60 protein-coding genes and 1 pseudogene (1 of these 61 running past the window's edge) are annotated in these 57,671 nt (G+C 40.1%); 50 read left to right on the top strand and 11 right to left on the bottom strand.

Translation table 11 applies throughout. From position 1 onward, the window contains the following. From ligA to ESZ50_RS00295, 8 genes are all read left to right on the top strand, one after another. Positions 1-1,738, top strand: partial view of an NAD-dependent DNA ligase LigA gene (gene ligA / locus ESZ50_RS00330; RefSeq protein WP_148621602.1) — the 3' portion only. It extends 281 nt beyond the left edge of the window; the window shows 1,738 of its 2,019 coding nt (coding positions 282-2,019); its start codon lies beyond the left edge, outside the window; its stop codon occupies positions 1,736-1,738. Between the two features lie 44 nt (positions 1,739-1,782). Then, a complete protein-coding gene (locus ESZ50_RS00325; protein WP_148621601.1) occupies positions 1,783-2,952 on the top strand; it encodes a CamS family sex pheromone protein in 1,170 nt (389 codons plus the stop codon). A gap of 168 nt (positions 2,953-3,120) precedes the next feature. Continuing rightward, positions 3,121-4,311 (top strand): SAM-dependent methyltransferase, encoded by a 1,191-nt coding sequence (locus tag ESZ50_RS00320; protein ID WP_148621600.1) that lies wholly within the window; start codon positions 3,121-3,123, stop codon positions 4,309-4,311. Between the two features lie 119 nt (positions 4,312-4,430). Next, complete coding sequence (locus ESZ50_RS00315; protein WP_148621599.1) at positions 4,431-5,063, top strand: YfbR-like 5'-deoxynucleotidase; 633 nt, start codon at positions 4,431-4,433, stop codon at positions 5,061-5,063. Positions 5,064-5,080: 17 nt separating this feature from the next. Next, positions 5,081-7,096 carry an excinuclease ABC subunit UvrB gene (gene uvrB / locus ESZ50_RS00310; protein ID WP_148621598.1) on the top strand — a complete coding sequence of 672 codons (2,016 nt, stop codon included), beginning with the start codon at positions 5,081-5,083 and terminating at the stop codon, positions 7,094-7,096. Positions 7,097-7,227: 131 nt separating this feature from the next. Beyond that, positions 7,228-7,734 carry a QueT transporter family protein gene (locus ESZ50_RS00305; RefSeq protein ID WP_148621597.1) on the top strand — a complete coding sequence of 169 codons (507 nt, stop codon included), beginning with the start codon at positions 7,228-7,230 and terminating at the stop codon, positions 7,732-7,734. Position 7,735: 1 nt separating this feature from the next. Beyond that, on the top strand, positions 7,736-8,467 hold the full coding sequence (locus tag ESZ50_RS00300; protein ID WP_148621596.1) for a 3-oxoacyl-ACP reductase: 732 nt from the start codon (positions 7,736-7,738) through the stop codon (positions 8,465-8,467). Between the two features lie 241 nt (positions 8,468-8,708). Then, the gene (locus ESZ50_RS00295; RefSeq protein ID WP_148621595.1) at positions 8,709-9,242 is read left to right on the top strand and encodes a biotin transporter BioY; all 534 of its coding nucleotides are present in this window, start codon (positions 8,709-8,711) and stop codon (positions 9,240-9,242) included. A 37-nt stretch (positions 9,243-9,279) separates the two neighbouring features. On the opposite strand, the gene ESZ50_RS00290 is transcribed toward ESZ50_RS00295, so the two are convergent. After that, positions 9,280-9,840: a helix-turn-helix domain-containing protein gene (locus tag ESZ50_RS00290; protein ID WP_148621594.1), complete on the bottom strand. Its 561-nt coding sequence runs from the start codon at positions 9,838-9,840 to the stop codon at positions 9,280-9,282. A 113-nt stretch (positions 9,841-9,953) separates the two neighbouring features. Here ESZ50_RS00290 and ESZ50_RS00285 point away from each other — a divergent pair, with 113 nt between their 5' ends. After that, positions 9,954-11,009, top strand: coding sequence for an oxidoreductase (locus ESZ50_RS00285; RefSeq protein WP_246111484.1), 1,056 nt, complete (start codon positions 9,954-9,956; stop codon positions 11,007-11,009). Between the two features lie 29 nt (positions 11,010-11,038). Here ESZ50_RS00285 and ESZ50_RS00280 read toward each other — a convergent pair whose 3' ends face one another. Further along, a complete protein-coding gene (locus ESZ50_RS00280) occupies positions 11,039-12,805 on the bottom strand; it encodes an ATP-dependent DNA helicase (protein WP_148621593.1) in 1,767 nt (588 codons plus the stop codon). A 469-nt stretch (positions 12,806-13,274) separates the two neighbouring features. Between ESZ50_RS00280 and ESZ50_RS00275 the strand changes: the two genes are divergently transcribed. The 8 genes from ESZ50_RS00275 to ESZ50_RS00240 all read left to right on the top strand — a co-directional run bounded on the left by ESZ50_RS00275 (position 13,275) and on the right by ESZ50_RS00240 (position 21,266). Beyond that, entirely contained in the window at positions 13,275-14,702 is a 1,428-nt protein-coding gene (locus ESZ50_RS00275; RefSeq protein WP_148621592.1) for a glycoside-pentoside-hexuronide (GPH):cation symporter, read from the top strand. Between the two features lie 2 nt (positions 14,703-14,704). After that, positions 14,705-15,889, top strand: coding sequence for a galactokinase (locus tag ESZ50_RS00270; RefSeq protein ID WP_148621591.1), 1,185 nt, complete (start codon positions 14,705-14,707; stop codon positions 15,887-15,889). Between the two features lie 15 nt (positions 15,890-15,904). Then, positions 15,905-17,416, top strand: a complete 1,512-nt coding sequence (locus ESZ50_RS00265) for a UDP-glucose--hexose-1-phosphate uridylyltransferase (RefSeq protein WP_148621590.1) — start codon at positions 15,905-15,907, stop codon at positions 17,414-17,416. Between the two features lie 141 nt (positions 17,417-17,557). Further along, positions 17,558-18,001: a LytTR family DNA-binding domain-containing protein gene (locus ESZ50_RS00260; RefSeq protein ID WP_148621589.1), complete on the top strand. Its 444-nt coding sequence runs from the start codon at positions 17,558-17,560 to the stop codon at positions 17,999-18,001. Continuing rightward, positions 17,998-18,456: a DUF3021 domain-containing protein gene (locus ESZ50_RS00255; RefSeq protein WP_148621588.1), complete on the top strand. Its 459-nt coding sequence runs from the start codon at positions 17,998-18,000 to the stop codon at positions 18,454-18,456. Before ESZ50_RS00260 ends, ESZ50_RS00255 begins: the two co-directional genes overlap by 4 nt. Positions 18,457-18,837: 381 nt before the next feature. After that, complete coding sequence (locus tag ESZ50_RS00250; RefSeq protein WP_148621587.1) at positions 18,838-20,226, top strand: Nramp family divalent metal transporter; 1,389 nt, start codon at positions 18,838-18,840, stop codon at positions 20,224-20,226. Between the two features lie 20 nt (positions 20,227-20,246). Then, complete coding sequence (locus ESZ50_RS00245; RefSeq protein ID WP_148621586.1) at positions 20,247-20,714, top strand: universal stress protein; 468 nt, start codon at positions 20,247-20,249, stop codon at positions 20,712-20,714. 66 nt (positions 20,715-20,780) lie between these two features. Continuing rightward, a complete protein-coding gene (locus ESZ50_RS00240; protein ID WP_148621585.1) occupies positions 20,781-21,266 on the top strand; it encodes a phosphatidylglycerophosphatase A family protein in 486 nt (161 codons plus the stop codon). A 59-nt stretch (positions 21,267-21,325) separates the two neighbouring features. Here ESZ50_RS00240 and ESZ50_RS00235 read toward each other — a convergent pair whose 3' ends face one another. After that, on the bottom strand, positions 21,326-22,345 hold the full coding sequence (locus ESZ50_RS00235; RefSeq protein WP_148621584.1) for a baeRF6 domain-containing protein: 1,020 nt from the start codon (positions 22,343-22,345) through the stop codon (positions 21,326-21,328). 193 nt (positions 22,346-22,538) lie between these two features. On the opposite strand from ESZ50_RS00235, the gene ESZ50_RS00230 reads away from it, so the two are divergent. The 4 genes from ESZ50_RS00230 (at position 22,539) to ESZ50_RS00215 (ending at position 25,644) form a co-directional block, all read left to right on the top strand. Continuing rightward, the gene (locus ESZ50_RS00230) at positions 22,539-22,922 is read left to right on the top strand and encodes a YxeA family protein (protein WP_148621583.1); all 384 of its coding nucleotides are present in this window, start codon (positions 22,539-22,541) and stop codon (positions 22,920-22,922) included. A gap of 419 nt (positions 22,923-23,341) precedes the next feature. Beyond that, positions 23,342-24,277 carry a ribokinase gene (rbsK, locus tag ESZ50_RS00225; protein WP_148621582.1) on the top strand — a complete coding sequence of 312 codons (936 nt, stop codon included), beginning with the start codon at positions 23,342-23,344 and terminating at the stop codon, positions 24,275-24,277. Between the two features lie 13 nt (positions 24,278-24,290). Further along, positions 24,291-24,713 (top strand): D-ribose pyranase, encoded by a 423-nt coding sequence (gene rbsD, locus ESZ50_RS00220; RefSeq protein ID WP_148621581.1) that lies wholly within the window; start codon positions 24,291-24,293, stop codon positions 24,711-24,713. 16 nt (positions 24,714-24,729) lie between these two features. Further along, positions 24,730-25,644, top strand: coding sequence for a GRP family sugar transporter (locus tag ESZ50_RS00215; RefSeq protein WP_148621580.1), 915 nt, complete (start codon positions 24,730-24,732; stop codon positions 25,642-25,644). A 50-nt stretch (positions 25,645-25,694) separates the two neighbouring features. Here the strand turns inward: ESZ50_RS00215 and ESZ50_RS00210 are convergent, their stop codons facing one another. Continuing rightward, entirely contained in the window at positions 25,695-26,483 is a 789-nt protein-coding gene (locus ESZ50_RS00210; protein WP_148621579.1) for a VOC family protein, read from the bottom strand. Positions 26,484-26,639: 156 nt separating this feature from the next. On the opposite strand from ESZ50_RS00210, the gene ESZ50_RS00205 reads away from it, so the two are divergent. From ESZ50_RS00205 to ESZ50_RS00190, 4 genes are all read left to right on the top strand, one after another. Further along, a complete protein-coding gene (locus tag ESZ50_RS00205; protein WP_148621578.1) occupies positions 26,640-27,464 on the top strand; it encodes a Cof-type HAD-IIB family hydrolase in 825 nt (274 codons plus the stop codon). 67 nt (positions 27,465-27,531) lie between these two features. After that, complete coding sequence (locus ESZ50_RS00200; protein WP_148621577.1) at positions 27,532-27,984, top strand: MarR family winged helix-turn-helix transcriptional regulator; 453 nt, start codon at positions 27,532-27,534, stop codon at positions 27,982-27,984. A gap of 9 nt (positions 27,985-27,993) precedes the next feature. After that, entirely contained in the window at positions 27,994-28,509 is a 516-nt protein-coding gene (locus tag ESZ50_RS00195) for a GNAT family N-acetyltransferase (RefSeq protein WP_148621576.1), read from the top strand. Positions 28,510-28,524: 15 nt separating this feature from the next. Continuing rightward, positions 28,525-29,232, top strand: a complete 708-nt coding sequence (locus ESZ50_RS00190) for a B3/B4 domain-containing protein (protein WP_148621575.1) — start codon at positions 28,525-28,527, stop codon at positions 29,230-29,232. 42 nt (positions 29,233-29,274) lie between these two features. On the opposite strand, the gene ESZ50_RS00185 is transcribed toward ESZ50_RS00190, so the two are convergent. The 3 genes from ESZ50_RS00185 to ESZ50_RS00175 are packed head-to-tail and all read right to left on the bottom strand — an operon-like array spanning position 29,275 to position 31,791. Further along, complete coding sequence (locus ESZ50_RS00185; protein WP_148621574.1) at positions 29,275-29,856, bottom strand: TMEM175 family protein; 582 nt, start codon at positions 29,854-29,856, stop codon at positions 29,275-29,277. A 20-nt stretch (positions 29,857-29,876) separates the two neighbouring features. Further along, positions 29,877-31,286 (bottom strand): C69 family dipeptidase, encoded by a 1,410-nt coding sequence (locus tag ESZ50_RS00180; protein ID WP_148621573.1) that lies wholly within the window; start codon positions 31,284-31,286, stop codon positions 29,877-29,879. Between the two features lie 58 nt (positions 31,287-31,344). Continuing rightward, positions 31,345-31,791, bottom strand: a complete 447-nt coding sequence (locus ESZ50_RS00175) for a GNAT family N-acetyltransferase (protein WP_148621572.1) — start codon at positions 31,789-31,791, stop codon at positions 31,345-31,347. A gap of 235 nt (positions 31,792-32,026) precedes the next feature. Here ESZ50_RS00175 and ESZ50_RS00170 point away from each other — a divergent pair, with 235 nt between their 5' ends. Next, a complete protein-coding gene (locus ESZ50_RS00170) occupies positions 32,027-33,247 on the top strand; it encodes a D-alanyl-D-alanine carboxypeptidase family protein (RefSeq protein ID WP_148621571.1) in 1,221 nt (406 codons plus the stop codon). A gap of 44 nt (positions 33,248-33,291) precedes the next feature. On the opposite strand, the gene ESZ50_RS00165 is transcribed toward ESZ50_RS00170, so the two are convergent. Continuing rightward, a complete protein-coding gene (locus ESZ50_RS00165) occupies positions 33,292-33,633 on the bottom strand; it encodes an MmcQ/YjbR family DNA-binding protein (protein ID WP_148621570.1) in 342 nt (113 codons plus the stop codon). A gap of 185 nt (positions 33,634-33,818) precedes the next feature. On the opposite strand from ESZ50_RS00165, the gene ESZ50_RS00160 reads away from it, so the two are divergent. From ESZ50_RS00160 to ESZ50_RS00130, 7 genes are all read left to right on the top strand, one after another. Next, positions 33,819-34,007: a hypothetical protein gene (locus tag ESZ50_RS00160; RefSeq protein ID WP_148621569.1), complete on the top strand. Its 189-nt coding sequence runs from the start codon at positions 33,819-33,821 to the stop codon at positions 34,005-34,007. A gap of 193 nt (positions 34,008-34,200) precedes the next feature. After that, positions 34,201-36,033, top strand: coding sequence for an adhesive domain-containing protein (locus ESZ50_RS00155; RefSeq protein WP_148621568.1), 1,833 nt, complete (start codon positions 34,201-34,203; stop codon positions 36,031-36,033). Between the two features lie 172 nt (positions 36,034-36,205). Next, positions 36,206-36,883, top strand: coding sequence for a TVP38/TMEM64 family protein (locus tag ESZ50_RS00150; RefSeq protein WP_148621567.1), 678 nt, complete (start codon positions 36,206-36,208; stop codon positions 36,881-36,883). 286 nt (positions 36,884-37,169) lie between these two features. Beyond that, the gene (locus ESZ50_RS00145; protein WP_148621566.1) at positions 37,170-37,343 is read left to right on the top strand and encodes a type II toxin-antitoxin system RelB/DinJ family antitoxin; all 174 of its coding nucleotides are present in this window, start codon (positions 37,170-37,172) and stop codon (positions 37,341-37,343) included. 248 nt (positions 37,344-37,591) lie between these two features. After that, entirely contained in the window at positions 37,592-38,596 is a 1,005-nt protein-coding gene (locus ESZ50_RS00140) for a mucin-binding protein (RefSeq protein ID WP_148621565.1), read from the top strand. 343 nt (positions 38,597-38,939) lie between these two features. After that, complete coding sequence (locus tag ESZ50_RS00135; protein WP_148621564.1) at positions 38,940-40,178, top strand: M20/M25/M40 family metallo-hydrolase; 1,239 nt, start codon at positions 38,940-38,942, stop codon at positions 40,176-40,178. Between the two features lie 130 nt (positions 40,179-40,308). Continuing rightward, positions 40,309-40,989, top strand: a complete 681-nt coding sequence (locus ESZ50_RS00130; RefSeq protein ID WP_148621563.1) for a GDSL-type esterase/lipase family protein — start codon at positions 40,309-40,311, stop codon at positions 40,987-40,989. A 41-nt stretch (positions 40,990-41,030) separates the two neighbouring features. Here ESZ50_RS00130 and ESZ50_RS00125 read toward each other — a convergent pair whose 3' ends face one another. Next, positions 41,031-41,762: a DUF554 domain-containing protein gene (locus ESZ50_RS00125; protein ID WP_148621562.1), complete on the bottom strand. Its 732-nt coding sequence runs from the start codon at positions 41,760-41,762 to the stop codon at positions 41,031-41,033. Positions 41,763-41,889: 127 nt separating this feature from the next. On the opposite strand from ESZ50_RS00125, the gene ESZ50_RS00120 reads away from it, so the two are divergent. The 8 genes from ESZ50_RS00120 (at position 41,890) to ESZ50_RS00085 (ending at position 48,560) form a co-directional block, all read left to right on the top strand. Next, the gene (locus ESZ50_RS00120; protein WP_148621561.1) at positions 41,890-42,771 is read left to right on the top strand and encodes a LysR family transcriptional regulator; all 882 of its coding nucleotides are present in this window, start codon (positions 41,890-41,892) and stop codon (positions 42,769-42,771) included. 77 nt (positions 42,772-42,848) lie between these two features. Next, the gene (locus ESZ50_RS00115) at positions 42,849-44,324 is read left to right on the top strand and encodes a UbiD family decarboxylase (protein ID WP_148621560.1); all 1,476 of its coding nucleotides are present in this window, start codon (positions 42,849-42,851) and stop codon (positions 44,322-44,324) included. Between the two features lie 9 nt (positions 44,325-44,333). Beyond that, entirely contained in the window at positions 44,334-44,936 is a 603-nt protein-coding gene (locus ESZ50_RS00110; RefSeq protein WP_148621559.1) for a UbiX family flavin prenyltransferase, read from the top strand. Next, complete coding sequence (gene lpdD, locus ESZ50_RS00105; RefSeq protein WP_148621558.1) at positions 44,933-45,337, top strand: prenylated flavin chaperone LpdD; 405 nt, start codon at positions 44,933-44,935, stop codon at positions 45,335-45,337. The genes ESZ50_RS00110 and lpdD overlap by 4 nt, the downstream gene beginning before the upstream one ends. A 281-nt stretch (positions 45,338-45,618) precedes the next feature. Then, positions 45,619-46,446, top strand: coding sequence for a C40 family peptidase (locus tag ESZ50_RS00100; protein ID WP_148621557.1), 828 nt, complete (start codon positions 45,619-45,621; stop codon positions 46,444-46,446). 521 nt (positions 46,447-46,967) lie between these two features. Continuing rightward, a complete protein-coding gene (locus ESZ50_RS00095) occupies positions 46,968-47,417 on the top strand; it encodes a DUF805 domain-containing protein (RefSeq protein ID WP_148621556.1) in 450 nt (149 codons plus the stop codon). Between the two features lie 9 nt (positions 47,418-47,426). Beyond that, complete coding sequence (locus tag ESZ50_RS00090; RefSeq protein WP_148621555.1) at positions 47,427-48,173, top strand: DUF4352 domain-containing protein; 747 nt, start codon at positions 47,427-47,429, stop codon at positions 48,171-48,173. An 18-nt stretch (positions 48,174-48,191) separates the two neighbouring features. Continuing rightward, on the top strand, positions 48,192-48,560 hold the full coding sequence (locus tag ESZ50_RS00085; RefSeq protein ID WP_148621554.1) for a hypothetical protein: 369 nt from the start codon (positions 48,192-48,194) through the stop codon (positions 48,558-48,560). Between the two features lie 51 nt (positions 48,561-48,611). Here the strand turns inward: ESZ50_RS00085 and ESZ50_RS00080 are convergent, their stop codons facing one another. Further along, positions 48,612-48,980, bottom strand: a complete 369-nt coding sequence (locus ESZ50_RS00080; RefSeq protein ID WP_148621553.1) for a winged helix-turn-helix transcriptional regulator — start codon at positions 48,978-48,980, stop codon at positions 48,612-48,614. Positions 48,981-49,145: 165 nt separating this feature from the next. Between ESZ50_RS00080 and ESZ50_RS00075 the strand changes: the two genes are divergently transcribed. The 9 genes from ESZ50_RS00075 (at position 49,146) to ESZ50_RS00040 (ending at position 56,810) form a co-directional block, all read left to right on the top strand. Beyond that, positions 49,146-50,201 carry a zinc-binding alcohol dehydrogenase family protein gene (locus ESZ50_RS00075; protein ID WP_148621552.1) on the top strand — a complete coding sequence of 352 codons (1,056 nt, stop codon included), beginning with the start codon at positions 49,146-49,148 and terminating at the stop codon, positions 50,199-50,201. Further along, positions 50,194-50,364, top strand: a complete 171-nt coding sequence (locus ESZ50_RS11535) for a hypothetical protein (protein WP_187387484.1) — start codon at positions 50,194-50,196, stop codon at positions 50,362-50,364. The genes ESZ50_RS00075 and ESZ50_RS11535 overlap by 8 nt, the downstream gene beginning before the upstream one ends. Before the next feature lie 200 nt (positions 50,365-50,564). Further along, complete coding sequence (locus ESZ50_RS00070) at positions 50,565-51,185, top strand: cysteine hydrolase family protein (protein ID WP_148621551.1); 621 nt, start codon at positions 50,565-50,567, stop codon at positions 51,183-51,185. Between the two features lie 17 nt (positions 51,186-51,202). Beyond that, positions 51,203-52,213 carry a type I glyceraldehyde-3-phosphate dehydrogenase gene (gap, locus tag ESZ50_RS00065; protein WP_148621550.1) on the top strand — a complete coding sequence of 337 codons (1,011 nt, stop codon included), beginning with the start codon at positions 51,203-51,205 and terminating at the stop codon, positions 52,211-52,213. Between the two features lie 33 nt (positions 52,214-52,246). Beyond that, on the top strand, positions 52,247-52,564 hold the full coding sequence (gene trxA, locus ESZ50_RS00060) for a thioredoxin (RefSeq protein WP_148621549.1): 318 nt from the start codon (positions 52,247-52,249) through the stop codon (positions 52,562-52,564). Positions 52,565-52,851: 287 nt separating this feature from the next. Continuing rightward, entirely contained in the window at positions 52,852-53,406 is a 555-nt protein-coding gene (locus ESZ50_RS00055) for a TetR/AcrR family transcriptional regulator (protein WP_148621548.1), read from the top strand. 143 nt (positions 53,407-53,549) lie between these two features. Beyond that, a complete protein-coding gene (locus ESZ50_RS00050; protein ID WP_187387483.1) occupies positions 53,550-54,917 on the top strand; it encodes an FAD-dependent oxidoreductase in 1,368 nt (455 codons plus the stop codon). A gap of 184 nt (positions 54,918-55,101) precedes the next feature. Then, the gene (locus tag ESZ50_RS00045; protein WP_148621546.1) at positions 55,102-55,857 is read left to right on the top strand and encodes a superantigen-like protein SSL4; all 756 of its coding nucleotides are present in this window, start codon (positions 55,102-55,104) and stop codon (positions 55,855-55,857) included. Between the two features lie 185 nt (positions 55,858-56,042). Further along, on the top strand, positions 56,043-56,810 hold the full coding sequence (locus ESZ50_RS00040; protein ID WP_187387482.1) for a sulfite exporter TauE/SafE family protein: 768 nt from the start codon (positions 56,043-56,045) through the stop codon (positions 56,808-56,810). A gap of 245 nt (positions 56,811-57,055) precedes the next feature. Here the strand turns inward: ESZ50_RS00040 and ESZ50_RS00035 are convergent. After that, positions 57,056-57,671, bottom strand: a pseudogene (locus ESZ50_RS00035) (IS200/IS605 family element transposase accessory protein TnpB); the annotation flags it as partial.

Here is a 57,671-nt window from a genome sequence, read left to right as displayed (position 1 = left end):
TTCAGCGTTAGCCGAATGGATGGAAACAACGCAAGCAAACTTTGATAGAGCACTAGTTTATAATGCTGAGCTAAAGATTGACGGCTTGGCAATTAGCCTTGAATATCTGAATGGCGAGCTTGTTCGAGCATCAACGCGGGGCGATGGTCGTGTTGGTGAAGATGTAACTGCGAATGTTAAACAAATTGCCGACATTCCTAAAAAATTAACTGAACCCGTTACATTTGAAGTGCGGGGCGAAGTCTATATGCCAAAAGCCTCGTTTGCCGAGCTTAATGAGCAGCGTGATCGTGATGGTTTGCCAAGTTTTGCAAATCCAAGAAACGCTGCAGCTGGCTCACTCCGTCAGCTTGACGCCAACATTACGAAGGAGCGCAAGTTAGCAGCTTTTTTCTATCAGGTAGTTGACGCGGAACGAACGTTAGGTGTTAGCACGCAAGCCGAGTTGCTTATTCGTTTGGCTGAATTGGGTCTGCCATCTAATCAACTGAATCGTGAATTACAAACGATTGTTGATATCGAAGAATACATTTCTCAACAGACAACAAGTCGTGATGAGCTAGCTTATGGAATTGATGGAATCGTAATTAAAGTTAATACACTGGCAGATCATGAGGAATTAGGGAATACAGTTAAGGTTCCTCGCTGGGCAATTGCTTATAAATTCCCACCAGAGGAAGCTGAAACAATCGTTTTAGATATTGAGTGGACAGTTGGGCGGACAGGTGCGGTGACGCCGACGGCCGTTATGAATCCGGTTATTCTGGCGGGGAGCACGGTCGCACGAGCATCCTTACATAATCCAGATTACTTACTAGAAAAGGATGTAAGAATTGGCGATACCGTCACATTGCATAAAGCTGGTGATATCATTCCAGAAATTGGCCGTGTGATCCCAGATAAACGGCCAAATAATAGTGTTCCTTACCCAATTCCAACCCATTGTCCTGTTTGTAATTCAGAATTGGTTCATGTTGATGGCGAAGTTGCGCTACGCTGTATCAATCCGTTTTGTCCAGCTCAGATTCTTGAATCGTTAACGCATTTTGCTTCTCGAAATGCTATGGATATCGACAGATTGGGTCCTAAAGTTGCAAAACAATTACTAGATCGCAAACTTGTTGCTAAAGTTTCTGATTTATACCGATTGACAGCTGATCAATTATTGGAACTTGATAAGTTCAAAGAGACTTCTGTTAATAATCTATTAACTGCGATTGAGCGCTCCAAGAACAATTCAGTTGAACGGCTAATTTTCGGCTTAGGTATCAGAAACGTTGGTGCACGTGCTGCAACTCTATTGGCAAAGAATTTCCATGATTTAATGACGCTTGCTAAAGCTTCCGCCGAAGAGATCGCCAATATCAATGGTATTGGGATGACGATTGGCGATAGTGTTGAACAATATTTCAAGTCGGACCATGTTCAAGAACTTCTAACCGACTTTCTTGCTTTGGGTGTCAATACGGCCTATACAACCGCTGAAATCGTCATTAAAGAGACAATGTTGACGGATAAAAAGGTCGTGTTAACTGGCAAGTTAGTTGATATGTCTAGAACGGAAGCTACACAATGGTTGGAGCAGCAGGGCGCAACCGTGTCAGGGTCCGTTTCCAAGAAGACTGATCTCTTAATTGCGGGAGCTGATGCTGGATCAAAGTTAGCTAAAGCCGAAACTTTAGGAATTGAAATTTGGTCGGAAAGTCAATTACGTGATAATATGGACATTATGAAATAAGTTATTTCCCACTAACCGTTATTAAGGGAATAAAGGAGACGAACATGCGGGCATTAAAATGGATTGGTTCCATCCTCGCTATTATTGTATTAGGTGGTGCATTAGTATTTTTTGGTAATTTCTTTTCAAAGAATTCTTCATCAAATACCACCACTGAAAGTAGTAAAAAGAGCAGTAAAGGTGTTGCCGTTACATCAACGAGTGATAGTTCGGCTTATAAAACCGTAGTTAAAAATGGTAGTTATCTTGTGTCAAAGGCACGTGGAATCACTGTTACAAACAATGCAAACAATTTTAGTACACAAAGTTTTGAAAGCGGCTTGTTGAATTTTTCAAAAAGTCAGTTTTCGACTAGTAAGTATGTTTTTCAAGAAGGACAGTATTTGACGAGTTCTGTTGCAACCAATTGGCTCGGTCGTAAATCTTCGACGAATCCTGATGGATTGAATCCTGAGGATAATGGTAAGACAGATAGCGGGCGTAATCCAATGTACTTACAATCAATTGAGGAACAGGATTTCATGACTCAGTCAGGATCTGATCTAAAATTGAGTGGCGTTGTGCTAGGGCTAGCTATGAACACGCAAGACTCGTACCAAAAGGAAGAATACGGAGCAACATATACACAGGATATTTCTGACGCTGATCGAATCGCCCAAGGTAAGACGATCGCAGCTGAGGTTGTTGCACGTTATCGTAAAATTAGTGGCATTAGTGCCGATACGCCAATTTATGTGGCGCTCTTCGCACAATCACCTGATGATAGTTTGGTTGGTGGTAATTTTTACCAGTGGACCCGTTCTACAAACGGTACTTCACTTGATTCATTTACTAACTTGAGCCAGACAACGGTTGTTTTACCAATGCAAGAAGGGACTTCTAATAACAAGAGTGTTGCGGAACAATTGAACACTAGCTTCAATAATTTCCAGACGAAGGTTGAAAATTTCTTCCCGAATGTGGCCTCAATGACAGGACAAGCACGTTATGATGACTCCACTTTGTCAGGATTGAACATAACCATTACGACACAATTCTATTCTGAGACTGAGATCCAAAGTTTTGCGGATTATGTTGCCACTCAGGCACCATCATATTTACCAAATAGTGCTAATATTCAAATTCGCATTCAAACAACAGATGGTGTACAAGCATTATTAGTTAAGAAAACTAATTCTTCAAAGTATGAAGTGAATATTTTAGGTTCATATTAATAATCTAGCAAAAAAAGACAATTCCTCTTGGAATTGTCTTTTTTAATCTACATATTCAAAGCGTTCAACATCTTTTGAGCATAGAATAAAATGGTTTATGCCGGGCATTTATTATAAAAAGGTGTAGAATAGTTCTATATTATTCTTTTGAAAGAAGTGTGGAATTAAATGTTGGAGAAAACGGTTTTTACTAAACTATTAGCAAATGCTTTTGATATCCCAGTTAGTGTTACATATTGGGACGGTACTGTAGAGCAATATGGTGCAGGATCACCGGTTGTCAGTTTAAAGTTGAACGAAAAGGTTCAATTATCTGATCTGGCTGGAATGCCTACATTGGTATTAGCAGAAGCATATATGAATGGTGATATTGAAATCGAGGGTAGCATTCAAGAGTTGATTGCATCAGCTTATCGGAAGTCAGGATCATTTTTAATGGACCAAAGTGGCTTTGGTCGTTCACTTGTTAAAATGCTAAAAGGACATGATAAGCGCCAATCTGCAAAGGACATTCACAGCCATTATGATATTGGTAACGACTTTTACAAAGAATGGCTTGATCCTTCAATGACTTACTCAAGTGCATACTGGTATCGTGATGATATTACACTTGAAGAGGCCCAGCTAGCGAAGGTTCATCATATCTTGGACAAGCTTCATATTACACCTGGTAAGAAGTTGCTTGATATTGGTTCAGGTTGGGGAACGCTAATCATCATGGCTGCTCAAGAGTATGGGGTTGAGTCATATGGTGTGACGCTATCTGAGGAGCAGTATGACTTTGTAACGGCTCGGGTCAAGGAACTTGGTCTTGAAGATAAGGTCCACGTTTCTTTGACTGATTACCGTGATGTTGATGATCAATTTGATTACATCACATCGGTTGGGATGTTCGAACACGTTGGTAAGGAAAACCTAGCACTTTACTTCAAGGATGTTAGCGATATGTTAGTTCCTAATGGCCGGGCGCTAATCCATGGTATTACTGGTCAACATTATGGCCAAGGTGTTGATCCATTTATCCAAAAATACATCTTCCCAGGTGGATACATTCCAAATATCGCTGAAAATGTAACGCATATTTTGGACGCTGGATTGCAATTAGATGATATTGAGCCACTTCGTCGCCACTATCAAAAGACTTTGGAAGTTTGGACTAGTAACTATCATCAAGTCTATGATAAGACAATTGCTGAAAAGGGAGCACCTTTTGCACGAATGTGGGACCTCTATCTACAAGCGAGTGCCGCTTCATTTGAGTCCGGTAATATTGATGTGATTCAGTTCCTAATGACCAAGGGAGCTGCAGGACAAGGTTTGCCAATGACGCGTGCCTATATGACCGCTCGGCAAAACTAAGCTTTGATTGATACACCTCTACGTTTAACAGAGGTGTATTTTTTTCATTATTAAAGATTTGCAAGGGTGATATAAGTTTGCTATATTGGATAAAATGTATCTATCGGAGGTAAGGCATAATGGGAATTCATCAATATCTTTCAGGATTAAATGAACTAGAAATGATCACGCGCGCCCCAGGGTATTTCAAGTACCAGCCCCATTCGGTAGCCGCACACTCATGGAAGGTCACCCAAGTCGCACAGTTTTTGGGTGACATTGAAGAAGAAGCGGGCAACGTTGTCGATTGGCGAATGCTATATGAGAAGTCTTTGAATCACGATATTACAGAACGTTTTATCGGTGACATTCGGACCCCTGTTAAATATGCTTCAGCTCCACTTCGGAAAATGCTAGCGGAGGTCGAAGAATCTTTGTCAGAGAACTTTATTAAGTCAGAAATTCCTGAGAATCTACAGGCGGTTTACCGACGCCGATTGAGTGAAGGAAAAGATGACACTCTTGAGGGGCGGATCCTGTCAGTCGCTGATAAAGTTGATCTACTATATGAAGCTTTTGGTGAATTACAGAAAGGTAATCCGGAACCAGTCTTTATGGATATTTACCGTGAGAGTTTGGAAACAATCTATGCTTTCAGAGACATGCCATCATCGGCTTATTTCATCCGCAAAGTGTTACCCGAACTATTGGCTGAGGAATTTCCAGGCTCCGAACGCTTACAGCGCATATATATTGGCATTTTCAATAAATAAAAAGGTGGATAGGTTACATGATTAATCGACGAAGCGATTATCAATACGATGTCGTCTCTAAATATGAACCAACCGGTGACCAGCCGGCCGCAATAACCCAATTAGTTGATGGTTTGACAGCAGGTGAAAAAGAACAAATCCTACTTGGCGCAACTGGAACAGGTAAAACCTTTACCATTTCAAATGTAATTGCAAAGGCAAACAAACCCGTACTGGTCCTTTCACATAATAAAACTCTTGCTGGCCAGTTGTATGGTGAGTTTAAGGAATTTTTCCCGAACAATGCGGTCGAGTACTTTGTTTCCTACTATGATTATTATCAACCGGAGGCCTATGTACCTTCTTCAGACACCTTTATCGAGAAGGACTCATCAATCAACGATGAGATTGATAAGCTCCGTAATTCGGCAACCGCCTCACTATTGGCGCGAAATGATGTCATTGTAGTTGCATCAGTTTCATCAATCTTCGGACTTGGTGATCCAAATCAATATAATGATCACGTAATCAACATCCGTATTGGTGATACGTTAGAACGAAACGATCTAATGCGGCGACTAGTTGATATTCAATTTCAACGGAACGATATCGACTTTCAGCGTGGACGTTTCCGAGCGCGCGGCGATATTTTAGAGATTTTCCCAGCATCTTCTGACGCAAAAGCAATCCGCATTGAATTCTTTGGTGATGAGGTCGACCGGATTCGCGAGGTTGATTCGCTCACCGGTGAAATTACAGCAGACTTAGATTTAGCAACAATTTTCCCAGCAACTCACTTTATGACCAATGATAAGATTCGTGAGCGGGCGCTGAAGACAATTCAGGCAGAGCTAGATACGCAACTTAAAGTTTTCGAAGACGAGGGTAAGTTATTAGAAGCGCAACGACTTAAGCAACGAACAGAGTACGACATTGAGATGATTCGAGAAATGGGCTTCACCTCAGGAATTGAGAATTACTCACGTCATATGGATGGTCGTGCACCAGGTGAGCCACCATTTACGCTGCTAGACTTCTTCCCAGATGATTTTCTAATCGTTGTGGATGAATCACACGTTACAATGCCTCAAATTCGTGGAATGTATAATGGCGATAAGGCCCGGAAGGAGACCTTGATTGATTATGGCTTCCGGCTACCATCTGCATTAGATAACCGGCCGTTACGATTGGAAGAATTTGAAGAGCACGTCAATCAGATTATTTACATGTCTGCGACACCTGGCGACTATGAGAATGGTCGTGTCAGTGAAGAAGACATTGCCCAACAAATTATTCGACCAACTGGACTTCTTGATCCTGAAATCGAGGTTCGACCAGTCATGGGGCAAATTGATGATCTGTTAGGTGAAATCAATGAGCGTGTGGCAAAGGACGAGCGTGTCTTTGTCACCACTTTAACCAAAAAGATGGCCGAAGATTTAACTGATTATCTACAAGATGTCGGTGTGAAGGTTAAATATCTACATTCTGACATCAAAACTCTTGAACGAACAGAAATCATTCGTGATTTGCGGCTTGGTAAGTTCGATGTATTAGTAGGAATCAATCTTTTGCGTGAGGGAATCGATGTTCCCGAAGTATCACTTGTCGCCATTCTTGATGCTGACAAGGAAGGCTTTTTGCGAAACACTCGTTCGCTGATTCAAACAATCGGGCGGGCGGCTCGTAATGAGAATGGGCATGTCATTATGTATGCTGATCGGCAAACCGATTCGATGACTCGCGCAATGGAAGAAACTGCTCGACGACGAAGCATTCAAACTGCCTATAACACTGAACATGATATTACTCCGCATACAATCAAAAAGGATATTCGTGACTTGATTGCAGTTAGTCATGCAACTGACGGTGACGACAAGGGTACGGGTAGCTTTACTGAGACTGCCTTTCAGGATATGGCACGTGATGATCAAAACAAGATGATCGCTAACCTTGAGGATCAAATGCGGGCGGCCGCTAAGCGACTCGACTTTGAGGAGGCAGCTAGTCTGCGTGATACTGTCCTAGAGTTAAAGTTACAAATTGGTGAATAATTGACTTGAAAGTGAGCAGCGCATTGTTGGTGCTCACTTTTTGTTTGCCCATTTTTGTGCTAAACTCAGTTATATTGTCAAAATAACGAGGTTCATCTACCATCCCTCGTAAAAAAACTAGGAGCTATATCATGGAGAAGCCAACAAAAATTCAAACTAGTTCACATGCTCGACAACTAGCATTAATTGCGGTTGTTGCTGCAATCTATGTCGTTATCACGACTTTAATCAAGCCACTATCCTACGGTGCGATTCAATTTCGCGTTTCAGAAGCTTTAAACCATCTAGCTGTTTTCAATAAACGCTATATCTGGGCGCTAACACTTGGTGTATTTATCGCCAACATGTCTTCAAGCCTTGGTCCGATTGATATGATCGTTGGAACGTTGGGAACATTAGTAATGACAACCATGACATATTTCGCTACTCGCCGGATCAAGTCGCTTAAATTGAAATTAGTTGTTTCAACTTTGATTGATACAGCCATGATGTGGGTGGTTGCGGCAGAGTTATACTTTGTTTTAAAAGCACCGTTTTGGATTACATTTGGTACGGTTGCGATCGGCGAGTTTGCAGCGCTAGTCTTAGGGGCGGTCCTTTTCTATTTAATCAACAAATACATCGATTTGACGGTATAATATGCTAACACAAAATTATCAAAACCAAACAATCTTGATCACAGGGGCGGCCTCTGGGATCGGCTACGCTCAGATGACAACCTATCTGGCACAAGGTGCAACCGTAATTGCGATTGATCGGCAGCCGATTCAATTCATAAATGAACGTTTATTAACTTATAAATTAGATCTAGCTGATGAACAAGCGCTCACAACTTGGCTGCAAGAGCACCAATCAATTCTCCAGCAGGTGCAGATCTTTTTGAGCACGGCAGGTGTTTTGGACGGTTTTATTCCAGCTGGCGACACTAGCTACCAGGCTATTAAAAATAATCTACAAGTTAATCTTTTTGCGCCAATTCAGATCAGTCAGTTTTTGCTAGACACATTAAAAGAGAACGCAGGGCAAATTATTTTCATGGCCTCCATTGCAGGTAGTATTGCTGGTGGTGGTGGGGCAGCATATACAACTGCTAAGCATGGCTTGGTCGGATGGATGCGTCAATTGGCACTTGATTATGCCAAAACAATTCGGATCAACGCAATTGCACCTGGGGCAATTGCAACTCCGATGAATGCGGCTGATTTTGCGGGCAATGGTGCGATGGCTGCTCAGGTAGCGGATGAGACCCCGGTTGGAAGGTGGGCGCAGGCTCAAGAGGTTGCTGATTTGACACTCTTCCTCACAAGTCCACAAGCAAGTTATATGCAAGGGCAGGTACTCACGATTGATGGTGGTTGGACAATTAAATAAAGGAAGTTAGTATGCATTTAGATCAAACTAACTTCCTTTTTTATTTGACATAATATATAAATTTGTTTACATAAAGTCACTTAGCAATTATAATTCTTTCAGAGGCCAGATGATATACAAAATATTGGGTGGAGGCTCGAAACTTTGAACTGAAATTTGCACAATTGCACTTATTCATTTTATATTTCTCTAATTTCAGTACAAGCCCATCTTGGTCTTAGATTATTCTTAGGAGGCGCGCATGCGTATAAGAAAATTGGCGCTGGCAGCAATGTTAGCCGCTATAATTGCAGTGATTGCACCATTATCAATCCCCTTGGGACCAGTACCGTTTACACTCCAAACTTTGATTATTCCGTTAATTGCTAGTTTAGTGATGCCAAGTGTCAGTCTTTCGGCCGTGACTACTTATTTGGTATTGGGGTTGCTTGGTTTGCCCGTATTTGCAGGGTGGTCGAGTGGACTAGGTGCTTTTGTTGGTCCAACCGGAGGTTATTTACTGGGAATGTTAATTTTCCCCTTAATTATCTCAGCAGGACTCAAACAATCTCGATCAATCACACGAATTCTGATGTTAAATATATCTGCAGCTCTGCTTCAATTGGCGATTGGCACAATTTGGTTGACCTTTGCAATGCAGATTTCTTGGTATCACGGCATTATGATTGGCTTAATTAGTTTTATTCCACTAGCTTTAATCAAGGCTATAATCGTTACCAGTCTGGCAGGTGCAGTTGGACGCCGAATTTCCTTGCCGATTTATTTGAGACGTTAAAAAAGCGTCCAGTTAGTTACCGGACGCTTTTGAAAGGCTACATGATGGTATAATTGGTCAATTCAGTGAAATAGATTAGTTCAGCCGTCACATCTAACATCAAGCTGTCCTTTTTATATAAGAGAAGGCGCCAGTCACTCTGATGGTTATTATTCTTCTCGTCAATAAAGGCATTTAACGTGCCATCATGATTGAGGAGTAAATAACCGGCAAACCGTTGGAAAATCTGACTCAAATCGGTCAGGCGCTCCTCAATGATAGGTTGATTACTTTGATATAAAGCTAATGAGAAGTCACCTAGCTCAGAGCGCGTGTTATTGAAGTACCACTGCATTGCAAGTAAATCATTCATAGTTATGCCAATATTCATTAAATAATCAATTGATAGTCGGAAATGAACTGGTTCGTCCATGTCGGGCAAAGCTGGGACATGGAACTTATCCGCATAAAATTCAGCCAGTGCTTGCCAAGTTGCAACTGACGGTATAAAGTCGCCATTCTCAATTTGTGATAATTCGGCCGTCGTCAAGTTTAGGGCACCTGCAACATCCTGTAATGACAGCATGAAAAAGTTTCGGAGTGTACTTAGATTATTCATATCGGGAATCCTTTTGCTAGTTTTCTTAATTATAGCAAAGCTGATATGAGTATGAGAAAACTTAAAAAAAGCGTATACTAAATAAATTACAAGTAAAAAGAGGGTCGCTAACCATGGATAAAAAAATGCGCATCGCATACATTGGTTTTGGGAAATCGACAAATCGTTACCATTTACCATATGTTAAACTACGTGAAAACATTGAAGTTGTCCGAATTGTAACGCCGACTTTAAATAAACGGCCTGAAGAGCAAGCTGCATGGACTGCTCGCGGAACAATCTTTTCAACAAACATTCAAGACATTATTGATGATGCAACAATTGATGCAGTCGTCGTTGTGACACCTGCTAAGAGTCATTTTTCAGTGGCAAAAGAATTACTGCTAGCTGGAAAGAACGTATTAGTCGATAAGCCAATCGCAACCAGTCCGTCTGAGTTGGCCGAGTTGATTGATATCGCTAAAAGAAATCATGTGTTAGTAATGCCATTTCAAAATCGCCGCTTTGACTCTGATTTCCAAGCCTTAAAGCGGGTTCTATCTGCAGACTATCTGGGCGAATTGATCGACCTGGAAGTTCACATGGATCATTATCGTCCATCTGCGGAGGTTCAAAATGGTGATCAGATTGATGGCACATTTTACGGTCATGGCGTTCATTTAGTCGACCAAATCGTATCACTCTTTGGCCGGCCAGATAAAGTTGGCTATGATTTACGCAAGATTGGCAATTGCGATTCAGAAATTGAAGATCATTTCGAAGTTGATCTTTATTACGGCGATTTCAAGGCGAAGGTTCAGTCATCTGAAATGGCGGCCATTTCGTATCCAAAATGGCTCGTTTACGGAAAGCAAGGCCGATACATTAAATTTGATATTGACCAACAAGAGTATGACTTAAAGGCCAATATCATGCCAGATGATCCATTTTTTGGCAAAGAGGCTAGTCAAAATTACGGACAAGTGCACTATGTTAATCAAAATGGCGACTGGCTTGATCGTTACATTGAAAGTCCTCGGGGTGATTATGGAATGGTCTATGACTCACTCTATGAGACCATCATCAATGGAGCCGAGCCACTGGTGAGTTATGAGCAGATGATGACAGTAATCGAGATTCTATCTTATGCCTTCAAATCAACAGTAAATCCATCGATTTATAAATTATAAAATAACGCAGAACAGCGCGACTATTTACATCAAGGCTCCTTGATTGTAATGGCTTGTTGTTCTGCGTTTTTTCTAGAATTTTTTTCTAAAGTATTCCGTAACAGTTGTGGGTCCACAATTAATTGAATCGATTGCCGTGCACGCGTAATGCCACTATAAATCAGGTTGCGATTTAAATGTGGATAGTCACGATCAAGATAAAAGTAGACATGGTCAATTGTTAGACCTTGAACTTTATTGACGGTTGCTACATACCCCAGCTCCAAATCACGATATAGTTCATGAACATCTGGACTGTACATACCCGGGTTAAAGCCTGAAGATGATCGTTCCATCAAATCAACGATGATCTTTTGATTATCCAAATCGGGCACCCGAATCTGGATTTTATAAGCATAAGTTGTCGGAGTGATGGTGTCAAAAGCCACCCGATTGACCGGTTCGCCGTTTTCATCGTTAGGAAAAAGATCTAAGATCTCAATTCGCGTTGCACCTCGTAAATGCAGTGTTTCCTTACTAGGGTGACCACTGGTCCAATCATGAACTAATTGAGATTCCATAATCATCATGATATCACCCACATGCATAGTGATCATGTGCTCGCCAGATAATGTTAGATACTCAACTTGAGGATCCTGATTTAGATACTGGGATTGAATCTGTTCAGCAAGCTGTCGCCGTTTCTCATTCGTTGGTACCAAAATAATACTATCCAAACCATGATCCTTAGAATTTATCATAAAAGTCTGTGATAAGTAGTGTTCAAGGTTGACCTCCGTATCGAAATCACTAGTTGCCAGTAGGGCTGCCGGTGGGAGTGTCAGATTAGGTAGAAAGTAGTGTTCTTTGTAGTCATTCAGATTGTTATTCAAAATGGCTCGTGAAAAGTGGATGATCTCATCCGAATTAGTCCGTTGCACAAGCTGTAGCTGGTCGGTGTCAAACAGGACTTTGGCTTGCCGTAATAGATCAAAAAGTGGTTGAGGCGGATTTTGGATAGCCGATAATTGATGTGGATCACCGATTAAAATTACTGGCGTTGAAGTTAATAAAGCAAATAGAAAAACATCTAGAAGACCGATTGCATTTGCTGCAAAGGCCTCGTCAATTACAATCAAATCATACTGTGGGGCTGTGCGTTGATCGTTGTTGGTCAATTGACCGTGCTGTGCGATCTCCATTGAATCTGCTGCCATTCGGAACATCCAACTTGTTAAAGTACTGACGCTAATCATATCGCTTCGATCGGCTGCCTGAAGTTTATTGGCTGTCATATCTTGGTCAAAGCGAACTTCACGTGCCTGGTCAATCAGTTGGTTGATATTTGTACTGGCGACATGTGTAGGGGTTAAGACTGCTGTCTGAAGCTGATTAGTGACCAAATGCTTAATTAGCTGCGCAGTTAAATAAGATTTCCCACTTCCGGCCTGACCGGTAATTGTTGCAAACAGCGCCTTACTCTGAGCAAGTTGCGAGAAAATGATTTGTTGTGAGTCACTTAGCGCTAAATCATGCGTTAAATCTCGATAGACTTGCTTTAATTGGTTACTATTTTGCTGGTCGATACTTGGAGTATTTAAAAGTAGCTTCAAACGCTGCAACCATAGATCTTGCATAGGAAGTTCCAGATCAAGTTCAGGGTTCTCATTGACGTCATTCATTGCAAAACGATAGAAATCACTATGTTTATCCGCCTGGTTCAAAAGCGTTTGATAGCTAACAACATCAAACAAGTCACGTTTCATTTTGTGATGAAAGAATGCCAGGTTTTTCGCATTATCCGAAAACAATTCCATATCAATTAATCGTCCTTACTTAGATATTCATAGTAACTATTCTACCATTCTGTCAAAAATGATTATATTAGGGTAGAAAAATAAGAGAACTACACGCCTTTATGAAAGTTAGCTAAGTTAAAATATTAGGATCTTCTAACCCTATTGGGGTGGGGTTTGGCTTATAATTAAAGGCGAGATAAAGTTGAAAGGGAAATTGGTAAAGACAATGATTAAGCGCGTAATTTTTACACTAAACCACTTGTTGCCCACTGATGACATGATTTTGAATAAGTGGTACTAATATCTATAATTTATATTAATTGACGGTCTCTTTTGTAGAAATGCAAAAGAGGCTTTTTTTGCGAGCGTTAGTTTCGTTTCGTCCGCCTATTTGTTTCCAATCGTCCAACTCTAGAAATGTAAGCGCTTTATAATTGGAATGTATTGTTTTTCTTATAAGTATTTTGGGAACTTTGGAGGGGACGTAATGAAACGTGTCGGGCAATATCTATCTTATGCCGCGGGGGCATTTGGGCATGATGCCTTTTATGCAACTTTAAGCACATACTTTATGATCTTTGTGACTAGCCAACTATTTACTAGTTCGGATAGCGCGTTCAATAATCATATGATTCAGCTAGTAACGGTGATGATCTTGGTCATTCGACTAGTCGAAATATTCTTTGATCCGATTATCGGGGGTGTTGTTGATAACACACGGACCAAGTGGGGGAAGTTCAAGCCTTGGTTGGTAATTGCTGGTGCGTTAAGTTCAATATTCTTAGTAATTATTTTCACTGATTTTGGCGGATTAGCGACTGCGAATCCAACACTTTATTTAATCTTATTCGGAATTGTCTTTGTTTTGTTAGACTCAGTCTATTCGTTCAAGGATATTGCCTTTTGGTCCATGTTGCCAGCGTTAAGTTTGGACAATCGCGAACGTGCTAAATTCGGAACAGTCGCTCGGTTTGGATCAACATTAGGAGCGCAAGGTGTACAAATCGTTGTGATACCATTGGTGCTCTTCTTTTCGGGTGTGTTTGGTGCTAGTTCGGGAAATGAGTCGCAAGCTGGGTGGACATGGTTTGCAATTATTATCGCAATTATTGCATACGTGGGAACCCTTTTAACCGTCTTTGGAACAAAGGAAGAAGATAATATTGTGCGACGGAATACAGAAAAGACCTCCGTCTTTAAAGTTTTCAAGGTTGTTGGTCAAAATGATCAATTAATGTGGCAAGCAATTTCATATATTATCTTTGCCCTGGCGTATGTAGTCACAAATTCGATGCTGCTATATTATTTTAAATATGTATTAGGGGCTGAGCATAGCTTTTATCTAGTCGGAATCTTTACTGCAATCGAAGGGATGATTGCAGTTGCGATCTTCCCAGTTTTGAGTCGCTTTATGCAAAGAAAATTAATCTTTCTAAGTGGCGCCATTATTATGTTGTTGGGATACACGCTGTTCTTATTCGTGGGATCAAATATTCCGCTGGTTTTGATTGCAGTAACCCTATTCTTTACACCATATCCGATCATGTTTTTAGTCGTCTTAATGACAATTACTGATAGTGTTGAATACGGTCAATGGAAGAATGGTACCCGTAATGAATCTGTAACCTTGGCAATTCGGCCATTACTGGACAAATTGGCTGGAGCTGTTGCAAACGGCGTTGTTGGTTTTGCGGCCGTTGCAGCTGGAATGACTGGAACAGCCAAAGCGGCCGATATAACAGCCAGTGGTTTGACGCAATTTAAGACCTTCATGTTTTACGGACCGATGATTTTGATCGTGATTTCAACCATCATTTTCTGGCGTAAGGTGACCTTAACTGAAGAAAGTCATACTAAGATTGTTGATGAGCTCAAGGTCCGTTTAACAGCTAAAGAAGCCGCAGAGGGGAAATAAATATGGAAACTTTAGAAAAAGATTTAAAAGCGTCGTTACAAGCATCGTTCATTGAACGCTTCGACAGCCCAGCAGACTACTTATATTTCTCACCAGGACGAATTAATCTAATTGGCGAACACACCGATTACAATGGTGGACACGTTTTTCCAGCTGCAATCAGTATCGGTACTTATGGTGCATTAACTTTACGTGACGATCAAGAGATTCATGTTTTCTCGGCGAATTTTCCGGATGTGGGTGTCGTTAGTTTCAATTTGAATGATCTTGCTCCACGCAAGTATGATAGTTGGGTAAAATATGTCCGTGGTGTATTATATGAATTAAAGCAAGCCGGTTATCGAGTCGAACGGGGCTTCAACCTTGGAATTGTTGGTGACATGCCAAATGCATCCGGATTGTCGTCATCAGCCTCTTTGGAATTGTTGATTGGTGAGATGTTAAACGCTGCTTTTAAGTTACATATTGCGCGTCTTGACATCGTCAAACTTGGTCAGCAGGTTGAAAATGATTATCTAGGTCTACGAACAGGAATTATGGATCAATTTGCAATTGGTTTCGGTGAAAAGGAGAAGGCCATTTTCCTTGATGTTAATACCATGGATTATGAATTGGTTCCCGCCGAATTTGGAGAATATGAGTTAATCATTATGACAACCAATAAAAAGCGTGAATTGGTTGATTCAAAGTATAATGAACGTCGCGACGAAACTGAGCTTGCCTTGAAGGAATTACAGACCGTTCTTCCAAATCTGGCAAGCCTTGGCGAACTTGATTTAGCAACTTTTGAAAAATATCAAGACGCAATTACCGATTCGACGGTACTACGACGTGCTCGACACGCGGTCTCAGAAAATGAACGGACAATTATAGCTACTTCAGCGCTCAAAGCGCACGATTTAGTCAAGTTTGGTGAATTACTACAGCAGTCACATGCATCATTACGTGATGACTATGAGGTCACAGGTGAAGAATTGGACACCTTGTTTGATGCCGCCATGCTACAGCCTGGTGTATTAGGTGCACGTATGACTGGGGCGGGCTTTGGTGGTAGTGCAATTGCACTAGTGCCACGGGCAACTGCTAGCGATTTTATCAAGAATGTCGGCGAACTTTATCAAGCTGAAATTGGTTACCCTGCGTCCTTCTATCTTGCCGAGATTGTAAGGGGAACTGCAGAATTATAGAGAGGGAATATTGTTATGCAAACGGATTTGGATCAGGCTACAAGTCAACTAGTCAGCGATTTTGTTAGCTGGGGTGTTAAACTAACCGCATTTGACGGATTAGAAATTCCGTATCGCGAGAATCTAGTGTTGCATCACCTCGGTGTTGAAAAATTTATCAGTGGACTGCACGGTACACCAAATCAAGCAATTTCAGAGCTAGCTGATCAGCTCCAAAAACTTGGAGCAAGTAATCAACGCTTTGACACGAATGCAAGCTGGTCTAGCGCTGCTTGGCGTGCTGCTCTGTTAGATATCATTACACCTAGCCCGACGACCTTAAATAGTAACTTCAAGCGTGATTATAAGGTGAGTGCAAAACAAGCAACTGATCGTTTTTATGAGCTTAGTCGGCAAATCGAGAATGTTAAGGTTCAAGCAATTGCACATAATATTGCTTATACAGTCAACACTAATTTTGGCGATATTGAAATAACGATTAATTTATCTAAGCCAGAAAAGACCACAGCAGAGATTGAAGCTGCTGGTCGGGCAAAGAAAATTGCGTATCCGCCAACGGTCCTAGATCAGTATAATGAAGGCTTTTATGGCAGACTTGGTGCAGCTGCTCGTAGTACACATCGTTTTATCTATGAAGAAATTGGTGGGCAAACGTGGGGGTGGCATTATTCACCGTATGCTTATTACTCAGAACACGCCATTTTTGTTGAGATGGAACGCCAGCCAATGCATATTACCAAACAAACCTTTACTAATTTGTTAGCCTGGGTCGATCGATATCCGCATTATTTCATAGGATCCAACGCTGATTTACCGATCGTTGGCGGCTCAATTCTATCACAAGAACATTTTCAAGGTGGTCGCCATACCTTCGCAATGATGAAAGCACCGGTTCGACAAAAAATTGATCTACCTCAATTTGAATCTGTGAGTGCTGGTGTGCTTCATTGGCCAATGAGCGTCATTAAACTATCTAGTCATTACCAAGCTGAGTTGATTGATGCAGCTGAGTTAGTTCGACAGACTTGGCAGGGATACTCCGACCCAGACTTAATGATCAATGCATACTCGAATGAAAATGAGCAACAGCATACCGTCACACCAATTGCCTGGCAGGAAGGTGGAAAGTATCAACTTGCGTTAGTTTTGCGTGACAATGGGCGCTCGACCGATTTCCCAGATGGAATCTTTCATCCGCACCAAGCAGTTCAACATATCAAACAAGAAAACATTGGTTTAATCGAAGTTATGGGTCTGGCAATTCTTCCAGGCCGTTTAAAAAATGAATTAGCAGACGTGGCAGATGTACTTCTCGGACGTAGGGAGTTGCGTCAGATTGCAACAAAACATCAACCATGGGTTAAATCATTAATGACGGTTGGGGGATGCACTCCTGAAAATGTAGAAAACCGAATTCAGGAGGCCATTGGACAAGTCTTTATCCAGGTCTTGTCAGACGCCGGTGTTTATAAAAACACCGACCAGGGTCGAGAAGGTTTTGATCGATTTATTGCACAACTGCATTAAAAAGTAAAAAAGGCACGTTACCGGAGGACAGGTAACGTGCCTTTTTATGCCAATTATCGGTTCAGAATAACCATTTATCTATTAAGTCTGTTCAATCCTTAATGTGACTAGTAATATCAATTGTGAAAGAAGGATACTGCTATGAAAATTGAGCTCAATATTGAAAAAGAAATCATTGAACCCTTTATAACAATTAATGCGACTAAGCAGGATCAAACGATTATTGACCTCCAAAGCGCAATTGAGGACATCACTCAAGAAGTTGAGGTAATCAGTCGGACATCAGATAAAGTCGTCCGCATACCGTTAGCGAGCGTGATTCGCTTTTATACAGATAATAAACGTGTTGTTTGTGAGAGCACAATCGGAAGTTACTATATTCAGAAACGCATTTATGAATTAGTTGAGAGTTTATCAAAGAAGCAATTTGTAAAACTTTCCAGTGGTGAGATTGTCCGTACAGCCTGCATTCGCGAATTTGAATTGTCAAAACGTGGATCGTATCTGGTTCTGTTAACTAATGGTAAAACGACCTATGTTTCAAGGCGGTGTTTGTCCGTGCTACGAAAGGAGTTACTAAAATGACTAAGTTTATCAAAACGACCCTTAACAGTGGGGTAATCGGAATTGCGGTTGGCTTTATGGTTGCATTATTCTTTTCCGTAGCTTTTAATGCTAATTATCTTGAACCATCTAGTCCGATGTTCAATAATCAATTCCATTCACCTTTGACTGCAACAGTGGTTGCGGCGATCCTTTGGATGTTGATGGGAATCGTTTTTGGAATTGCCAGCCAAATTTTCACCGTCGAACGCTGGAGTATTACTAGACAAACGCTGACCCATTTTATAGTTGTTTTTGCCCTGTTCACACCATTGGCCATTATTGCTGGATGGTTTCCGCTGGACGTGCTTTGGTTGGTTTACTACACGATCATTTTCGTGACAATTTACCTGGTGATGTGGTTCATTTCGATGCTAGATGCACGTCAACAGATTATGAGCGCAAATCAATCATTGAAGGACAGTCGTAAACACTGAGAACCGGTTCGAAACAAAATTTATATAAGCATTCCTTAACGAGCGCCGTTAATGAATGTTTTTTTGTATCGTTGTTTAAATATTGTGACAAATGATTAAAAAGTTTTTTATCAGTAAATAATGTGTTCTGATCCAAGGAGAAAGGTTGAATATAAATGGATATTCGCGAATATCCTAAATACTGGACAAAATTCAACTACATCTGTTAAACTTTGGTTATTAATCGGGAAGAGATTCCTAGTTAAATAAATGTCATAAGCTTTTAACAGTGAAAATTGTTGGACGAAATTCTTTATGAAAGTTATTTAGCTCTATTAAACAATTTAATAATAGAAACTGGGACTCCCGCTTAAGAGAAATCTTATTTTAGGAGGATTTGTCATGACTGATGAAATGACAAATAAGACTAGCATGGTTTCAGATGCTAGTCACGATGCCAGCCTGGGTGACGTAAATGGGTCAATTGAGACACCAACCAATGCTTCATTCTGGCGCAAATTACTCGCTTTTTCTGGACCGGGAGCCTTGGTGGCTGTTGGATACATGGATCCAGGAAATTGGGTTACTTCCGTAGCTGGTGGGGCGACTTATCAGTATACGTTGTTATCAGTAATCTTGATTTCTTCTTTGATTGCCATGTTATTACAGTACATGGCTGGTAAATTGGGAATGGTTACCCGACAGGACTTGGCGCAGGCGACTCGTGCCAAAACAAGTAAGCCCATGGGGATCGCCTTGTGGCTGATTACCGAATTAGCATTAATGGCCACCGATATTGCTGAGGTTATCGGTGGGGCGATTGCTCTACACCTATTGTTCGGCTGGTCGATGATTGCGTCTGTTTTGACAACAGCGTTCGATGTATTGCTTTTGTTGCTCCTAATGCGTTTTGGTTTTCGTAAAATTGAAGCAATCGTCATTACCTTAATTTTGACAATTCTAGGAATTTTTTCATATCTTGTTATATTATCGTCACCTGATATTGTTGCAATGTTCGGTGGATATTTGCCGCAATTACAAGCGGTTAGTACAACCGGAATTCACGGTGCTGATTCACCATTGCTAATGACCCTTGGAATTATTGGGGCAACCGTTATGCCACATAATCTCTACTTGCATTCATCAATCTCACAAACTCGTAAGATCGATCAAACTGATAAAAAGCAATTAAAAGAAGCAGTCCGCTTCATGACTTGGGACTCAAATATTCAGCTATCATTGGCCTTTGTTATTAACTCAATGCTTTTAATTCTTGGAGCAGCGATGTTCTTCGGACATGCTGATTCTGTTGGAACTTTTGGGGCAATGTACTCCGCTCTGAACGATAGTACGATCGCCGGTGCGATTGCATCGCCAGTCTTATCAACACTCTTCGCGGTCGCCTTGCTAGCATCTGGTCAAAATTCAACCATTACTGGTACTCTGACAGGTGAAATAGTCATGGCTGGTTTCCTACGTTTGAAGATTCCAATGTGGCTACGCCGGATGATCACTCGTGGCTTTGCCCTGATTCCAGTAATTATCTTCACACTTGTTTATGGTGGAAATGAAGTCAAGCTCGACCAACTATTAGTCTACTCACAAGTATTCTTATCAGTTGCCTTGCCATTTGCAATGGCACCATTGATTTTCTTTACTTCTTCAAAAAAGATTATGGGTGAGGACTTCGTCAACCCTAAGTGGATGACGATCTTAGCTTGGTTAATCTTTATCACACTTACAGGTCTAAATATTCAGTTAGTTATTCAAATTATTGGTCAGTTTATTTAGTTAAATAAGGAGGCTTACTTATGCGCGAATTATTAAAGTTCAATGTTGAACCTAAAAACTTTCAGTCCATTTTGGTTGGTGTTGATGAATCAGAACAGGGGCATGTTGCCTTAGCAAATGCAATTCATCAAGCCGAAGAAGATCATGCACATTTAACAATTGCTACTGTTTTGGAATTGGGTGACTTATCAGTAATCGATGCTCTAAATATCCCCGTTATTCGAGAGAAAGAGGAGGCCTTGGAGGCTAATCTGGCTCGCTATAAGGAATATGCACTAAGCAAGGGCTTAGCAGATGTCGACACCAAGCTAGGTACTGGCAATACTGCTGGTGAAGTCTTGCTAACCGATATCGTGCCAACAGTGAATGCCGATCTAATTATTATCGGTGCTCATTCAAAACAGGGGATTTGGGATAATCTAGGTTCTCAAGCGGTTTATATTGCTCGGAATGCTAAGATTTCAGCAATGATTGCCCGCGGTCAGTAAATTATTGGTCAATCTTCTGGTAAGATGAATGGAGTAAGTATTCTTCTAAACTGGGGTGGCAGATTTATGGCTAATAAAAATAATGGGTATTATAACGATGTTGTTGAGCAACTTGCTGGTCGAGGCGTACAATTGACCGCAATTGCCGATTTAGTTATTTTCGGACAAAAAGATCATATGCCCGATCTTACACAGGATCAGGCATTAGATTCTGTCAAAAAGGTGTTGCATAAGACGGAAGCTCAGGATGCAATCATGACTGGTCTAGCTCTTGATGATCTGGCAAATGAGCGTAAATTACCTGAACCAATCCAAAGTAGAATCGTAGAAGACTCAAGCACATATGGTGTTGATGAGCAACTTGTCATGTCAATCTTAGGCGTATATGGCACGATCTCATGGACCAACTTTGGTTATTTAGATAAATTAAAGCCTGGTATTGTTGGACAGCTAAATGACGAGCAAAAGGACGGTGGACGCGTAAACACTTTCATCGACGACATTGTTTCTGCAATTGCGGCGGCTGCCGAAGCACGTATCGCACACGATTAATTCTCAGACAGAAAAAAGGACCATCAGTTATAAGAAACTGGTGGTCCTTTTACTTTTTATTAATCAACCTGCACAATATTGCATGAGGCATCCAGATCATCAAGGAAGTACATTGGCAATTTCATTTTGTAGGCATTAAGGGTTAGCTTAGCCAACGATTCGAGCTGTTCCACAGGTAACGTGAAGTAATTTCGCTTATAGATTAGCACTTGCTTATGTCCAAGTGGTAACTCTTCAGTATAATCAGCACTGATAATATTTTCGGTGGAAGCATTATCCAAGATGTACTGAGCGTTCTTCTTGTTAACTTCTGCAACAATTTCCTTGTAGTTGGTATAAAGCATTTGCATCAAGTTGAGCTGATTCTTAATTACATAATTATGATCAAGATTCCGGACAACTAGCTTTGATACATCCTGGAATAATGTAATATTTTCGGGAGTTCCGGCAAGGATAATCGGTAAGTCCGTGTGTTCTTCTTGAATCAATTCAAAGACACCTTCATCAACAGCTCGGTAGAAGCGCTCGTGTTCAATTGAACGCTTTTCGGTATTGTGACCGTGAACAGCCAGTTGCTTATCACCCATACTGCGACTATTCATCTCACCAACACGATACTGTTCACCCAAAACACTCTTGATTTCTAGGGGTTGCTTAGGTGTCAACTGTTCAATCATGTTCTCTGCAACGTGATATACGTTAACTTCATCATAGGCAAGATTAACAATGATTCGTTCCGGCACAGCCTGCTTTAGTTCTACTAAGGGTAGAATGAACGGGGTTGTCTTCATGGAAACAAAAGCATCTACGCTAATTCGATCGAATTGATATACAAAATGTTGATCGCCCGTTAGGAAGATTGCTACGGTTACCAGACGTAATTCATTTAGCTTATGCTCATTAACAACATCTTTGAACTGCACCAATAATTCGGGATCACTCTCTAACGTACCTTGAATTCTTTCAAGAACAGTTGTGTTCTTTTGATAATTATCTCCCGTTGTATAGTAAATGGTTGTAACGGGCTGTTTGCTAGTTGTCACTTCTGTTAATAACGTAGTTAGTAGATTCTTTTTCATATTTGGCCTCCTTGAGCGTCTTTTACGCCTTTGTCAGTTCTATTGCTTACTTTCTATCCTACTGACCATGTGCGGAGTATTTATGCGCTAAACGTAAATTTTTTTTGGCTGAATTTTAAACTTACAATATTGTAAGGCGGTTAATGTATGATCCCCATTACAATAGAGGAAAGTTAAAACAAGGGGACCAAAGATGAATATAAAAAAAATCTTAATTATTATTGGAACAAGTCTTTTCGGGTTGTTGCTGGTGAAGTTCGGCCTAGATTTTGCGATAAGTAGCTACTGGCAGGCTCATTATAGTGGACCAACGTACTATACGCGGATCACTACAAAGACACTTTATAAAAAAGAACAGGCTGGTCGCGATCGTTTCTATACGTATACTGTCAATGCAGTCAATTCTCAAGGTAAAGTTAAAGCGATCACCTTTAATGAAAACTTGAATCGCCCATTGAAGGAAGGAGCCTATCTCAAAATGACTGTTAACACGAAAAAAGGTGTTACAGATTGGCGTAAAATCAAGAGTAGCGACATCGATAACCACATAAAGCGAATTATCAAGGTAAATAACTAAGAAAAAAGACGTTCATTTAAACGTCTTTTTTTAGCTTAGGAACCCGATCTTTTTCATTTTTATAAAATCTTTATGTAAAATATTTACAAATTTTTTTTGAAGCTTTTGTGTACAAAAACACATTCGGAATGTCTGAGATGTAGATTGGGTAAATATGGGTATATTTCCTTCAAATACATAACATCTATCATAAATATTAAATCGTAAAATACCAGTAAAACGTTTTCTTAAAAGTAAAGAAAACGTTTTACTAGTATTTTCATCAACGGTTTGCGCCGATGTTAAATTGGATGTTTACAAATAGTTGTTGTCATACTATACTATACAAGTTACCTGATAGATCACTATACTTTTTAGTTCACAAGTTTTGGGGAGCTGGGGGCGTAGTAATTAATTTTTATGATAAGGAATATATAATTATGGAAAATGTAATTACGGTTTTGGGATCAACTAACATTGACAAGGTTGTCGCTGTTCCACGTTTTGGAAATAGTGGTGAGACGTTACACACACCTAACCACATTGTTGAAGCAATGGGTGGAAAAGGTTTGAACCAAGGTGTTGCTGTTGCACGTTCTGGCGTGAAGACAAACATGATCACTAAGGTTGGTATGGAATTCGATATCGCCAAGAATATGAACGTTGCTAACTTGGATACTTCACATGTTATGCGTTCTGCTAACGAAGAGACTGGTCAAGCTTACATCACTGTTTCAGCAGAAACGGGCGATAACTTGATCTATATCTACGGTGGTGCCAATGCAGACATGACTGCTGCTGATGTTCGTGAGCACACTGCCGCAATTACTGAATCAGAATTTGTGATTGCTCAACTTGAGACACCAATGGAAACAGTTATTGAAGCTTTCAAGATTGCTCGTGAGAACGGTGTTAAGACGATCTTGAACCCAGCTCCAATGCCTGAGGTTGGTGGTTTGCCTGCAGAATTGTTGGAACTTACTGACATCATTGCTCCTAATGAGCATGAGACATTCCTATTAACAGATATCGAAGTAACTGATGAGCACTCAATGATTGAGAACGCGCAATACTACTTCGAACGCGGAATCGATACTGTTATCATCACAGTTGGTTCAGAAGGTGCCTTCTTCATGCGTAAGAATGGTGAAAAGGGACTTGTTCCAGCATTCAAGACAAATGCAGTTGACACAACTGCCGCTGGTGATACTTTCATCGGTGCAACTTCAACTCGTTTGAACCCAGCTTTGGATAACCTTGCAGAAGCAATGCGTTATGGTGCTGCTGCATCATCACTTACTGTTTCACGTGCAGGTGCACAACCAAGTATTCCACTTGAAGCTGAAGTACTTGCCGTTCTTGACGCTAATAAGTAAGGAGTGATATATCATGCGGAAAACTAATTTGCTTAATACCAAGCTATCTAACGCAATCTCAGAAATCGGTCACACACAATGGTTGACGATTGGAGATTCAGGTCTTCCAGTTAAGGATGACGGTCGCAAGATTGATCTTTCTGTAATTCGCGGGTTGCCTTTGTTCATTGATGTTTTGGCAGCTACTTTGTCAGAAATGAAAGTTCAAAAGGTTTATCTAGCAGAAGAGATTAAGACTGAGAATCCAAGTCAACTAGCTGCAATTGAAGCTCTTTTGGATGATGACGTTGAAATCGTTTGGACTTCACACAACGAATTGAAGGCTATGAGCCGCGATGATAACAATATCGCCACAGTTCGTACTGGTGAAATTACACCATTCTCAAATATTGTCTTGGAATCAAATGTTGATTTCGTTGGGGAAGCAATCAAATAAAGTAGGGTAAATATAAATGAATACTGTGGGATTATTATTTGCAGCACTAGCAATTATTGGATGGAGTGCCTATCCAACACTTGTTTCTGTATTTGGCGGTAAGCCAGTACAAGGAATCTTTGGTGCTACTTGGGGAACATTAATTGTTGCAATTGTTTTGGTACTTATTAACGGTTATTCAATTCCAAGTGGTGCTGACTTCTGGCTATCATTTGCTTCTGGAGCTGCCTGGGCTTTTGGTAACGTTTTGACAATCGCGGCCTTTGGAATGAAGGATGCTGATGGAAACGTACTTGGTTCAGCCAAGGCAATGCCAATTTCAACTGCCTTCCAAATTACTGCTAACGTGCTTTGGGGAGTTATCATGCTTGGTAACTGGAGTTCAACAACTTCAAAGCTTTACGGAGCAATCGCCGTTATCGTAATCTTGGTCGGTGCTTACCTAACGACTTACCAAGAAAAGAAAACATCTGGTAATCGCGAACTATTGATCAAGGCTGTTGTTGTCTTGTTGATCGCTCAAGTTGGTTACTCATTGTACGGAATCTTGCCACAATACACTAGTAGCAAGGTTGACGGACTACACATGTTCTTGCCACAAGCAATCGGAATGGCAGCATTCGGTTTGATTCTTGGAATTTACGAAGTACTTAAGAACCGCAACAATATCTTTGCGCAATCAACGACTTATAAGCAAATCTTCTCAGGTTTCTTCTTCGCCATGGCTGCCTTAGGATACTTGGTTTCAGCTCAGCCAGAAATGCTTGGTCTAGCAACTGGATTCGTGCTTTCACAAGTTTCAATCGTTGGTGCAACTGTATCAGGGATTATCGTAATGCGTACATTTAAGACTAAAAAAGAATGGGTTGTTATCTCCCTTGGCTTGATTGCTATCGTGATTTCTGCCTCAGTTACAGCTTTCTTGAAGTAAATCGTAACTATAAAAAGCCTCGTAAGTAAACTCTTACGAGGCTTTTTTGTTTATGCTGGTTGTGAAGGTTCTGGGCGCATTGCCACAAAGAATGCACCTTGGGGATCGTGAACCATTGCAAAATCGCCATAAGGTGTATCAAAGCTAGTCGAATCAACCGTGCCACCAAGTTCCGTCAACCGTGTTGTAAACTCATTAACGTCCTCGACCACAAAAGTAACTGCCCACTGCGATTGTCCATTCAGATAACTTGGAAATTCAAGTGAGGCATCATAGAAACCACCGACCTGACGCTGATCATCTGGTCCAAACGTATAGTAACGGAAGGTATCTTCATCAGCAACCTTTGTCAGGCGACTCTCAAAGACATCTTCGTAGAACTTTGCCACCATTGGAAAATTTTTGCCAACTTCCAATTCGAACCAGCAAAGATCACCAGCTAAGTTGCGACCAAAGGCGGTAAACATTCCAGTACCTTCAACAAGACCAAATGGTTCATCAGCCAAACCTGAGGCAAAGGTGAATTTCCCACCTGGCATATCAGTGGCCGGTAGGTAGGTTTTACCACCTGCATTGTTGACATCAACGATACTTTGTTCAATATCGGGAGTTTCAAAGTAAGTCAGCCATGCGGTTGGTTGGTAGGGGTTCATCTTGCCCATCATACCACCAATACTTGCACCTTGATTGGTGATGGTGTAATAGGTGAACGTTTCATCATCTGCCATCTTTTCAATTTGCCAGCCAAATAATTGCTCATAAAATTCTTTTGCAGTTGCAATATCATCGACAGCCAAATCAACCCAAGCGGGCAATCCTTTACCATGTTGTGCGGTCATAAAACTTTCCTTTCTAAAACGATAATCTGTAAGCCCTTTCAACGCTATCATTATAGCACCAATTTATACTTAGAATGCATATATTCCTTTAATGCAAATTGCCAGGCCAGTAGTTATAATAGGGGTATACTAGCCCACAAAAAAGCGAGGTAGCTCATGGAAAACGTTAAGATTGTTGCAACTGATTTGGATGGTACCTTTTTTGATAGTCAACGTCAGGTTAATCAAGAAAAATTCGCCTATATTTTGACGCGTTTTGATGAACAGAATCGGCACATGGTGATCGCAACGGGTAACGATAAACCACGCGTCGATAGTTTCTTTGAGCCATTTGTCGGCCGATTTGATTATGTTATTAATAATGGTGCGCAGGTTTTCACTCGTGAACAAACTTTACTGAATATGTTCCACTTCAACCATGCTCAACTGAGATTTTTAACTAAATACCTGGACGCTAAAGATTATCAGTGGCGAATTGGTGTAATTTATAATGGCGTAAACGATTCATACATGCTTAAAGCCCAACAAAACCAGGGCGATCTATACGAGGATAGTCTCTGGTATTTCCCAAATTTAAAACACATTCAAACAATTGATGAGATTCCTGATAACGAGACTATTATCAAGCTAACTTTTGCTCTGCCGCTTGCAGATGTTCAATCCTTAATGCGCGAAATGACTACTAACTACTCTGACAAATTTCACATCACAACATCAGGATATGGTTCAGTTGATATTATGCCGGCCGGAGCAAATAAAGCCAGTGGCCTTGAAGTTCTTCTGAACCATTACCAGGTCACCGCAAGCCAGCTGATGACTTTTGGTGATGGCTTAAATGATTTAGAGATGCTGAATCTTGCAAAATATCCTTATGTAATGCCCAACGGCGATGAATTCTTATTGAATAGCTTCCCGCATGCACACGCTAATAATGATCATGATGGTGTTTTGGACACAATCATTAATACATTACAGCTCTAATATAATGTTGCAATTACAACATTAAAGTGTAATAATGAATTATTCATAAGCTGAAGGGGGGGGCGTTTTGGAAAATACTTTACGTTTGATTGGTACGATTAGTCGCGCCCTAGATTCGATCGCAAATGTCGAATTCAAGGAACTTAATCTTGCACGGGGCCAATATTTATACTTGGTCCGAATTATGGAACATCCTGGCATCATTCAAGAGCGTCTTTCAGAGCTGATTGCTGTGGATCGAACAACCAGTAATCGTGCTGTTAAAAAATTAATTGAGCAAGGGCTCGTTTCAAAGCAGTCCGACCCCATAAACCAAAAAATCAAACATTTATTTGTGACACCTGTTGGTGAACAGCACGCCAACGTTATCCTAAAAGAGAATGCATATTCAACAAGAGTTTCTCTGGCAGGACTTTCAAATGATGAGGTCAAGACATTAAATGCTTTGCTTAAAAAAATGGATCAAAATGTGAATCGAGACTGGCTGGCAGTTAAAAAAGGCATTTCGAGAAACTATTAGGAGTAGATCATGGTGGATCAAATTAAGTCAATTGATGAGTCAATGGTGACAACTTTACAAGCACTCAGCGCAACCACATTTACTGAAACCTTTGGCAAAACTAACAGCGCCACCAATATTGAACAGCATAATACCGAAAAATATAGCGTGGCTCGTTTAAGGGCGGAGCTTGCTAATCCTGATAGTCATTTCGTATTTATCTACCATGATCATCAATTAGCTGGTTATCTCAAAGTGAACCGTGGCGAGGCACAATCTGAGCCAATGGGGGATTCATATATGGAAGTTGAGCGGATCTATATCCTTGTCGCTTTTAAAGGACTCAGGTTAGGACGGCAACTCATGGAATATGCATTCAAACAAGCCCATCGGTGGAATTTAAATAGGCTTTGGCTTGGTGTATGGGAGCACAATGATGATGCCTTAGCTTTTTATAAGAAGCTAGGGTATTATGAACTTTCAGATCATGTCTTTACTTTAGGCGAGTCGCAACAACGCGATTTGATCATGGCAATTGAACTATAAAAAAGGGGAACAAATATGCAAAACTTTACTGTCGATGAGAGTTTTTGGGAGTTATTCCCAGAAGCTGAGATAAATATCTTAGTTCTAAACAATATTCAAAATCGTGCTAATGACGATGAAGGCAAGTATGAGCAACTACTCGCGGATGCTCAAATCAAGGCAAAGGAATATTTGACTGAAGAGGTCTTTAGCCAAAATCCGGTTGTTGCCCAATGGCGTGAGGCATACACCAAGTTCAAAACTAAAAAAGGGGCTCGTTCATCAATCGAAGCATTAATGAAGCGGATTGATCAAGGTAAGCCGCTAGGTAGCATTAATCCTTTGGTTGATATTTATAATAGCATTTCGCTGGAATATGCCTTGCCGGCTGGTGGTGAGAATATTCAAAAAATTGATGGTGACCTTCATTTGGGGATTGCGCAAGGTGGTGAAGGCTTTTTACCACTGGGTGCAGAGGTGGATGAGCCTGCTTTACCAGGAGAAGTAATCTATTATGATCAAACCGGAGCTGTTTGCCGTTGTTTCAATTGGCGTGAGGCCCAGCGAACAATGCTAACTGATGATACAACTGATGCTGTACTAGTCATCGAAGCTCTCAATCCTGAACAGAAGGCTCGTGCACAAAAAGCAATTCTTCGTTTGAAAGAATTAGTTGATCAGGAGTTTGCAATTGATAGCACAGCGCATGTTATCAATGCAAATCAACCAAGCGCCACACTTTAATGGCCTAAAAAAGCTCTCAAGAATTTAAATCTTGAGAGCTTTTTAGTCGTCCATACGATATTTGGTTACCTTAACGGTCCAAATTAACCAAGTTACCGTGATAACGAAAATTACGAAACCAATAATATACGGAATCAAGAAGGCAAGGCCAATTCCCAACGTTCCTACTGCTAGAAAGATCAACCGCACTCGATTTGTGCGATGCATTATCGCTCGTTCCACCGGATCAACCCTTTGAGCAATAACTAAACTCAATAAATATAAAGCCAGGACTGTCAGCATATATACAATACCGTAAACAATACTTGGTGCAACGGCATTCGGAAACTCACCAAACCATTCAGTTGTAATTGGTAACAGCGAGATTGGAAAGAGTGCCAGAATGTTAACCCAAAGCACTGTTCGATCAACCAACTTCAAATCCAATAACATACTGTGATGGCTGACCCAAAATGATGTAACTAGTAGAAAACTAATACTATATGCCAATACCGGATGATAAAAAGCCGGTTCCAATAGCGCTCGCCAATGCCCGCTATGTGGAATTCGAATGTCTAACACCATAATTGTAATGATAATCGCGAAGATCCCATCGCTAAACGCTTCTAAACGACTCTTCGACATAATTTTCAAGTAATCCTTTCTTAATCATCCAAACTGAAACGCAGGGTCATGTTAGCTGACGCCTGTCTAACCAGCTTACCAAGCAAGCTACGCGTGTTTGTCTCATAAATTTCTGCCATTGCGGCATTTGCTTGTAAGAGGTGTTGTTCATACTGATTACCGCGGTATTGGTCTGTGGCCTTTTGAATTGCTAATGTTGCTAAGCGATTTTTCTCGGCAAATGTCTCAATTAAAGGTTGATAACGTTTGAAATCAGCATCCCCAATCACGGCAATCATTCTTACCAGCCAATAGATGCTGTTGGTGTCAAATTCCGGAGAAGTCGTCTGATAAGCCGTCGGAGTATCATTCACGTTTGCGTAAAAGGGGACCAGCTCATTAAATGGATTCGGTCCAAATGCCAACCAGTGGATTCCTGCTAATTCGCTTGGAACGTTAGAACGAATTTGCAAGATATGAGTTTCTTGATTACGATTCAAGCCAATTGATCGAAGTGACCCAGCTTCATCGTGATCTGTGTATGGATCAAAAACTGTATTTTGATAATGTGAGCTCAAAAGCCACTTGACGTCTTGAATAGAAATTTTCTGCTGAGCATAATTGATAAATGGTAAATCTTGATCGGTCGGATCAAGTGGTGGTTCTGCGTTCAAGGATTTCTGAACAAACCAAGCACGTGGGTTGTTATATTGCGTATCCTTAATTGTGGCACTTCCAAAGATATGGCGTAAATTAAATGCAGTTAGATCAGGATTCAAATTGTTCATATTAACAAAATCTTCTAAATCGCTTGAAGACAACGTATCCGGTGCATGCAGGTCAAAAAGATCGATGTTAAAACGATTTGGTGCAATCACATACGCATCATCTGGAATCCGGATTGCTGCCCAATGGTGCCCACCAATTGTTTCTAGATACCAAACCTCATCACGATCAGAAAAGGCAATTCCATTCGACTCATAAGTTCCAAAATTTGTTAATAGCTCACCCAGACGTATGACGCCTTCACGCGCCGACCGGATATAAGGTAGCACTAAAGTTGTGATATCCGCTTCACCAATCCCAGTTAATACAAAAGGATCGGCAGTCAAAACACGATCGTTGGTTGTACTGGTTTCTGTCGCCGTCATTGCAACATTCTCACTATTAATACCAGCAGCGGCCCAAATTCCATCTTGATCATTTGCATCAGGCGTCGATGTGTATCGCAAAGGATGCTCTGGTAAATCAATTTCAAAACCATTAATTGCTGACCGGTAATGACGCGGTTGAGCGGCTGGTAAAATTACCTTGAAAATCTGTGGGTTGGGTTCTTCACCACCATCTTCATTTCGGGCAATCAATGTTGATCCGTCCAACGTAGCATTTTTACCAGCGAGAAAGGTTGTGCAGGTCTTTTTGGCCCGCGAGTACTTCTCAAAATTAAACATTAGCATCACTCCCATCCAAAGTATCTATATTGTATTTTAACGCCAAGGCGACGAAATATCACTTAGTTAATAACATATCGAGGTGTGGGATATCATCCTCCAGATAAACATCTGAAACTGGAATAAAACCAAATCCCTGATAGAAATTCTCAAGGTAATTCTGGGCGGCTATTTTAATCGACCGTTTTGGAGCGCTTCGCTCGATTTCTGCGAGGGTTGCGGATACTAATTCGTGTCCCAAATGATGTTGACGATAGTTTGGGGCAACTAGAACACGGCCAAAGCTAATATTGATCCCATCAATGTGTTCAATAATCCTAGCATAAGCAACAATTTTGTTATCAGCTTTCAAAAAGACATGTCGGGCGTTGTCATCTTGATCATCAATCTCTTGATAAGGGCAGTTTTGCTCAACAACAAAGACACTCACACGTAATTTAAAGATTTCAAGCAGTTCTGCAATACTCAGTTCATCAGTGCCTTTGATGTATGTTGAAAATTCCATAATTAACCTCCAAAAATAAAAGCAGAAGCAAACACATTCCTCACTCAACGAGTGCCCTAGTGGAATATGTTCAGTTCTGCTTGTTCGTATGTCCCGGGGGACGCTACACAGTTATTGTTTAACAACTATTCTAGCATAAAAGAGGCGACTATCGCTAACAATATTCTAGCTTTATCTTTAACTACTTTTATGCTTCAATTAATTAACAAGTTAAATTTCCGGAGGGTTTGATTCAATGTTTAAACCACTTAAACTACTCATAACCAGCTTAGTTGGATTCTTATTGCTTAGTTCAGGTTCCGCGATATCCGCGGCTATTTTTCAGCCAACAATCGAAAGCCAAGCTGGAATTACTATTGACGCTCAAACAGGGCAAGTTATCGCTAGTAAAAACGATCAAGAACGGTTACCAATTGCATCAATCTCAAAATTAATTGTAATCTATTTGGTCGAGCAAGCAATTAAGGACGGTAAGCTGACTGCGGACCAACCCGTCAAAGTATCTGCTCAAATTGCTAGCTTCAGTCAAGATGCTTCGGTAGCAAATGTAACTTTATCAACCGATCGGACATATACCGTCCATGAACTTGAAACAGCGGCCTTATTACCTTCGGCCAATGGAGCTGCAATGGCCTTAGCTGAGCTTGTTGCCGGCAGCCAAAATGCATACTATCAGACGGCTAATCAGCTTCTGGATAGTTGGGGGATTAAAGATAGTCACTGGGTCTCAGCGTCTGGTCTTAAAGGTAGCTACTTAACGGCTTTTGACTCCAACCAAGATGGGGATGCCGAGAATAAATTATCTGCCCGTGAGGTTGCGATTATCAGTCAGAAATTACTGCTCGATTATCCAGATATCCTATCAATTACTCAGCAAAAAACGGCCAGCTTTCCAGGCATCGATGGTAACATGACCACAATCTCGAACACTGATGAGCTTCTTGGGGTATCCAAATATAATCTACAAGGATTGAAAACCGGCCATACTGAAAACAATGGTGTAAATTTTGTCGGTTATGCGCATGTCAACGGACGTGCTGTAATTACGGTGACTCTGAACGCTCCTGAGAAGAAAAACTTCAGTGATACGGAAGCCATGTTAGATAGTACTGCACAACTAACCAAAGTTACTAATCTAAAACCAAAATCAACGATTACTGTTCTAAACGCACAAACAAAAAAAGGGGTGGTTAATATTACCGCCAAAAAAGCCCTGCCAATTTTTTATAGCGTGAGTGGTCACATTCCAAAAATCACAAGTAAAATCCAACAAACTACCAAGAATCAACAAGCACCGATTCAAACAAGTACCTTGTTGGCTAAACAAACAGTTACTTTAGACATTAACGATTTAAACGATTATCTAACTCAAAAGCCTAGTTTAACTTACTATGCTGATAAACCTGTTCAAAAAACTAACTTTCTCGTGACATGGTATCGAACAACTTTTAACTAAATAAAATAAAGAGTCGATCTGGGTAACTGCCTGGATCGACTCTTTTATAATGTTAAATCGGCGCTCATTGCAACTGCTTTTAATAATTCATCACGGCTAAGCTCTGTATTGTTCACCATGATGGTCACCCAATGGCGTTTATTCATATGATACCCAGGCAACACCCCTTTGAGTAATTGTAGCTCCGCATTCAACTCCGGCTGAAGTTTCAGGTTAAGTGACAACTCTTGATCTTTCGTGTAAACCATCGCTAATATTTTATCATTGTGGTGGTGCTTTAACACATACCATTTGATTTGATCTGGTCGATCGGGCTTATTAAACGGTAAGGAGACATATGCGTTTGTCTGGTCCAAAATCATCTCAATTAATTCTTGTTCGGTCATTGCAAACTCCCCAAAGCATTTTTTAATTTCCAGTTAATCATGATTTATTATACTCTAAAGCAATATAAAAGATTGGACTTAAAACCTTCGCTTAATGTAAAGAATATATTCACTTTTAGCAGGTCATTTATTCATCTACAAACAACATAATTAAAATAAATTAACATTGAAGGGAATTGAGAATTATGAATAACGAAGTTGTAATCCCACGAGATGGACGCGTTCGCCAGCTATTGAGCATTGATAATGACCAGACTCGCGTAACTTGGCAATTTAGTGCAAATCTTGGCTGGTATGTCCAAGTTCTTGGCAAGTACTATCAAATTATTTATGATGAATACCTTAATGTTACTGACCTCGACCTAATCTGCTAAAACAGCACCCTTGAAGGAGATTTCCTTTTAGGGTGTTTTTAGCTCGAATAACATAGAGACCACTTACTTATAAATAAAATATCTTTATAATCTTGCAACAATAAAATGCCTTTTTATTCACAGATTATTGTCAACTTTCTTCTAAGATTAAAGTAAGGCACATAGTCATGGGGAAGTTTATGAGGTTTTTATTATGGGGATGATGAGTGGGAAACAATTCACTAATAAGCATTTTAAACAGCAAAGACGTAAGGGGATTTTTAAATTTCTAACCCTCTTGTGGACAACCCTTTTGTTGACTGCAAGTATGGCTAACTTCGGTCAAATCTTTCCAACACCACCAGCACAGGCGGCGGCACTCAATATTGAGATATTAAATAACATTACGACTACCAATAATAGTAATACAACAACGACAAACCGAATGGCGCTCGGCAGCCAACAGAATGTCAATTTTAAAATTACTGGTGATCAATTAGCCAATGTATCAGTGCTAACTGGTTCACGTTATGCTGTTGTAACAGTGCCCAATCAGTTGCTTGGTCAAGTTCAATTAAACGGTAACGCCACAATTAATACGAATCTTTTAATTGACTACAACAAAGTTGGTGGGCTACAAGATTTGCTAACAACCGTCACAAATCTTGTCACAACCGTCACTAACATTTTGAACGGTTCCTTAGGTGCTCTAACCAACGTGACTTTAGACGTGACATCTTTAAACGCGGCAGTTGCCAAATTGCACGGTGATCAAAGTATCACTGGAGTCAATTTCTCAAAAGCAACTCAACTAAGTAGTGATGGTGTCATCAGTGCGCCACTTGATGATGAGCTTGGCAAAGTCCTAAATCAGAACTTAATCACTACACTCCAGACACTTAAAACAGCTGTCAACGGGCTCCATGCCACTGCCAATAATGTCTTAGGGAATGTACTAGCAGCCTTGATCAATACAACCTTGGCACCTTTGAAGACTGCAACAACAACGGCGATCGACGCCATCTTGACACCTTTACTAGCTGGGACGAGTCCCGTTACAAGTGAACTAATTGATGTTTCGGTTTTGGGGCATACTGAGGCTACAATCCCAACAGTGGTGCATGTACCTAGTAATTTGGCACATGATCTTGATGCGCGTTTTGTAGGAACCGTTGTTAGGACAAGTGCCCTAAATCTAAGTATTCTAAATTCGTCAGCAAATGCCAGTTATGTCTATATGGAAGGTCTGGACCTCGATACCACACCACCAGATCCACCAACAGTATCAATCAGCGGTAATAGTGCTGCAGGTTATATTGTGACAGGTAAGGCCGAGGCAAATTCAATTGTTGAGATTAAAAATTCTAGTGGCACCGTGATTGGTCGAACCGTTGCATCAACCACTGGAGACTATACTATCAACTTGCCCGGCTCAACTGGAGCTAGCAAACAATTATCTGCAACCGCAACTGATGGGGCGGGTAACGTTAGTACCGCAACCAGTTTTTCAACCCCAGCCGATCCAACCAATCCTGGAACGTTAGCGATCGACTTTGCCTCAAATATTGACTTTCAGACACAAAAGATCTCCACAAAGGATCAAACATACTTTGCTAAACTATCAGAACGTTCTGCACAAGTAGTTCCAAACTACCTCCAGATTACCGACGGTACTTGGCAAAATGCCGGCTGGTCTGTTAATGTCACTCAATTGGACAACTTTAAGAATAATGGTCATTCATTATCAAATGCAGCAATGACCTTCTCAAACGGTAATGCTACTAAACTCAGTGGTTCAGAAACGCAGTTACCAACTGTCGAGAATAACTTCACTTTGCAACCAGGTGTAAGCACGCCGGTAGCAACCGCCAGCCCAAGCCATGGTAATGGTACTTGGATTATCCAGTTCGGAGTTGATCAAACAAGTGGTGCAAATGCCATTAGTTTTAATGTTGACGGTGCCAGTACCAAAGACGCAGGGAGCTATTCAACAACTTTACAATGGAATCTCTCTCAAACGCCTACAAAAAGTACCATTGTTAATTAATTCCAAAAATCCTACAGATCATTGTAGGATTTTTATTTGGTCTATCTCAAGTTTACTATCATACTTTACAGATACTTTTCAAAGGCACATAAATTGCGAATGCTAGGAATTTGCCCTATAATCATAAAGGTTAATCAATACCGAAACACTTTAAAGATGAAAGAGATTAGTTTTGATATATCGGATAAAAAATGAAAAGAAACTACAACGTACCTTATTAATTATCTTTATCATCGTATTATTAGGCTTTATCTACCGTTATCATTCGGTAATTGGCTCGTTTTTCTCAGATGAGTTAAATCGCCGAGAATTACAACATTTCTTACGACAGCATGACAAGATTGGGGCCGTACTACTGTTGCTCCTAATAATTATCTCCTTGATTGTACCTGGTATTCCAACTGCCCTTTTATTTGTGATTGGTGGGGCAGTTTATGGGTATGCTTTAGGTCTATTTATCAATGTTCTCGGTAGCTTTACTGGTAATTTGACTGCCATTTTATTGTTCCGAAGATTAGATAATCAAAGTCGATATCACAGTTCAAAATATTTACGAAATTTCAAACGCCTATTAAAGAAAATCAAAAATCCCTATCTGGCGTTAATGATTGGCTACATAATCCCAGTTATTCCAACGAGCTTGGTCAATTTCTATTTGAGCCAATTGAAATTAACGATTAGACAACAAGTTAAAATGGTTCTTATCGCTGTGCTACCAGTCACATTTATTTATACTTTCAGTGGTGGAGCAATCACACGAGGTAATTTGATGCTGTTATTATTTGCAATCGTCGTTATCGGTCTAACGATTTTAATTTCGCAACGTTTAATTACACGAAAACACATTTGATCGTACCTGCCTAATTTAAAAATAGTTAACAGTGTTATCTTACAGTCAGTATTATTAGACCAATTTTGAAAATCGCATTGCCATTAAGCCGTTTAACGATAGATCAGCCTTTTTTGGTCAACTAGGTCAATGTTATTTATGATTAAGAACTTATTTTCCAAATACTAATATAATTCCTTAATAACAAATATTTGCTTTATTTTTTGTGTTAAAGCTGATATTATTTAAGCACCTAGAGAGATGATTTAGACAATTGGAATAACAGCTAGAAGGAGACTCATATAACATGGGGGAAAAGTTGATTCAATTGCGCGTGGAAGATGATGTCAAGGCAAAAGCAGACGATATTTTCGCAAATCAAGGTTTAACAACACAAGGCGCTATTAAAGTGTTCTTAACGCAAGTTGCAAATACTGGTGAATCACCATTTGATCATTTATTCGGCAACAAGCAAAATTAAAAAAGAACCCATCCTTCAGTGATGGGTTCTTTTTTAATTGTTAAAATACCTAAACTCGTTGATTTGACATTTTTTGAATGAAAAACATCTATTTTTCAGATGTTTGCGAGTGAATTACCTTTTATATGTTTGCGTCTGTAATATTTATAACATAAGTTATCTCTCGTTTACGATTCAAATCCATTAGTATTATTTCCATAGTTATGATACTCTAATGCTCATAGTATATGTAATCGGGGTAGGAATTAATGAAAAACGTTGTAAGCAGCTTGTTGCTTTTCTCTGCAATGTTGGGTTCAATTGCAGTCACGGCAGCCGGACAAACTAACGTATATGGCGATGAGGTTTCAAGAAACGAAACTTCGAGCGCCGAACAACCAAAAACTCAAATTATCAATTATATGGACACCACTACTGGCACAAAGCTCAGTTCCAGTGTGATGCTCGGGTTCGCGCCTGTTGATCTTAAAGAGAACGCCATTGAGGATATAGCAGGTTATGAAAACAAAGGTTATAGATTAAGTTCGGAAGATTTATCAGCCGATTCGTCTGAATTAATGGTCAATTTTGAACATGGCACTAGCATTGTTAATCCGCTTAATAGTAAAACTCCTGATACACCAATCAACATAAATGATCAAACTGGTGTTAAATGGCCCGCCGAGACGGCCCACAACGCACTGGTAAAAAGTGTTAATGAAATAATCCATTATGTCTATGAAGATGGGTCAAGGGCGAGTGCTGATGTTATCAATAAGGTAGACTTTAATCATGAGTTGATTTATGACAACGTCACTGGGAAACCAATTAGTGATCATGGTTGGACAACTAACGATAAAGCTTACTTTGCTGCACAGGTATCACCAACTATTCAAGGTTATGTACCAAATCAAATGGCCGTTGCTGAGGTCAATAATTTGTCTGCTGACAGTAAGGATTTGGAAGTAACTGTCGTTTATAAGCAAGTAAAAAGTTTAACGCCGTCTGATGTATCCACGAAACCGGCATTCGTAGATAGTCTAACTCCAACTAAATTAGCCACAAGTAACTCAAATTCTGATACTTTGGTGCATACGGCTACCGCCACTTCGCCAGCGATAGAGCAACCTGAGAGCATATCTGAATCAGACAACTCATCAGCACTAACCTTACCTAAGACTGGTGCGAATAGGACTGCAAGACTATCAACAATTGGCATCATTGTAGCCGCATTCGGTTCAGTTGGCCTTTTCATCTTTGGTCGTAATCGATAAACAATTTATAAAATAGATTTTAATTTAAATCGAGGGCTCTGATTAAGAGTCCTTTTTATTTTTGAATCTAAAACACCGCCGAAGAGCCATTTACTACAATTAAATTTAGGTGTTTAGCATATTTCCACAATATTTTATGCTATAAAATGATTGATGGGTGTAAAATGTATAAAATAAAAAAATTAATGACTACATGTCATTTGGGGGGCAAATATGTTTTCTAAACAGGCATCTGCCTGGATATATTTGATAACTGACTGTGGCTATACGTGAATGAGTAAAGAAGCATAGAATAATTGATTCTAACTATTTACTTAAAACGAAATATATCTGGAGAATACTAATGAACAAAGAAGAGAAGTTAAATATCCTTAAGGATTTAATTGAATTAAACACCATCAATGATGACGAAAAGCTTGTGGCTGATTATTTGGCTGATATTTTTATCAAACACGGAATTGATCCGAGCCAGATCAAAAAAGTCGGCCAATCAGATAATCGCGCTAACTTGGTTGTTGATATTAATCCTACGAGTACACCTGTTCTAGCGTTCACAGGTCATGAAGACGTTGTTTCATCGGGTGATTTAACTGCCTGGCAACAGACAGCGGGGCAGGCCTTCAAAGCAATCGAAAAGGACGGGCGATTATTCGGGCGAGGCACTTCTGATATGAAGAGTGGTTTGGCAGCACAAGCAATTGCATTAATTGAACTAAACGATGATCCGAACTTTAACAAACACGTTCGTTTTCTTGCAACAGTTGGAGAAGAAATCGGCATGCTGGGATCAATTCAACTAGCCGACGAAGGCTTTGTTGATGATGTTGAAGCACTAGTTGTCGGCGAACCATCTACCACCAATAATATCGCAATGATTACTCAATTGGCTGCAAGTGGTATTATGCCAATTGCCCAGCCAAATCCAAGGGAATTTGGACGTCATGCAATTTATTCGGCACACAAAGGTTCCTTGAATTATACGGTAATAGCTAAGGGGAAAACCGCCCATAGTTCAATGCCCGAGTTAGGCATTAACGCAATCGATCAATTGCTGACGTATTATAATGCTCAACAAGCATACTTTACCACCTTGAAAGAGTATTCTAACGACATCCTAGGACGAATCGTTCCTGTCAACACAATGATTGCTGGTGGCGAACAGCCTAATACAGTCCCTGGATCAGCTAGCCTAACAGCCAAGATCAGAACAATTCCTGAATATTCAAATGAGCAAATTGCAAGCGATCTGCAAGCAATCATCGATGACCTAAATGCAAAGGGTGCTAATTTGACGTTGCAAATAACTGGTAGTATCATCCCTGTTTATACAAGTGTGGATTCACCGTTGGCAAACCTTGCACGCAAGCTACATCATGAGACTTGGGGAGAAGATAGTCTAGTCGTCGGCGCAACGGGTGGAACAGATGCAGCTAAGTTCGTTGAACGTAATCCTAAGCTTGAAGTCATCATCATGGGGCCTGGTAACGAAACCGCGCATCAAGTTGATGAATTCGTGCTGATTGATGATTATTTACAATATATCGACATTTATCGTAATTTTGCCATCGAATACTTCAATTAATAAAAAGAGGCGAGCTGTTATTAATGACAGCTCGCTTCTTTTGTTAATCTATTTAGTTCAATAGTTGACAAGCTAACTAAATTATTCTATGATATTCATCAATAAAATAAATGTTAATTTGGAGATAGATATGACAGAGCAAACTACCCAATTAACGAATTTAGATCCTCGAATCGTAGAATTCCAAGACCATATTCGTGCAAAGTATCAATCAGAGAATCAAAATGTTAAAAAAGGACAAATCGTCTTTGTGGGATCGTCTTTAATGGAAATATTTCCGATTGAGAAGATGCAACAAGAACAAGCCTTAGGTTTGAAAAAGCTCATTTATAACCGTGGCGTCCGTGCAACAACGACGGCAGATCTACTGGCGCATTTAGATACTTTGATTTTCGAACTGGAGCCTAGTAAGATTTTCTTAAATATCGGTTCAAATGATATTGGCTTCAATGTTCCCGAAAATGTATATCTGGCCAATTATGCAAAGATTCTAAGGGCAATCCAAACGCGGCTACCCCAAACTGAAGTCTTCTTAATGGCTTATTATCCAATCAACACGGTTGATGATTTTGGCGAGGAGCGGAAGGAACATCACAAATTTTATGAACATCGTTCCAATGCTTTGTTAGAGAACGCGAATGCGCAGGTTAAAGTTTTAGCGCAACAATTCAATTATCAGTATATCAATGTCAATGCTGGTCTAACTGACGCTACTGGTAATCTAAAAAAGGCCTATACCTTTGATGGTGCACACATGTTACCAGTTGGCTATCAAGTTGTACTTGAGAATATGCGGAAATATTTGGATTAAAAAAGCATTCCGGCTAAACCGGAATGCTTTTTTAAATTAGCTTAGTGAGCAATCAATGGCTGGATTACACTAACCCATAACCAAGTTAGGGGCATTGATATGATCATAGCGGGGATCATATCACCCGTTGGAAACATCTTAACCTTAATCATTCTAAATCCAGTTGCAAGCATTAGAATTCCACCAACTGCCTTAAAGTCAATGATCATGGCTGGAGTTGTAAGAGGATAAATATACTGTGCAAAGACATATAGAACCATGAAGATAATGAATTGTGGTACAGCGATTAGTGATACTACATAACCAAGATTTGCAGCAAAGATTGCTGCTGTGAAAAAGTCCAAGATTGACTTTGAAATCAAAATCGTTGGATCTCCAGTCATTCCGTTAACCAATGAACCGTAGATTCCCGTACCAGAAGCTGTAAATAACACAATAATTGTTAACAGAGTTGCATTAAAATCAGTTTCTGACATTCCTGCCTGAACATTGATGAAACGTCTGATGAAGTGTTGCATTGCTTGTCCTGCTCGATTGATCCACTCACCTAAGTGAAGAACTAAACCAATTGCTGTACCAATAATAACCGCAAAAATCACAACTGGCATGTCCTTTGTTGGGGCAATTGCGATAATGGCCATCGTCATTGATGCAGCACCAAAGATCATATTCAATTGATCCTTAAAGTCCTCAGACAAATATCGGCCACCTAGTGTACCAAAGATACCACCAAAGACAACCGAAAGTGCATTAATAATTATTCCTGTTGGCATAAATAAAACTCCCGTATCAAATTATTTCTAACCAACATTGTAACCACGCGACAAATTAGCAAACAATTCTAAAAATGGTAGAATATATTCTGGATTGGAATAATTCAAACTGAACGAGGGCAAAATCATGGAATTAAATAAATTAAACACGTTTATTGATCTGTCACATACATTGAGCTATACGGAGACGGCAGAAAATCTGTTTACGACTCAAGGTAATATTTCCAAACAAATTCTTTCCCTTGAAAAAGAATTAGGCGTCACTTTGTTTAAACGTGAGCACCGCAAAATCGATTTAACAACTGATGGCGAGCTAGTTCTAGGGTATGCGCAACAAATTACTAATCTCTCGGCTGAACTAAACAGTGCTTTGGCCCGAACCGAGCGGACCAAGAATCATCAGTTATTAATTAAAACAATTCCTTCAATTATGAACTATCGTGCTTTAAATCTAATTACTCAATTTCAAAGCGAACAGGATGAGGAGATCAATCTTAATCTTACCGAAGATGAAGCGGTAAATTTACTCGATTCTATCAAGGGCGAAACAGATATCATTTTTACGCGGATGTTTAAAGAACTTTCTCCAGAATATGCTGTCATCCCTAGTGAAGAGGATCGTTTTGTTGCGGTGTTACCACGAGGCCATGCGCTAACAAAATTCAAAAAAATCAATTTAGCTGATTTAGCGACTGAAAAATGGCTACTATTGGATGATGATACTCAACTCCTGCAGCCAATTAAAAAGTTGATTAAGCAGGTCGGGATTAATCCCCAAATTAACTATGAGGGTAAACGCCCCAACTTAATCATGGAAATGGTTAGTCGATCAAGTGGTGTCTCATTGATGATGGAGAAGGTTGCACAATCAGAAGCCAATGCCAATGTTGAACTAGTTCCAATTGCGGAAAACATCTCCTCTGTGTTGGGCTTTGTGAGAAACAAGGAACATAATACTGCCGCCTCAGATTTATTCTGGGATTATTTACAACATTCCATTCCGGAATAGATTTATGTAATAGTTGAATTGTTCTGTGCCGTGATTAATTTGATAATAACTCCAAGTACTAATTTGGAGGAAAAAAGATGACTGAACAATTTTACGACTTACGCCGGGCCTTAGATGAGCTTAAAGAGCTTCCCGGCCAATATCATGAGACTGACCTTGAAGTTGATCCAAATGCAGAACTTTCTGGAGTTTACCGTTATATCGGTGCAGGTGGAACTGTCCAACGACCAACTAATGAAGGTCCCGCAATGATGTTTAATAATGTCAAAGGATATCCTGGTAGTCGAGTGTTAATTGGACTATTAGCTAGCCGTAAGCGCGTTGGTGCTCTTTTGCATCAGGATTGGAAGACGCTTGGTCGCTTCTGGTCGCAATCTGTTGAACATCCGATTGCCCCAGTCGTTGTTACACGTGAACAAGCACCTGCGCAAGAGGTTGTTCATCTAGCAACTGATGAAGGTTTCGATATTCGAAAAATTTTGGCAGCACCAACGAACACGGAGCAGGATGCCGGTCCCTATATCACAATGGGGGTTGTCTATGGTTCAAATCCTGAGCAAACAAAACACGATGCAACCATTCACAGAATGGTGCTAGAAGACGAAGATACCATCGGGGTCTTTATCCAACCTGGTGGACGGCATATCGGTGCCTTTTTAGGCGAATTTGAAGAGTTAGATCAACCAATGCCCGTAACAATCAACATTGGTCTTGACCCAGTTATTCCACTTGGCGTAACTTTCGAAGCACCAACAACGCCATTGGGGTACGATGAGCTTGGTGTGGCCGGAGCAATGCGTGGAGAGGCAGTTCAATTAGTTGATGGAATTACGATTCCAGAAAAAGGGATTGCACGTGCGGAATGGATCATCGAAGCTGAGATTCTACCAAAGACTTATATGCAAGAAGATGTTAATACCAATACTGGCCATGCAATGCCAGAGTTCCCTGGTTATAACGGAACTGCAAACCCACATGTTAATGTGATGAAGGTAAAAGCAATCACTCATCGTCAGGACAATCCAATCGTCCAAACAACAATCGGCCCATCGGAAGAACATGTGTCAATGGCCGGCATTTCAACTGAGGCTTCCATTTTGAACATGGTCGATAAAGCAATTCCAGGAAATGTATTGAATGTTTACAATCCACCTGCAGGTGGTGGAAAATACATGACAATTATGCAAATTAAAAAGCATGTACCTTCTGATGAAGGTATCCAAAGACAAGCTGCAATCCTTGCCTTTGGAGCTTTCAAGGAATTGAAGACGGTTATTCTCGTTTCAGAAGATGTCGATATCTTTGATTGGAACGATGTTATGTGGTCAATCAACACCCGTTTCCAAGGTGATCGCGATATTATGGTCTTAGATCAAATGCGCAATCATCCTCTAGATCCATCTGAATCACCAGCATATGATCCAGGTAAGATTGCCTTTCAAGGAATGTCATCAAAAACTGTTCTGGATGGTACGATTCCATTCGCCTTAAAAGAGCACTTCGAAAGAGCCGAGTTCATGCCGGTCTCTGATTGGCAAAAGTATTTACGGTAGAAGGTCACTATGAAAAAAATTGTAATCGGTATTACCGGTGCTTCAGGTACAATTTATGCCTTGGATTTGCTCAAGGAACTGCATAATGCTAAGGATGTTGAAACACACCTTGTCATCAGTCCCTGGGCCAAGGAGAATCTTGCGGTCGAAGAGACCGGTTACTCAATGCAGGACATTGGGCACTTAGCTGACTTCATATATGATGCTCGTGATATGGGGGCTTTGATAGCCTCAGGGTCCTTTAAGCATGATGGAATGGTTGTTATACCAGCAAGCATGAAGTCGCTAGCTGCTATTGCAACAGGACTTGGTGACTCACTAATAGGTCGGGCAGCTGATGTAACCATGAAGGAACGAAGAAAGTTGATTATTGTACCTAGAGAATCACCGTTCAATCAAATTCATCTCGAAAATATGTTGAAATTGTCCAAGATGGGCGTCGAAGTAATTCCACCCATTCCAGCTTTCTATAATCGGCCAAAGACAATTCAAGATATCGTTAGCCATACTACTATGAAGATCTTAGACCACTTAGATATTTCTAATGAATTAAGCCCTCGTTGGGAAGGCCTTCGAGAAACAAAGAATTCATTGCGAGGTAATACTCAATGATCGAATTTACGGTAACAAAAGAAGGCTATTCGATTAAGGCGGTTGTCGAACGTCAAGCACAAGATCTGTTGATTCAATTAATCGGTGGTGATGTTATGCACTACGGTGTTGTGACTACCGTTGATAAATATGGGAAGTTACAAACAATTGCACTTCCATCAAGACCAGAACATTTTCATCAAGAGGGGCTCCTCACAGAATTATTAGGCCACAAAATTGCTAGCCATTTACAAAATAATGCATTTATCGTGAGTGGCGTTCATGTCAATAACATCAGCGATGCTCAAATGCATGTAGCTCCAATGATAGTTTTGGATTTGGCTGCTCAAATTACGGCTTGGTTGAAAGATAATCAAGTCGCAGCGCCGGAAGAAATTTTTGCACCTAGTAAAAATCATTAATAACATTATAAAAGCGCGCGGTCTTTGACCTCGTGCTTTTTACAATTGAAGAGCCGTGACGGATTAACCAGTTTCAGCTAGCCGATTTTAATGAGAATGCAGTTATGTAATACTGTTTCATATTTATTTTACCTAGTGCACTGTATGCATTTATGTTAATGTAAAATATAGTAGAAATTTTATTAGCCAAAACACGTTTATGCCATTAATTTAAGAACCATTAAATGCTAAACTGCTAAACTAATGAAATTAAGAAATTAACATACGCATGAGGGGGCAAAATGCGCAGTAATAAACGAAAAAAGAAGCCGGTGCGACGAATTATCACCTTCGTATTACTATGTATGATCGTGATTGGAGCTGTTTTCTTTTTTAAAGATAAGCAGACGGAGAGCATTGCTAGTAATAAAACCCAGTATTTCGAGAATCAAACATTGAAGCTTGAAACTACGGGGAGCAAGACCTATTTGACATCGACTAAAACAAAGCAAAAGTTATATGGCTTACAAGAGTTAAGTGGCAAACAGTATTACTTTAATAAGAAGACTGGCGTTATGGAATACGGCTTAAAGAAGATTGACGGTTATTACTATTATTTCACCGAAAAGGGCTATGATGATCCTGCCAAAGCTTACCAAGCAGTCAGCAAAGATCTCACTTCAGATTCACAAGTGATCGAAGATGCCATCTCGATTGGGATGAAACTTGTCGATAAGAGTCCATACGTCTACGGTGGTGGACGCACGGATAGTGAAGTCGAGAAACATCAGTTTGATTGTTCTTCTTTCGTCGCCTGGGCCTATCGTAAGGCCGGTCAACCGCTTGTTTATCAATATGCTGCATCAACTACCTTGCTGGCTCAGGTTGGCGATGCCGTTACTTGGGATAATATGCAACGTGGCGATCTCTTAGTCACACCTGATGGTTACAGCGAGGATCGACAACACGTTGCAATCTACTTAGGGGATGGCTTTATTTTACATGATGCAAGCTCAACTAATGGAGTTGCCATAAGCAGATTAAATCAGGTCATTAACAAAAAGACCTCAAAAACATTGACGTGGCAGGGCCTTTTTGAACCAGGCACGGTTCGAAGAGTTGTCTCTTAAAGTAAACACTACCTATTCATTTAAAATGAGTCAAAGACCAAAGGAACTTATCTTTTTGGTCTTTTATTTTTGATAAATTATGCGAAAAACGCCCGTATTCTTGTCTACACTTAGTAACAGCTCTTGATATAAAAATAGCCACAGGAAGGACAACATTCTTTGTGGTTATTTATAAATCCCTGAAAAACAAGCCCTTACTTTAATCAGACATCTATCATTTTCAAACATTCTTCACAAGGCAACACTATGACAAATGCCAAATGATTATAATATAGTGACTATGAGCCAGCTAAGATAATGCCATTGCATTGCAAAAATAAGAAATCCGTATACATGGAAAATCATTGCAATTTGTGAAACCATGTGATATCTTAATCAAGGCATAAAATACAGATTGCTTGCAAAACTGATGTTTAACTGAAGCGTCTAATAATCATTCTGCCTGGGTTGAAAATAAATTGGGTATATTTTCAACTTGTTATGCTTAAAGAGGATGAACGAGAAAAGGGGTATGGGTATATATGTTTGAATATTATGCAGATTTTTGGAAAAATTACGTGAACTTCACGGGGACGGCTTCCCGTAGTCAATATTGGTATGCGTATTTATGGAATGCAATTATCATTGCATTGTTAGTCGCCGCAATGCTTGGTGGTGCGCTTGTTACTGGTTCATTTTCAGAATCATCAGCACCAATTCCTAGCATCATTGCCATTGTGATTCTTGGCTTATTTCTTATCGCACTTATAATTCCCAATCTCTCAATTACAATCCGGCGACTACGTGATGGTGGTTTCCATTGGGCTTTTATTTTCCTTGGTTTAATTCCATATGTCGGTATCTTTGGTAGCTTCGTTATCTTCATATTCACACTTATGCCAACAAAAGTTGTCGTACGTCAAACCGAGGTTATCAAGGTTTATGAAGTCCAACAAGCTAATTCAGATGATGAAAATCTTGACGGCAAATAGGAGTTTTTTATGAGAAAAGAGAAATACATTTGGCTACCAATTACTGCGATGGGCGTCATCTTCGTTGGAATGATTCTGAGTTTTTTTGACTTTACAGAGCTTCAAGGATTCATTTTAGTTGGTTCCGGACTGATCATGGCCGTGATTGGCTTAATCTTAAATTTCAAGGCAAAACATATTTTGTCGCTCGTAACTATCTTTATTTCGATCCTTGCATTGAATGTCTCGCTTATTGGACAGGTGTTTAAATCGTTTGACGATACAATTCAAACTATGAATTCTGACAGTAGCAGTTCGGTCGATTCGAGTGATGATAGCAGTTATCTTGATTCAACAAGTAGTACAGACACATTAACAGTCGCCGATCTCACGCAATATACGCAAGACGATACTGTTTCGGTTGGTAATGAGACCATTAAAGTTAATTCTGTAAAAAATACAGACAAAGATTATATTGCAATTAATGTAACAATCACCAATACGTCGAGTGGGCCAATTTCGTATTCAGATGACAATTTTGAAGTTGCCAATGGAAACTCCGATAGTGTCATGGGTGGCATATATTCTAGTCTAGCTGCCGACAATCTGGGTTCTAATAAATTTTCCTATCTCTCAGATGGAAGTATCAAACCTGGCGAGTCAGTAACTGGTGATTTGCTTTACGATAATTCTTACACATATTCTGAAGGCGACGGCTCGAATTATCTAGTCGTTAACGTCGGTGGCACTCGACTTGCCGCAATTAAATTAAATTAAATTAGAGGAAATATTATAATGAATTTGAAATATTCAAAATTAGTTTTTAGCTTGAACATTATCCAAGCATTCGTATACATCGTCGGATTTGTTGCAAGTGTAATCTACAACACCATTGATCAAATCTCATGGTTAAACATTTACCATCTATCTTCCTTCACCGGAACGATGTATTGGTCAGTTGTTAGTATGCTCAGCATTATTGGGTTTGTTTTCAGTTTATATATTCTGATTACGACAAAACTAGAATTCGACAAGAAATTAGGTTTTATTCTAAGCATTGTTGGATTCCTATCGCCAATCATTTTCAGTTTCTTCCTGATTATCCCAGGAACGATTTTGATTTTGGCAGCCATCTTTACTAAGCAGTCATATTCTAAAAAATAAATTATGTTAATAGAAAAGGCACTTCTTCGATTTGAAGAAGTGCCTTTTCTATTAATAACTTTCTAGATCGGCAACCGGATACTTGCCTTGGTTCTCTTCATTAAAGTTTCGACCCATTTGATATAAGGCAATAATTGCCGGTTTTGCTTGTAATCCAAATTCGGTGATTTGATAACGTGAAACGTTCTCTTCAAGCGAATTGGTAACTTTTTGAATCAAACGATCGTCTTCCATGCCACGAAGTTGCAATGACAAAGTTCGTCGCTCGATCCCTGGAAAAAGGCGTTGCAATTCGCTATAGCGTAAATCTCCATCATAAATTAGATGATATAAAATTACACTTTTCCATCTGCCTGCAATCAATTGCACTGCAGATTCAACCTCACAACCCGCAACACAATCATAAATTTGTTTTTTCATACTCCATTTGCTCCTTAAACCAATCCCATAATTAAATTTTACTATATTTTCCGTTAAAGGGCTTAGGGAAATAAATATCCCTAGATTTCGAATTAAAACAGGGTAAAATCATATTCATAAACAGTTACTAATAATAAGCATATATAATTTTATAGGAGTCTAAGTATGAAAGCAATTGGTTTTTATCAAGGGTTAGCTGTTGAAGACGATAATAGTTTTGTGGATTTTGAGAAGCCGATCCCGGAAGTAGCAGGACATGATGTACTCGTGAAGGTAACAGGGCTATCTATAAATCCCGTTGACATAAAGATTCGTGAAGGTGTTACCGAGCGACTCGATCAGCCTAAAGTCATCGGTTATGACGCCGTTGGTATTGTTGAAGCGATCGGCGATCAAGTCCAAAAATTTAAAACCGGCGATCGAATTTACTATGCCGGTTCAACCAAACGCGATGGAAGTCACCAAGAATACCAATTAGTTGATGAACGCATTGCGGCAATTGCACCAAAAACGCTATCGGATGCTGAGGCGGCGGCTTTGCCCCTAACTGCGCTCGTCTCATATGAACTATTGTTTGAGAAATTTAATGTTATTCCGGCAGCGGGCGTCAATCAAAATAAATCTATTTTAGTCATTAATGGTGCCGGCGGTGTTGGATCAATCTTTAATCAATTGGCGAAATGGGCCGGTTTAACTGTTCTTGCAACGGGTTCTAAGGCTGATTTCGATTGGCTGAAAAAGATTGGAGTTGATTTTCCAATTGACTATCACCAAGATCTCTCAACAAGTTTGGCAACAATTGATCAGCAAAAGGTTGACTATATCGCCGTACTATTTGATATCACTTATTACTTCGACCAATTGATTGACATCATCAAGCCACTGGGACACATTGGTACGATTGTCGGGGTAAATAAACCCATCGATATGGAAAAATTAAAAAACTTGTCTGTGTCGTTTGATTGGGACTATATGTTCACAAAAACAGACCATAATATAGAACTCGCTTCACAGGGCGAAGCATTGAAGGTCGTTGCAAATCTGATTGATAGTGGTAAATTACAATCAACCGTAGCAGAAGTAATTGATGATGGTATTAACGCCCGAAACATAAAACAAGCCACTCAACTTGTTGAGACTGGTAAGGCAAAAGGAAAAGTAGTTGTTACTGGCAAATTCAATGGTCTGCCAGATGCAAAACGAGGTGATGAGAATGACTAAAAGAAAGCATGTTGATGTAATTATGATGGGGAGTTTCTTTACTAAAGACAAAGTCGTATTGGGGAATGTGACCAGGTCAGAAGCCGAGTCATACATCAAAACGCGCACTTCTGGCATATTATTAGGGGATGGGTTTACATTCAAGATTGAGGCCCATAAATAGCGATATTACAGGCGAAGCTTTTTGCTTCGCCTTTTTGATAGCATTGTGCTTCTACAATTAAATACTTGATTTCAAATTTTATCCAAAATAGGACAAGCGTCCTGAAAGCCCCTTTGAAATATTTACATAAATATCTTTTCGTTATAAGTTTAGGTCAGCATCACATCCAGATGCCGAATTTTATCGGAGGGGAGTGCTACATGGATAATCAAAGAACTGCGATCGTATTAACCGATCCACAGGTTGAATTTCTAAAACCAACTGGGCGTGTTTTCGGTCTGACCGAGGACATATTGTCAAAGTATCATACCATTGAAAATATGATTGATCTTGTTAAGGCGGCCAAAAAACAAAGGTATAAAATTTTTGTTTCACCGCATTATTTCTATAATCATGATTCAAATTGGCGCTTTGGTGCAAAGGGTGAAATGCTTATGTTGGACGGTGGAATGTTCCATAGAAACGACCAATATGAGCCGATTGTTCCAGGTTCTGGTTCAGATTTCATCGAGGAGTTTAAAGCCTTGATTGACGATGATGTCATCATCACAAGTCCTCACAAAATCTTCGGGCCAGAATCAAATGATTTGTCATTGCAATTACGAAAAAATGGCATTGACACTGTAATCTTAGGTGGAATGAACGCAAATCTCTGTGTCGAATCCCATTTACGCGCACTGATTGAACAAGGATTCCATACGTATGTCGTTGCTGACTCCACTGGAGCACCAGGACAAGCAGCGTATGACGCCGCACTCACAAACTTTGGCTTTTTATCCGAAGAAGTGTACACAACCAAACAGATTATCGAAGAATTGTAAATAGTTGGAGGAATATAATGACAGTTAAAGTTGGAATTAACGGTTTTGGCCGTATTGGCCGAGTTTTATTCAGAAGGATCATGGAATTACAAGACTCTGCCGAGGAAATAGAGGTCGTTGCTATCAACGATCTAACAAATCCAGCAATGTTGGCTTATTTACTAAAATATGACAGTACGCACGGAACCTTGCCAAACGAGATCAGTTCGGACGACGATGGCATCATTGTTGATGGCAAGCACTACAATGTCTATTCTGAAAAGAACGCAGCTGATTTGAAATGGGCAGATAACGACGATGTTGAAGTTGTCCTCGAATCGACAGGCTTCTACACATCAGAAGCGAAGGCCAAGGCGCATTTGGATGCCGGCGTAAAAAAGGTTCTAATCTCTGCACCAGCAGGCGTCATTCCGACAATTGTTTATGGTGTTAATGAAGATACCCTCAAGCCCGATGATCAAATCGTCTCGGCAGGATCTTGCACCACTAATTCCTTAGCAAAGATGACTGATATCCTTGAAAAGGAATTTGGTATCGAAATTGGTCTGATGACCACGATTCATGCATTCACTGCATCACAGGCAATCCTTGACGGGCCAAAGGGATCTCGTGCACGTGCTAACCGAACAGCATCTAGTAACACTGTTCCATTGTCAACCGGCGCTGCTAAAGCAATCGGGCTTGTGATTCCATCAGTTGAAGGAAAGTTAGATGGACACGCCCAACGGGTAGGTGTTGTTGCTGGATCGGTTACTGAATTAACGACCACGTTGAAGAAAAAGGTAACTGCAGAAGAAATCAACAGTACGATGAAGAAATATTCGGATGACGCGTTTGGCTACAGCGAAGATGAAATTGTTTCATCTGACATCATCGGTGACTCGCATGGTGGCGTCTTTGATCCAAGTCTTACCAAGGTCATCACAGCCGGCGAGCATCAGCTGGTTCAGACCGCCGCCTGGTATGACAACGAGCATGGCTTTGCATCAAATATGATCAGAACCTTGCTATATATGGCTAAATTATAATAAATGAATTATTTCATCAAGGAGGAGAATCAAATGGCAGTAGAAGATATCACGGATACAAACTTCAAAGAGAAGACGGATACTGGTGTAACATTAACAGATCTATGGGCAGTTTGGTGCGGTCCTTGTAAAATGCAATCGCCCGTTGTTGAAGAGGTCTCAAACCGCCTTCCAAATGTTAGCTTCAACAAATTAAATGTTGATGAAAATCCAAAAACTACTTCAGAACTGGGGATCATGGCAATTCCCACTTTGATCGTGAAAAAGGATGGCGAAATTGTTGAGCGAATCACTGGCTATACCCCAGCGGATGCACTAGAAGCCATCATCAAGAAACATACCGATAACTAATCGGTACATTTTAAACAAGGCTAGTTAATATCATTTCGTGGGCCATCAGGAATAGCTTTCATTATGGATGATACCAGCGAAAATAAGAATGCCCAATGGTAAGGCATTCTTATTTTTTGGTCTTGGTTGAAATGATGGTTTGTTTTACCAATTAGGTAAGCGGTTAACCAAATGCCAAATTTAATATCGCAAGAGATTAAATTTGGCAAGACATATTAGATGGTATAACATGAACAAATAGTTAGTCGATTTTAATAACTACTCATCGACGAAAAGGAGGGGGCGTAATGGAAACATATAATGAGGCCAAGACGCTTATTTTACGAACAACAATTAATCTAATCTTCGAAAAAGGGATTTCGGCGCTGTCAATTAGACATATTGCCGATGCCGCAAATATTTCTAAAAGTAACATATATTATTACTTTGATAGTAAGGACGACATTCTAAATACCTTCATTGAAGATAAAACCGCAGAATATAACGAATTAAAAAAGGAACTTGAGAATACAGTCGCTAATCGAGACCGTATCTATAAAATTATTGAATTTCTGCTTGAGGGACAACAACATAATAACTGCGGATGCGAGCTTTATGTTTTGTTGCTGATGCTACAAGACCGAATTGTCACTGGGGAAGCAACCAGAAACAAAATTAACGAATTACTCGATGATATTTCTGAGGATTTATCAACCGCCTTTGAATCAGAATGCGATCAAAGAAACATTGACCGTTACGAAAGCGTGTTTGATATGGTTGTGGGAAAGATTATCATGGCAAACGTGAATGGTTATTACGTTCGCTTGAATAAACTATTCGATGACGTTCTGCAATTAATTTGATTATCAGCCTAGAATCATCAATTATTGTACGCAAATCTAAGGTTCTCTTAAGAGTTACTTAATCAAGTCGTAAGGACCATCCGAATATAATCAAATCAGTAGTTCAATCCAATCATGGACATTTTAGTTCAGGGGGTATTATTTTGGAAAAATATGATAATATTTTTATCGGCTTCGGGCAAGGACCAAAAGTTCTCGCAAATACGTTTACAAGCCATGGAGAAACAGTTCTAAGTATCGAAGCGGAGAGTTCTAGATATGGTGGGACATGCTTTACTGAAGGGTGCATCCCCTCAAAAAAGCTCCTCTTCATGTCAAAGAAAACACCAGGACAATCACCTCGAGAAAACTATCGTAATGCGATCACTGAAAAAGAGTGGACAGTTGAAACACTTAGAAATGTTGGGTATCACATGATTGCCGATGGGGGAGCTAAGGTAATCAACGGCGTTGGCTCGTTTATAGGCAATCATCAAGTTCGCGTCACATCTCCCAATGGTGAGTCCAAAGACTACGAGGGCACCCGAATTATTATTAACACTGGCTCTAAGCCAATCATGCCTAATATCGACGGACTTGCTTCCAATAAACGAGTTTTTGATAGCGCCGGAATTATGAATCTGAAGGAACTACCCGATAAGCTGGTAATCATTGGAGCAGGAGCAATTGGTCTAGAATTTGCAACGATCTATAATAACTTCGGCTCAAAGGTTACTCTAATCGAAAACGCACAAAACTTTATGCCCGCGGCAACCAGAGCAGTCGCAGATCATGTTAGAGCTAATTTGGAAGCCAGTGGCATCAGGATTCTAACCGATGCCAAAGTCACTGATGTTAAGGATACCGATCGTGGAGCAGATATTTCAATTAACATGCAAAGCGGCCAAGTTCTGAATGTGACCTCGGACGCCGTTCTAGTTGCAACAGGTCGAAAACCTGATATTGATCGTCTAAATTTGAACAATACTGACATCAAGCTAACTGACGGACGAATCGATTTTAATGACCATCTCGAAACGTCAGTTCCAAATGTGTTTGTTGAAGGCGATGTAAAGGGCGGACCACAGTTTACCTCTATTTCACTATCTGATAATCGAATTATCACCGATTATATTTACGGCGATGCCAAGATCGGCGTCGAAAGTGAACAAAGCGTCTTCCCCACAACCGTTTTTCTAAATACACCACTCTCCAGAATTGGGATGACCTCAGATGAAGCACTCCATTCTGGAAAACATGTCGGAATTGGCCATTTAGATGCTGGTGATACTTTACGCTCCAGAATTACGGGGGACGAGACTGGCTTCATGGAGGTACTCGTCGACCTTGATTCAAAGCTAGTTATCGGTGCAACCTTGTACATTGATAACGCTGAAGAAGTCATTAACTTAATCGAATTGGTGATGCGCGAGGGATTACCATATACATCGCTAATGAACATGACGTATACACATCCCGTCTCAAGTGAAATGTTATTCTTCTTATTGAATGACCTTAAGGAACTAAAATAAATTCTCGATCAAGGACTCGCGAACATTTTGTTTCGCTAGTTCTTTTTTTATGGATTATGGTCATTAAACTATTTTATAGTTGGTGTCTAGGCACTGCAAACGCAAAAGAAAGGACCATATGCTAAACAGAAATATATCGTGCATTGGTACCATTGCTCTTATTTTAATCTCAGGGTTACTATTGATGACCGACAAACTCTATGCAGACACGAGCAATTCAACAACAGTTATGCAAAACGAAGAATTATATCCTTCGAGTCTAGAATTCAAGGAATATTTAGGCTCGAACATTAATTCCGGAGTGATAACCTTATCGAGTGATGAACCGGTTCAGCTCAATTATGTTATTAAATATTATGGCCGTGGCGACATCACTAAACTTGACTTGGCATGGAATCAACTCCCCGGAATCACGGTATCATCAGTAAATAATCAAGATGGGACTGGTTCGATTACCTTGACGACCGATCAAGCAATTACACCCGGATACATGGGTATATCATTTATGGTCCGTGGAGCGGCAACAACTTATTCCCAGCGGATAACGTTGAATGTTATTTCAGCACCGGTGATTCCGGATTCTAACAATCAGCCGGAAACAGATCAACCAACCCCAAGCGAACCAGCCGAGCCTGTAAAGCCGGTAGATCGTCAGGTTCCATTAAAGCCAAGTCTTGAAAGCAAGCCTCCAGTTACCTCGGCAAGGCACGCCATGACCACACCCGCCAGTAAGTTAACCACCGCTCTGCCTGAAAATATCCTACCGAGACATTCCGACATGCAAGTGAGCAACTTTAAACCAAGTACTAAGTCAAGACACAAGTTACTTCCTAAAACGAGTCACAGGGAGCAGCGGTCTATCTGGACAATTCTTGGCATGGTGCTTAGCTTAGGGTCACTTACTTACATGATAATCAATTTGGTATATCGAAGGCCGTAATGAACATTCCGTATTAGCTGAATATTTTTTTGTGTGTTTGTAAAAGTCTTGTCACAATCGAAAATCTCATGCCAGCACATGCATTCACTACTTTCATCGCGAAAGCATTTATATTAAAATGATTTTTAGGCTTATTTCAATTTTATATAAAAATAAACTCAAATCCAAAGTTAGGAGAAAAAATATTGATAGTTATTGGAGGACTGTTCATTGCCGGCATTGTTGCAGGGATTTTGGGAACTGTGACGGGGATGGCCTCATTAGTTTCATATCCAATTCTTTTAGCAACCGGCTTATCACCAATTGTTGCCAATGTTACGAATACGGCCGCTTTAATCTTTTCTGGCTTAGGTGCCACCGTCTCCTCACGGCAAGAATTAAAATATAATAAGCGTGATCTACTCTGGATATTACCGACTGCCGCAGTTGGTAGCATCATCGGTTGTATCCTTTTGCTAGCATTTCCCAGTGGAATCTTTGAAAAGATCGCGCCATTTATGATTGGAATTGTCGCAATTTTCTTTATTGTACAACCTCATTTAAAGGCACAAGCCGTTGTAGGGAGTCTTGACAACAATCCATCAGTGAAAAAAAGCTTTTGGAGCTTACTAGCAATTTTGGTTATTGGTGCGTATGGTGGATACTTTGGGGCTGCAAGCGGTATTTTCATGTTGTTAGTCTTTTCCGCAACACAAGGAATTCGTTTGACAACCGCCAACGCCCTCAAGAACGTTACGATGGGGTTAACCAATTTGATTGCTACCGGAATATTCATCTTCTTTGGCCATATTGATTGGCGCGCAGCAATCTTTATGGGAGCTGGCTTTATCATCGGAGGGTATGTTGGACCGATTATCGCACGACGCTTACCAGAGAAGATCTTACGATGGATCATTATTATTGGTGCACTTTTGCTGGCAGCTGATATGTTTTATAGCGCCTACCTCAAATAAGCGACAAAAGAACCTAAGAATTGAACTCTCCCATGACTAAAGTCACGGGATTCGGCGATTCTAATTACTAAACAGTAATTCTAATTCACCAAAACGTTTAGACAATGCACTACTTGCGTAGTGGTTTCCAAAAATGGAACTCAATTAACCAAATCGCAGTCATTTTGCATGCTCAGACTGATACGCAAATGGTTAATTCTTATAGTCTTTAAGGACGACAAGGTTCTGTCACGCCCATATTATTACTAATTTACTGATACTAGACTACTTGGCTTTAGGTTCGGGTAGTCTTTTAATTTAATGTGTTTTTCAGGGTTCACACCCCAAGCTAAGATGTTTTTAGCGGCGTTTAGATCACGAATTACAATTGAATTATCGCCAGTAAGTGATTTCCAACCACGAACTATTTCACCATTTGATAATTCAATTTTTTCATCTAATTTGTGTTTTTGTTCAAATTCAGTACCATATTCAACTTGAGATGTTTTGTACGCATCAACTTTAACTAGAGTTTTACCAGTTTTATTTGCTAATGATGTTATGAAAGACTGCAATGCATACGGTTTTACTTTAGCTAATTTACGATTAGCAGCTTTGTTAGTTCTTTTGACAGACCGCATGTCTTTAGAATCAAGATTTTCTAACACAACTACGTTGTTATTATCTAAAAGTTGATGCGCAAGTTGTTTATATTCTTCATCTAGAATATTATTTCGCTTAATGTTTAAGAACCTAATTTGGTTATTCATCGTACTAATACGTTTTGAATTGCCATTCAACCAAGTTGTCTTGTCACGTAATGATTTTAATTGATTAATTGCATCTTCAAGGCAGTCGGTCTGGTTAAAAACAATTACATTA

Source organism: Weissella muntiaci, assembly GCF_008107635.1.
Classification (GTDB): domain Bacteria; phylum Bacillota; class Bacilli; order Lactobacillales; family Lactobacillaceae; genus Weissella; species Weissella muntiaci.
The sequence above is the reverse complement of the archived record's forward strand: the minus strand, read 5'-3'. Positions and strand labels throughout refer to the sequence as shown.

Excerpts from the sequence above, each read along its gene's own strand:
- ESZ50_RS00325 (WP_148621601.1), top strand. The coding sequence starts at position 1,783 with ATGCGGGCATTAAAATGGATTGGTTCCATCCTCGCTATTATTGTATTA.
- ESZ50_RS00320 (WP_148621600.1), top strand. The coding sequence starts at position 3,121 with ATGTTGGAGAAAACGGTTTTTACTAAACTATTAGCAAATGCTTTTGAT.
- ESZ50_RS00315 (WP_148621599.1), top strand. The coding sequence starts at position 4,431 with ATGGGAATTCATCAATATCTTTCAGGATTAAATGAACTAGAAATGATC.
- uvrB (WP_148621598.1), top strand. The coding sequence starts at position 5,081 with ATGATTAATCGACGAAGCGATTATCAATACGATGTCGTCTCTAAATAT.
- ESZ50_RS00305 (WP_148621597.1), top strand. The coding sequence starts at position 7,228 with ATGGAGAAGCCAACAAAAATTCAAACTAGTTCACATGCTCGACAACTA.
- ESZ50_RS00300 (WP_148621596.1), top strand. The coding sequence starts at position 7,736 with ATGCTAACACAAAATTATCAAAACCAAACAATCTTGATCACAGGGGCG.
- ESZ50_RS00295 (WP_148621595.1), top strand. The coding sequence starts at position 8,709 with ATGCGTATAAGAAAATTGGCGCTGGCAGCAATGTTAGCCGCTATAATT.
- ESZ50_RS00290 (WP_148621594.1), bottom strand. The coding sequence starts at position 9,840 with ATGAATAATCTAAGTACACTCCGAAACTTTTTCATGCTGTCATTACAG.
- ESZ50_RS00285 (WP_246111484.1), top strand. The coding sequence starts at position 9,954 with ATGGATAAAAAAATGCGCATCGCATACATTGGTTTTGGGAAATCGACA.
- ESZ50_RS00280 (WP_148621593.1), bottom strand. The coding sequence starts at position 12,805 with ATGGAATTGTTTTCGGATAATGCGAAAAACCTGGCATTCTTTCATCAC.
- ESZ50_RS00275 (WP_148621592.1), top strand. The coding sequence starts at position 13,275 with ATGAAACGTGTCGGGCAATATCTATCTTATGCCGCGGGGGCATTTGGG.
- ESZ50_RS00270 (WP_148621591.1), top strand. The coding sequence starts at position 14,705 with ATGGAAACTTTAGAAAAAGATTTAAAAGCGTCGTTACAAGCATCGTTC.
- ESZ50_RS00265 (WP_148621590.1), top strand. The coding sequence starts at position 15,905 with ATGCAAACGGATTTGGATCAGGCTACAAGTCAACTAGTCAGCGATTTT.
- ESZ50_RS00260 (WP_148621589.1), top strand. The coding sequence starts at position 17,558 with ATGAAAATTGAGCTCAATATTGAAAAAGAAATCATTGAACCCTTTATA.
- ESZ50_RS00255 (WP_148621588.1), top strand. The coding sequence starts at position 17,998 with ATGACTAAGTTTATCAAAACGACCCTTAACAGTGGGGTAATCGGAATT.
- ESZ50_RS00250 (WP_148621587.1), top strand. The coding sequence starts at position 18,838 with ATGACTGATGAAATGACAAATAAGACTAGCATGGTTTCAGATGCTAGT.
- ESZ50_RS00245 (WP_148621586.1), top strand. The coding sequence starts at position 20,247 with ATGCGCGAATTATTAAAGTTCAATGTTGAACCTAAAAACTTTCAGTCC.
- ESZ50_RS00240 (WP_148621585.1), top strand. The coding sequence starts at position 20,781 with ATGGCTAATAAAAATAATGGGTATTATAACGATGTTGTTGAGCAACTT.
- ESZ50_RS00235 (WP_148621584.1), bottom strand. The coding sequence starts at position 22,345 with ATGAAAAAGAATCTACTAACTACGTTATTAACAGAAGTGACAACTAGC.
- ESZ50_RS00230 (WP_148621583.1), top strand. The coding sequence starts at position 22,539 with ATGAATATAAAAAAAATCTTAATTATTATTGGAACAAGTCTTTTCGGG.
- rbsK (WP_148621582.1), top strand. The coding sequence starts at position 23,342 with ATGGAAAATGTAATTACGGTTTTGGGATCAACTAACATTGACAAGGTT.
- rbsD (WP_148621581.1), top strand. The coding sequence starts at position 24,291 with ATGCGGAAAACTAATTTGCTTAATACCAAGCTATCTAACGCAATCTCA.
- ESZ50_RS00215 (WP_148621580.1), top strand. The coding sequence starts at position 24,730 with ATGAATACTGTGGGATTATTATTTGCAGCACTAGCAATTATTGGATGG.
- ESZ50_RS00210 (WP_148621579.1), bottom strand. The coding sequence starts at position 26,483 with ATGACCGCACAACATGGTAAAGGATTGCCCGCTTGGGTTGATTTGGCT.
- ESZ50_RS00205 (WP_148621578.1), top strand. The coding sequence starts at position 26,640 with ATGGAAAACGTTAAGATTGTTGCAACTGATTTGGATGGTACCTTTTTT.
- ESZ50_RS00195 (WP_148621576.1), top strand. The coding sequence starts at position 27,994 with ATGGTGGATCAAATTAAGTCAATTGATGAGTCAATGGTGACAACTTTA.
- ESZ50_RS00190 (WP_148621575.1), top strand. The coding sequence starts at position 28,525 with ATGCAAAACTTTACTGTCGATGAGAGTTTTTGGGAGTTATTCCCAGAA.
- ESZ50_RS00185 (WP_148621574.1), bottom strand. The coding sequence starts at position 29,856 with ATGTCGAAGAGTCGTTTAGAAGCGTTTAGCGATGGGATCTTCGCGATT.
- ESZ50_RS00180 (WP_148621573.1), bottom strand. The coding sequence starts at position 31,286 with ATGTTTAATTTTGAGAAGTACTCGCGGGCCAAAAAGACCTGCACAACC.
- ESZ50_RS00175 (WP_148621572.1), bottom strand. The coding sequence starts at position 31,791 with ATGGAATTTTCAACATACATCAAAGGCACTGATGAACTGAGTATTGCA.
- ESZ50_RS00170 (WP_148621571.1), top strand. The coding sequence starts at position 32,027 with ATGTTTAAACCACTTAAACTACTCATAACCAGCTTAGTTGGATTCTTA.
- ESZ50_RS00165 (WP_148621570.1), bottom strand. The coding sequence starts at position 33,633 with ATGACCGAACAAGAATTAATTGAGATGATTTTGGACCAGACAAACGCA.
- ESZ50_RS00160 (WP_148621569.1), top strand. The coding sequence starts at position 33,819 with ATGAATAACGAAGTTGTAATCCCACGAGATGGACGCGTTCGCCAGCTA.
- ESZ50_RS00155 (WP_148621568.1), top strand. The coding sequence starts at position 34,201 with ATGGGGATGATGAGTGGGAAACAATTCACTAATAAGCATTTTAAACAG.
- ESZ50_RS00145 (WP_148621566.1), top strand. The coding sequence starts at position 37,170 with ATGGGGGAAAAGTTGATTCAATTGCGCGTGGAAGATGATGTCAAGGCA.
- ESZ50_RS00140 (WP_148621565.1), top strand. The coding sequence starts at position 37,592 with ATGAAAAACGTTGTAAGCAGCTTGTTGCTTTTCTCTGCAATGTTGGGT.
- ESZ50_RS00135 (WP_148621564.1), top strand. The coding sequence starts at position 38,940 with ATGAACAAAGAAGAGAAGTTAAATATCCTTAAGGATTTAATTGAATTA.
- ESZ50_RS00130 (WP_148621563.1), top strand. The coding sequence starts at position 40,309 with ATGACAGAGCAAACTACCCAATTAACGAATTTAGATCCTCGAATCGTA.
- ESZ50_RS00125 (WP_148621562.1), bottom strand. The coding sequence starts at position 41,762 with ATGCCAACAGGAATAATTATTAATGCACTTTCGGTTGTCTTTGGTGGT.
- ESZ50_RS00120 (WP_148621561.1), top strand. The coding sequence starts at position 41,890 with ATGGAATTAAATAAATTAAACACGTTTATTGATCTGTCACATACATTG.
- ESZ50_RS00115 (WP_148621560.1), top strand. The coding sequence starts at position 42,849 with ATGACTGAACAATTTTACGACTTACGCCGGGCCTTAGATGAGCTTAAA.
- ESZ50_RS00110 (WP_148621559.1), top strand. The coding sequence starts at position 44,334 with ATGAAAAAAATTGTAATCGGTATTACCGGTGCTTCAGGTACAATTTAT.
- lpdD (WP_148621558.1), top strand. The coding sequence starts at position 44,933 with ATGATCGAATTTACGGTAACAAAAGAAGGCTATTCGATTAAGGCGGTT.
- ESZ50_RS00100 (WP_148621557.1), top strand. The coding sequence starts at position 45,619 with ATGCGCAGTAATAAACGAAAAAAGAAGCCGGTGCGACGAATTATCACC.
- ESZ50_RS00095 (WP_148621556.1), top strand. The coding sequence starts at position 46,968 with ATGTTTGAATATTATGCAGATTTTTGGAAAAATTACGTGAACTTCACG.
- ESZ50_RS00090 (WP_148621555.1), top strand. The coding sequence starts at position 47,427 with ATGAGAAAAGAGAAATACATTTGGCTACCAATTACTGCGATGGGCGTC.
- ESZ50_RS00085 (WP_148621554.1), top strand. The coding sequence starts at position 48,192 with ATGAATTTGAAATATTCAAAATTAGTTTTTAGCTTGAACATTATCCAA.
- ESZ50_RS00080 (WP_148621553.1), bottom strand. The coding sequence starts at position 48,980 with ATGAAAAAACAAATTTATGATTGTGTTGCGGGTTGTGAGGTTGAATCT.
- ESZ50_RS00075 (WP_148621552.1), top strand. The coding sequence starts at position 49,146 with ATGAAAGCAATTGGTTTTTATCAAGGGTTAGCTGTTGAAGACGATAAT.
- ESZ50_RS11535 (WP_187387484.1), top strand. The coding sequence starts at position 50,194 with ATGACTAAAAGAAAGCATGTTGATGTAATTATGATGGGGAGTTTCTTT.
- ESZ50_RS00070 (WP_148621551.1), top strand. The coding sequence starts at position 50,565 with ATGGATAATCAAAGAACTGCGATCGTATTAACCGATCCACAGGTTGAA.
- gap (WP_148621550.1), top strand. The coding sequence starts at position 51,203 with ATGACAGTTAAAGTTGGAATTAACGGTTTTGGCCGTATTGGCCGAGTT.
- trxA (WP_148621549.1), top strand. The coding sequence starts at position 52,247 with ATGGCAGTAGAAGATATCACGGATACAAACTTCAAAGAGAAGACGGAT.
- ESZ50_RS00055 (WP_148621548.1), top strand. The coding sequence starts at position 52,852 with ATGGAAACATATAATGAGGCCAAGACGCTTATTTTACGAACAACAATT.
- ESZ50_RS00045 (WP_148621546.1), top strand. The coding sequence starts at position 55,102 with ATGACCGACAAACTCTATGCAGACACGAGCAATTCAACAACAGTTATG.